The sequence below is a fragment of the Streptomyces sp. NPDC029169 genome (assembly GCF_055563935.1).
The window spans coordinates 204,830-259,335 of sequence record NZ_JBVHXA010000009.1; the positions used below are offsets into that span (position 1 = coordinate 204,830).

At 71.4% G+C, this 54,506-nt stretch carries 57 protein-coding genes and 2 pseudogenes (2 of these 59 running past the window's edge); 38 read left to right on the forward strand and 21 right to left on the reverse strand.

What is annotated here, in order from left to right; translation table 11 throughout:
- From ACZ4VI_RS19325 to ACZ4VI_RS19340, 4 genes are all read right to left on the reverse strand, one after another.
- Positions 1-420, reverse strand: the 5' portion of a protein-coding gene (locus ACZ4VI_RS19325) for a GmrSD restriction endonuclease domain-containing protein (protein WP_468000609.1). Its footprint begins 246 nt before the window's first position; only the first 420 of its 666 coding nucleotides appear in the window; the start codon lies at positions 418-420; its stop codon lies beyond the left edge, outside the window.
- A 469-nt stretch (positions 421-889) separates the two neighbouring features.
- Positions 890-2,347 (reverse strand): catalase, encoded by a 1,458-nt coding sequence (locus ACZ4VI_RS19330; protein ID WP_468000611.1) that lies wholly within the window; start codon positions 2,345-2,347, stop codon positions 890-892.
- Between the two features lie 169 nt (positions 2,348-2,516).
- The gene (locus tag ACZ4VI_RS19335) at positions 2,517-3,407 is read right to left on the reverse strand and encodes a 2-hydroxy-3-oxopropionate reductase (RefSeq protein WP_468000612.1); all 891 of its coding nucleotides are present in this window, start codon (positions 3,405-3,407) and stop codon (positions 2,517-2,519) included.
- 38 nt (positions 3,408-3,445) lie between these two features.
- Positions 3,446-4,297 (reverse strand): TIM barrel protein, encoded by an 852-nt coding sequence (locus tag ACZ4VI_RS19340; protein WP_468000614.1) that lies wholly within the window; start codon positions 4,295-4,297, stop codon positions 3,446-3,448.
- Positions 4,298-4,437: 140 nt separating this feature from the next.
- On the opposite strand from ACZ4VI_RS19340, the gene ACZ4VI_RS19345 reads away from it, so the two are divergent.
- The 8 genes from ACZ4VI_RS19345 to ACZ4VI_RS19380 all read left to right on the forward strand — a co-directional run bounded on the left by ACZ4VI_RS19345 (position 4,438) and on the right by ACZ4VI_RS19380 (position 11,208).
- Positions 4,438-4,695, forward strand: a complete 258-nt coding sequence (locus ACZ4VI_RS19345; RefSeq protein WP_468000758.1) for a YkoF family thiamine-binding protein — start codon at positions 4,438-4,440, stop codon at positions 4,693-4,695.
- 44 nt (positions 4,696-4,739) lie between these two features.
- Positions 4,740-5,078: a helix-turn-helix domain-containing protein gene (locus ACZ4VI_RS19350; RefSeq protein WP_468000760.1), complete on the forward strand. Its 339-nt coding sequence runs from the start codon at positions 4,740-4,742 to the stop codon at positions 5,076-5,078.
- Positions 5,079-5,234: 156 nt separating this feature from the next.
- A complete protein-coding gene (uraD, locus tag ACZ4VI_RS19355) occupies positions 5,235-5,756 on the forward strand; it encodes a 2-oxo-4-hydroxy-4-carboxy-5-ureidoimidazoline decarboxylase (RefSeq protein ID WP_468000616.1) in 522 nt (173 codons plus the stop codon).
- The gene (uraH, locus tag ACZ4VI_RS19360; protein WP_468000617.1) at positions 5,753-6,154 is read left to right on the forward strand and encodes a hydroxyisourate hydrolase; all 402 of its coding nucleotides are present in this window, start codon (positions 5,753-5,755) and stop codon (positions 6,152-6,154) included. Before uraD ends, uraH begins: the two co-directional genes overlap by 4 nt.
- 5 nt (positions 6,155-6,159) lie before the next feature.
- Positions 6,160-7,083, forward strand: coding sequence for a factor-independent urate hydroxylase (gene pucL, locus ACZ4VI_RS19365; RefSeq protein WP_468000619.1), 924 nt, complete (start codon positions 6,160-6,162; stop codon positions 7,081-7,083).
- A gap of 294 nt (positions 7,084-7,377) precedes the next feature.
- Entirely contained in the window at positions 7,378-8,766 is a 1,389-nt protein-coding gene (locus ACZ4VI_RS19370) for an 8-oxoguanine deaminase (RefSeq protein ID WP_468000621.1), read from the forward strand.
- Between the two features lie 241 nt (positions 8,767-9,007).
- Positions 9,008-10,456 carry a nucleobase:cation symporter-2 family protein gene (locus ACZ4VI_RS19375; protein WP_468000623.1) on the forward strand — a complete coding sequence of 483 codons (1,449 nt, stop codon included), beginning with the start codon at positions 9,008-9,010 and terminating at the stop codon, positions 10,454-10,456.
- A gap of 80 nt (positions 10,457-10,536) precedes the next feature.
- Positions 10,537-11,208 carry an aspartate/glutamate racemase family protein gene (locus ACZ4VI_RS19380; RefSeq protein ID WP_468000625.1) on the forward strand — a complete coding sequence of 224 codons (672 nt, stop codon included), beginning with the start codon at positions 10,537-10,539 and terminating at the stop codon, positions 11,206-11,208.
- An 88-nt stretch (positions 11,209-11,296) separates the two neighbouring features.
- Here the strand turns inward: ACZ4VI_RS19380 and ACZ4VI_RS19385 are convergent, their stop codons facing one another.
- The 3 genes from ACZ4VI_RS19385 to ACZ4VI_RS19395 all read right to left on the reverse strand — a co-directional run bounded on the left by ACZ4VI_RS19385 (position 11,297) and on the right by ACZ4VI_RS19395 (position 13,511).
- Positions 11,297-12,154 (reverse strand): chitosanase, encoded by an 858-nt coding sequence (locus ACZ4VI_RS19385; protein WP_468000626.1) that lies wholly within the window; start codon positions 12,152-12,154, stop codon positions 11,297-11,299.
- 124 nt (positions 12,155-12,278) lie between these two features.
- Positions 12,279-12,887, reverse strand: coding sequence for a TIGR03086 family metal-binding protein (locus ACZ4VI_RS19390; protein ID WP_468000627.1), 609 nt, complete (start codon positions 12,885-12,887; stop codon positions 12,279-12,281).
- Positions 12,888-12,890: 3 nt separating this feature from the next.
- Positions 12,891-13,511 carry a hypothetical protein gene (locus ACZ4VI_RS19395; protein ID WP_468000629.1) on the reverse strand — a complete coding sequence of 207 codons (621 nt, stop codon included), beginning with the start codon at positions 13,509-13,511 and terminating at the stop codon, positions 12,891-12,893.
- A 131-nt stretch (positions 13,512-13,642) separates the two neighbouring features.
- Here ACZ4VI_RS19395 and ACZ4VI_RS19400 point away from each other — a divergent pair, with 131 nt between their 5' ends.
- On the forward strand, positions 13,643-14,593 hold the full coding sequence (locus ACZ4VI_RS19400) for a fibronectin type III domain-containing protein (RefSeq protein WP_468000631.1): 951 nt from the start codon (positions 13,643-13,645) through the stop codon (positions 14,591-14,593).
- Positions 14,594-14,647: 54 nt separating this feature from the next.
- Positions 14,648-16,522, forward strand: a complete 1,875-nt coding sequence (locus ACZ4VI_RS19405; protein WP_468000632.1) for a hypothetical protein — start codon at positions 14,648-14,650, stop codon at positions 16,520-16,522.
- A 66-nt stretch (positions 16,523-16,588) separates the two neighbouring features.
- Here ACZ4VI_RS19405 and ACZ4VI_RS19410 read toward each other — a convergent pair whose 3' ends face one another.
- The 3 genes from ACZ4VI_RS19410 to ACZ4VI_RS19420 form a co-directional block, all read right to left on the reverse strand.
- Positions 16,589-17,743, reverse strand: coding sequence for a GDSL-type esterase/lipase family protein (locus ACZ4VI_RS19410; RefSeq protein ID WP_468000634.1), 1,155 nt, complete (start codon positions 17,741-17,743; stop codon positions 16,589-16,591).
- A 249-nt stretch (positions 17,744-17,992) separates the two neighbouring features.
- Positions 17,993-19,615, reverse strand: coding sequence for a malate synthase A (aceB, locus tag ACZ4VI_RS19415; protein ID WP_468000635.1), 1,623 nt, complete (start codon positions 19,613-19,615; stop codon positions 17,993-17,995).
- 238 nt (positions 19,616-19,853) lie between these two features.
- On the reverse strand, positions 19,854-20,468 hold the full coding sequence (locus ACZ4VI_RS19420) for a nucleotidyltransferase family protein (protein WP_468000636.1): 615 nt from the start codon (positions 20,466-20,468) through the stop codon (positions 19,854-19,856).
- Positions 20,469-20,635: 167 nt separating this feature from the next.
- Between ACZ4VI_RS19420 and ACZ4VI_RS19425 the strand changes: the two genes are divergently transcribed.
- Positions 20,636-20,956, forward strand: coding sequence for a DUF5955 family protein (locus tag ACZ4VI_RS19425; RefSeq protein WP_468000638.1), 321 nt, complete (start codon positions 20,636-20,638; stop codon positions 20,954-20,956).
- 13 nt (positions 20,957-20,969) lie between these two features.
- Here the strand turns inward: ACZ4VI_RS19425 and ACZ4VI_RS19430 are convergent, their stop codons facing one another.
- Both ACZ4VI_RS19430 and ACZ4VI_RS19435 read right to left on the reverse strand, forming a co-directional pair.
- Positions 20,970-21,596, reverse strand: coding sequence for a response regulator (locus ACZ4VI_RS19430; protein WP_468000640.1), 627 nt, complete (start codon positions 21,594-21,596; stop codon positions 20,970-20,972).
- Positions 21,593-22,768 carry a sensor histidine kinase gene (locus tag ACZ4VI_RS19435; protein ID WP_468000642.1) on the reverse strand — a complete coding sequence of 392 codons (1,176 nt, stop codon included), beginning with the start codon at positions 22,766-22,768 and terminating at the stop codon, positions 21,593-21,595. The genes ACZ4VI_RS19430 and ACZ4VI_RS19435 overlap by 4 nt, the downstream gene beginning before the upstream one ends.
- A 113-nt stretch (positions 22,769-22,881) precedes the next feature.
- Between ACZ4VI_RS19435 and ACZ4VI_RS19440 the strand changes: the two genes are divergently transcribed.
- Positions 22,882-23,967, forward strand: coding sequence for an ABC transporter permease (locus ACZ4VI_RS19440; protein WP_468000644.1), 1,086 nt, complete (start codon positions 22,882-22,884; stop codon positions 23,965-23,967).
- Positions 23,964-24,644: an ABC transporter ATP-binding protein gene (locus ACZ4VI_RS19445; RefSeq protein ID WP_468000645.1), complete on the forward strand. Its 681-nt coding sequence runs from the start codon at positions 23,964-23,966 to the stop codon at positions 24,642-24,644. Before ACZ4VI_RS19440 ends, ACZ4VI_RS19445 begins: the two co-directional genes overlap by 4 nt.
- A 107-nt stretch (positions 24,645-24,751) precedes the next feature.
- On the opposite strand, the gene ACZ4VI_RS19450 is transcribed toward ACZ4VI_RS19445, so the two are convergent.
- Positions 24,752-25,561: an IclR family transcriptional regulator gene (locus ACZ4VI_RS19450; protein ID WP_468000647.1), complete on the reverse strand. Its 810-nt coding sequence runs from the start codon at positions 25,559-25,561 to the stop codon at positions 24,752-24,754.
- 303 nt (positions 25,562-25,864) lie between these two features.
- Between ACZ4VI_RS19450 and allB the strand changes: the two genes are divergently transcribed.
- Both allB and alc read left to right on the forward strand, forming a co-directional pair.
- Positions 25,865-27,199, forward strand: coding sequence for an allantoinase AllB (gene allB, locus ACZ4VI_RS19455; protein ID WP_468000649.1), 1,335 nt, complete (start codon positions 25,865-25,867; stop codon positions 27,197-27,199).
- 1 nt (position 27,200) lies between these two features.
- The gene (alc, locus tag ACZ4VI_RS19460; protein ID WP_468000651.1) at positions 27,201-28,316 is read left to right on the forward strand and encodes an allantoicase; all 1,116 of its coding nucleotides are present in this window, start codon (positions 27,201-27,203) and stop codon (positions 28,314-28,316) included.
- A 384-nt stretch (positions 28,317-28,700) separates the two neighbouring features.
- Here the strand turns inward: alc and ACZ4VI_RS19465 are convergent, their stop codons facing one another.
- Positions 28,701-29,441, reverse strand: a complete 741-nt coding sequence (locus tag ACZ4VI_RS19465) for an SDR family NAD(P)-dependent oxidoreductase (protein WP_468000653.1) — start codon at positions 29,439-29,441, stop codon at positions 28,701-28,703.
- 177 nt (positions 29,442-29,618) lie between these two features.
- Here ACZ4VI_RS19465 and ACZ4VI_RS19470 point away from each other — a divergent pair, with 177 nt between their 5' ends.
- From ACZ4VI_RS19470 to ACZ4VI_RS19480, 3 genes are all read left to right on the forward strand, one after another.
- A complete protein-coding gene (locus ACZ4VI_RS19470) occupies positions 29,619-30,230 on the forward strand; it encodes a dihydrofolate reductase family protein (RefSeq protein WP_468000654.1) in 612 nt (203 codons plus the stop codon).
- A 102-nt stretch (positions 30,231-30,332) separates the two neighbouring features.
- Entirely contained in the window at positions 30,333-31,268 is a 936-nt protein-coding gene (locus tag ACZ4VI_RS19475; RefSeq protein ID WP_468000656.1) for a DMT family transporter, read from the forward strand.
- 11 nt (positions 31,269-31,279) lie between these two features.
- On the forward strand, positions 31,280-31,639 hold the full coding sequence (locus ACZ4VI_RS19480; RefSeq protein WP_468000658.1) for a hypothetical protein: 360 nt from the start codon (positions 31,280-31,282) through the stop codon (positions 31,637-31,639).
- A 4-nt stretch (positions 31,640-31,643) separates the two neighbouring features.
- Here the strand turns inward: ACZ4VI_RS19480 and ACZ4VI_RS19485 are convergent, their stop codons facing one another.
- Complete coding sequence (locus ACZ4VI_RS19485) at positions 31,644-31,865, reverse strand: hypothetical protein (RefSeq protein ID WP_468000660.1); 222 nt, start codon at positions 31,863-31,865, stop codon at positions 31,644-31,646.
- A gap of 145 nt (positions 31,866-32,010) precedes the next feature.
- On the opposite strand from ACZ4VI_RS19485, the gene ACZ4VI_RS19490 reads away from it, so the two are divergent.
- The 4 genes from ACZ4VI_RS19490 to ACZ4VI_RS19505 are packed head-to-tail and all read left to right on the forward strand — an operon-like array spanning position 32,011 to position 35,538.
- Positions 32,011-33,228 (forward strand): sensor histidine kinase, encoded by a 1,218-nt coding sequence (locus ACZ4VI_RS19490; protein WP_468000662.1) that lies wholly within the window; start codon positions 32,011-32,013, stop codon positions 33,226-33,228.
- Positions 33,225-33,893 (forward strand): response regulator, encoded by a 669-nt coding sequence (locus ACZ4VI_RS19495; protein ID WP_468000664.1) that lies wholly within the window; start codon positions 33,225-33,227, stop codon positions 33,891-33,893. Before ACZ4VI_RS19490 ends, ACZ4VI_RS19495 begins: the two co-directional genes overlap by 4 nt.
- A 33-nt stretch (positions 33,894-33,926) precedes the next feature.
- Positions 33,927-35,105: a cytochrome P450 family protein gene (locus tag ACZ4VI_RS19500; RefSeq protein WP_468000666.1), complete on the forward strand. Its 1,179-nt coding sequence runs from the start codon at positions 33,927-33,929 to the stop codon at positions 35,103-35,105.
- A 4-nt stretch (positions 35,106-35,109) separates the two neighbouring features.
- Complete coding sequence (locus ACZ4VI_RS19505; protein WP_468000668.1) at positions 35,110-35,538, forward strand: PaaI family thioesterase; 429 nt, start codon at positions 35,110-35,112, stop codon at positions 35,536-35,538.
- A gap of 33 nt (positions 35,539-35,571) precedes the next feature.
- Here the strand turns inward: ACZ4VI_RS19505 and ACZ4VI_RS19510 are convergent, their stop codons facing one another.
- Positions 35,572-36,048 carry a DUF4383 domain-containing protein gene (locus tag ACZ4VI_RS19510; protein WP_468000670.1) on the reverse strand — a complete coding sequence of 159 codons (477 nt, stop codon included), beginning with the start codon at positions 36,046-36,048 and terminating at the stop codon, positions 35,572-35,574.
- Positions 36,049-36,084: 36 nt separating this feature from the next.
- Positions 36,085-37,098 (reverse strand): Gfo/Idh/MocA family protein, encoded by a 1,014-nt coding sequence (locus ACZ4VI_RS19515; RefSeq protein WP_468000672.1) that lies wholly within the window; start codon positions 37,096-37,098, stop codon positions 36,085-36,087.
- A gap of 158 nt (positions 37,099-37,256) precedes the next feature.
- Between ACZ4VI_RS19515 and ACZ4VI_RS19520 the strand changes: the two genes are divergently transcribed.
- The 13 genes and pseudogenes from ACZ4VI_RS19520 to ACZ4VI_RS19580 form a co-directional block, all read left to right on the forward strand.
- Positions 37,257-37,976 (forward strand): GntR family transcriptional regulator, encoded by a 720-nt coding sequence (locus tag ACZ4VI_RS19520; protein WP_468000761.1) that lies wholly within the window; start codon positions 37,257-37,259, stop codon positions 37,974-37,976.
- A gap of 109 nt (positions 37,977-38,085) precedes the next feature.
- On the forward strand, positions 38,086-39,105 hold the full coding sequence (locus ACZ4VI_RS19525) for a sugar ABC transporter substrate-binding protein (RefSeq protein WP_468000673.1): 1,020 nt from the start codon (positions 38,086-38,088) through the stop codon (positions 39,103-39,105).
- Positions 39,102-40,157, forward strand: a complete 1,056-nt coding sequence (locus ACZ4VI_RS19530) for an ABC transporter permease (RefSeq protein WP_468000675.1) — start codon at positions 39,102-39,104, stop codon at positions 40,155-40,157. The genes ACZ4VI_RS19525 and ACZ4VI_RS19530 overlap by 4 nt, the downstream gene beginning before the upstream one ends.
- The gene (locus tag ACZ4VI_RS19535) at positions 40,154-40,942 is read left to right on the forward strand and encodes an ATP-binding cassette domain-containing protein (protein ID WP_468000677.1); all 789 of its coding nucleotides are present in this window, start codon (positions 40,154-40,156) and stop codon (positions 40,940-40,942) included. Before ACZ4VI_RS19530 ends, ACZ4VI_RS19535 begins: the two co-directional genes overlap by 4 nt.
- Positions 40,943-40,978: 36 nt before the next feature.
- On the forward strand, positions 40,979-42,148 hold the full coding sequence (locus tag ACZ4VI_RS19540; protein ID WP_468000678.1) for an ROK family glucokinase: 1,170 nt from the start codon (positions 40,979-40,981) through the stop codon (positions 42,146-42,148).
- A complete protein-coding gene (locus tag ACZ4VI_RS19545) occupies positions 42,145-42,720 on the forward strand; it encodes a hypothetical protein (RefSeq protein WP_468000680.1) in 576 nt (191 codons plus the stop codon). Before ACZ4VI_RS19540 ends, ACZ4VI_RS19545 begins: the two co-directional genes overlap by 4 nt.
- Positions 42,721-42,766: 46 nt before the next feature.
- Complete coding sequence (locus ACZ4VI_RS19550; protein ID WP_468000682.1) at positions 42,767-43,282, forward strand: HAD domain-containing protein; 516 nt, start codon at positions 42,767-42,769, stop codon at positions 43,280-43,282.
- 96 nt (positions 43,283-43,378) lie between these two features.
- Complete coding sequence (gene pcaDC, locus ACZ4VI_RS19555) at positions 43,379-44,632, forward strand: bifunctional 3-oxoadipate enol-lactonase/4-carboxymuconolactone decarboxylase PcaDC (RefSeq protein WP_468000683.1); 1,254 nt, start codon at positions 43,379-43,381, stop codon at positions 44,630-44,632.
- Between the two features lie 39 nt (positions 44,633-44,671).
- On the forward strand, positions 44,672-45,304 hold the full coding sequence (locus ACZ4VI_RS19560; protein ID WP_468000685.1) for an MBL fold metallo-hydrolase: 633 nt from the start codon (positions 44,672-44,674) through the stop codon (positions 45,302-45,304).
- 54 nt (positions 45,305-45,358) lie between these two features.
- On the forward strand, positions 45,359-46,138 hold the full coding sequence (locus ACZ4VI_RS19565; RefSeq protein ID WP_468000686.1) for an exodeoxyribonuclease III: 780 nt from the start codon (positions 45,359-45,361) through the stop codon (positions 46,136-46,138).
- Between the two features lie 81 nt (positions 46,139-46,219).
- Positions 46,220-46,657 (forward strand): DUF6278 family protein, encoded by a 438-nt coding sequence (locus tag ACZ4VI_RS19570; RefSeq protein ID WP_468000688.1) that lies wholly within the window; start codon positions 46,220-46,222, stop codon positions 46,655-46,657.
- Positions 46,658-46,806: 149 nt separating this feature from the next.
- Positions 46,807-46,998 (forward strand): annotated as a pseudogene (locus tag ACZ4VI_RS19575) (ATP-binding cassette domain-containing protein); the annotation flags it as partial.
- 8 nt (positions 46,999-47,006) lie between these two features.
- Positions 47,007-47,309, forward strand: a pseudogene (locus ACZ4VI_RS19580) (amino acid ABC transporter permease); the annotation flags it as partial.
- A gap of 52 nt (positions 47,310-47,361) precedes the next feature.
- On the opposite strand, the gene ACZ4VI_RS19585 reads toward ACZ4VI_RS19580, so the two are convergent.
- On the reverse strand, positions 47,362-48,909 hold the full coding sequence (locus ACZ4VI_RS19585; RefSeq protein ID WP_468000762.1) for an alpha/beta fold hydrolase: 1,548 nt from the start codon (positions 48,907-48,909) through the stop codon (positions 47,362-47,364).
- 188 nt (positions 48,910-49,097) lie between these two features.
- Between ACZ4VI_RS19585 and ACZ4VI_RS19590 the strand changes: the two genes are divergently transcribed.
- A complete protein-coding gene (locus tag ACZ4VI_RS19590) occupies positions 49,098-50,333 on the forward strand; it encodes a cytochrome P450 (protein ID WP_468000690.1) in 1,236 nt (411 codons plus the stop codon).
- Here the strand turns inward: ACZ4VI_RS19590 and ACZ4VI_RS19595 are convergent.
- The gene (locus tag ACZ4VI_RS19595) at positions 50,305-51,036 is read right to left on the reverse strand and encodes a hypothetical protein (RefSeq protein ID WP_468000692.1); all 732 of its coding nucleotides are present in this window, start codon (positions 51,034-51,036) and stop codon (positions 50,305-50,307) included. The genes ACZ4VI_RS19590 and ACZ4VI_RS19595 overlap by 29 nt on opposite strands.
- A gap of 104 nt (positions 51,037-51,140) precedes the next feature.
- Here ACZ4VI_RS19595 and ggt point away from each other — a divergent pair, with 104 nt between their 5' ends.
- Positions 51,141-52,946, forward strand: coding sequence for a gamma-glutamyltransferase (gene ggt / locus ACZ4VI_RS19600; RefSeq protein ID WP_468000694.1), 1,806 nt, complete (start codon positions 51,141-51,143; stop codon positions 52,944-52,946).
- 10 nt (positions 52,947-52,956) lie between these two features.
- Here ggt and map read toward each other — a convergent pair whose 3' ends face one another.
- Entirely contained in the window at positions 52,957-53,727 is a 771-nt protein-coding gene (map, locus tag ACZ4VI_RS19605) for a type I methionyl aminopeptidase (RefSeq protein ID WP_468000695.1), read from the reverse strand.
- Positions 53,728-53,759: 32 nt separating this feature from the next.
- Here map and ACZ4VI_RS19610 point away from each other — a divergent pair, with 32 nt between their 5' ends.
- Entirely contained in the window at positions 53,760-54,011 is a 252-nt protein-coding gene (locus ACZ4VI_RS19610; protein ID WP_468000696.1) for a helix-turn-helix domain-containing protein, read from the forward strand.
- Between the two features lie 59 nt (positions 54,012-54,070).
- On the opposite strand, the gene ACZ4VI_RS19615 is transcribed toward ACZ4VI_RS19610, so the two are convergent.
- On the reverse strand, positions 54,071-54,506 hold the 3' portion of the coding sequence (locus tag ACZ4VI_RS19615) for an NAD(P)-dependent oxidoreductase (RefSeq protein WP_468000698.1). Its footprint extends 221 nt past the window's final position; the window shows 436 of its 657 coding nt (coding positions 222-657); its start codon lies off the right edge, out of view; the stop codon is at positions 54,071-54,073.

Consider the following 54,506-nt stretch of genomic DNA (forward strand, 5'->3'; position numbering starts at 1 on the left):
GTTGGCGTACTGCTCTCGCCGGGCCGCCGTCCAGCCCGAAGCACCCGACTCCCAGGCCTCGTTGAGGGAGACGACGTGGTCGACGCGGAGCGCGGCGGGGTCGGTGACGGTCTGGCCGTCGTAGTACGAGGTCCACTTCCCGCCCGCGAGCATGCAGCCCTTGCTGGTCTTCGGGGCGTCGACGGCCTCCTCCAGGAGGACCTCGGCGCGGGTGTCGCAGCCGTCGGCCGGGTCGAGCCCGTCGTTCCAGTGCCGGAAGGCGGAGGCCTTGTAGCCGTCCGGGTCCTCGGTCGCCTCGGTGAGGTCGGCGAGGGCGTCGGGGAAGAGGACGACGCTCGCCGACAGGGCCGGGGAGGGCGCGGCGAGCGGGGACAGGATCAGCGCGAGCGGGGTCAGGCCCCGCACCAGGTTCTTGATCATGTACGAGTGGATAGCCGCGGCAGAGGGGCGCACAGGGGCGAATCGCGGTGCGCTCGCCCGAGCGGGTGTGGATCTTCACCGCAGAAACGATGCGCTCAGTGACGTGCCTCGACGCCGTACGCAGAAGAGCGCGGAACCAGGGACCGTAAACCTGGTTCCGCGCTCTCGTTGTGCCCGCCCGACGGTGCGAGGCTGGCGCGACAGGACGTTCGCGCCGCCGGGCGGAGTCATGGGGTTCCCCTGAAGGGGGCGTTGGGACCGCGGCGGCGACGACGGGTGGACCGGAGATCCCTTCCTTCAGGTCAAGAAGGGGCCTGGTCCGCCCTTACCACCGCACTGGCTCGTGCGCCGCCGCGGTCCTCACGCTGTCCGTTCCGCCGGCCACCCCTCATCCGGGCCGTCGGTCCGGACGGCGTACGACATCTGACCTCCCGTCCTATGCCGTACGCGGTCTGGATACCGCCGTGGATCAGTCCTCGCGCAGGGCGCGGACCGCCTCGGCCACGCGCTTGCCGTAGTCCGCGTCGGCGGCGGCGAAGTGCGCGATGTTCTTCTCGATGATGTCCTCGCGGGACACCTGGGACAGGCCACCGGCGATGTTGGCGACCAGACGCTTCTTCTCGTCCTCGGACATCAGGCGGTAGAGCTCACCGGCCTGGAAGAAGTGGTCGTCCTTGGCGTGCTCGGGCGCCGCGTGGGTGCCGGTCCAGCCGTGGATCGCGAGCGGGGCGGAGAGCGCCTCGTCGGTCTGCGAGGGACCGGCGTACGAGTTGGGCTCGTAGTTCTTGTCCGTGCGGCGGCCGTTGCGGGTGGCCATGAAGCCGTCGCGGCCGTAGTTGTCGGCGACGGTCGCCTTCGGGGCGTTCACCGGCAGCTGGGTGTGGTTGACGCCGAGGCGGTAGCGGTGGGCGTCCGCGTAGGCGAAGAGGCGGCCCTGGAGCATCTTGTCCGGCGACGGGCCGATGCCCGGGACGAAGTTGTTCGGGGAGAACGCGGCCTGCTCGACCTCGGCGAAGACGTTGTCCGGGTTGCGGTCGAGGACCAGGCGCCCGACGCGCTGCAGCGGGTAGTCGCTGTGCGGCCACACCTTGGTGAGGTCGAACGGGTTGAAGCGGTAGTCCGCGGCCTCGGCGGCCGGCATGACCTGGACGTACAGGGTCCACGAGGGGTTCACACCGCGCTCGATGGCCTGGAGCAGGTCGGTCTGGTGCGAGTTGGCGTCCTTGCCGACGAGCTCGGCGGCCTGCTCGGCGGAGAGGCTGCGGATGCCCTGGTTCGTCTTGAAGTGGTACTTGACGAAGAAGGCCTCGCCCGCCTCGTTGGTCCACTGGTACGTGTGCGAGCCGTAGCCGTTCATGTGCCGGTACGAGGCCGGGATGCCGCGGTCGCCCATGAGCCAGGTGACCTGGTGGGTCGCCTCGGGGGCGTGCGCCCAGAAGTCCCAGACGTTGTCCGGCTCCTGCTTGCCCGTGAAGGGGTCGCGCTTCTGGGAGTGGATGAAGTCGGGGAACTTGATCGGGTCCTTGATGAAGAACACCGGGGTGTTGTTGCCGACGAGGTCGTAGTTGCCCTCTTCGGTGTAGAACTTCAGCGCGAAGCCGCGCGGGTCGCGGACGGCGTCCGCGCCACCGAGCGAGTCGGCCACGGTGGAGAAGCGGATGAACGTCTCGGTCCGCTTGCCGACCTCGGAGAGGAAGGCGGCCTTGGTGAAGCCGGTGACGTCGTCGGTCACCTCGAAGTAGCCGTACGCGCCGGAGCCGCGGGCGTGGACCACGCGCTCCGGGATCCGCTCACGGTTGAAGCGCGCGAGCTTCTCCAGGAGGTGCTGGTCCTGGAGGAGGATGGGGCCACCGACGCCGGCGGTGGCGGAGTTCTGGTTGTCGGCGACGGGGGCGCCGGACTCGGTCGTAAGCACGCGCTTCGACATCGTGACCTTCCGTACGGGAGCTGCACTGGTGACGGTGTCAGGAGCGTAAGGAGCCGCTGAAGCGAACGTCAACAGTTTGTTGAAAACGAAGGAGGGTGTTCCGGGCAGCGGCGACGCCTGGGCGCGACAGGACAGGTTGTCAGCGCCGCCGCCACCCGGAAATCTGGGGTCAGACCTGCTGGCCGGAGAGGCGCTCGACGGCGCGCAGCAGGGCCGAGTGGTCCAGGCCGCCGTCACCCTGCGCACGCAGGGAGGCGACGAGCTGGGCGACGACGGCACCGACCGGGAGGGCCGCGCCGACGTTACGGGCGGCGTCGGTGACGATGCCCATGTCCTTGTGGTGCAGGTCGATCCGGAAGCCGGGCTTGAAGTCCCGGTTCAGGAAGTTGTCCTTCTTGCGGGTCAGGACCGTGGAGCCGGCCAGACCGCCGTTGAGGACGTCCAGGGCGGCGTTGAGGTCCACGCCGGACTTCTCCAGGAAGACCACGGCCTCGGCGCACGCCTGGATGTTGACGGCGACGATGAGCTGGTTGGCGGCCTTCACCGTCTGGCCGGAGCCGTGCGGGCCGCACAGGACGATGGTCTTGCCGAGGGCCTCGAGGATCGGCAGGGCCTGGTCGAAGTCGGCCTGCTCGCCACCCACCATGATCGAGAGCACGGCCTCGATGGCGCCGGCCTCGCCGCCGGAGACGGGGGCGTCGATGACGCGGATGCCCTTCTCCTTGGCGTTCTTCGCCAGGTCGACGGAGGTCTGCGGGGTGATCGACGACATGTCGATGATCAGCGCGCCCTGCTTGGCGTTCTCCAGGATGCCCTCGGGGCCGTAGGAGATGGCCTCGACGTGCGGGGAGGCGGGCACCATCGTGATGATGACGTCGGCGTCCTTGACGGCCTCGGCGATCGACGCGGCGGCGGTGCCGCCGGCCGCGGCGAGGCGGTCCAGCTTGTCCTGCTCGAGGGTGAAGCCGGTGACGGAGTAGCCCGCCTTGATCAGGTTCTCGGACATGGGGGAGCCCATGATGCCGAGACCGATCCATGCAATCTTGGGAAGGTTGCTCATGAGGGTGCCTCTCAAAAACTGGTGGTGCGGGGAGGAAGTCAGCGGGCCGCGCGGGCCTCGGCCGGGAGCCAGTCGAAGGACGCGGCGGCGTCGGCGGCCTTGTACTCCAGGCCGACCCAGCCGTCGTAACCGGCCTTCTTCAGCTCGTCGAGCAGCTCGGCCAGCGGGAGCTCGCCGGTGCCCGGCGCGCCACGGCCCGGGTTGTCGGCGATCTGGACGTGGCCGGTCTTGTCGGCGTACTGCGCGATGACCTGGCTGACGTCCTCGCCGTTCATCGACAGGTGGTAGATGTCGAGGAGGAACTTGGCGTTGCCGAGCCCGGTGGCCGCGTTGACCTTGTCGACGACCTCGATCGCGGAGGGGGCGCTCACCAGCGGGTAGAGCGGCGACTCCGGCTTGTTCAGGGTCTCGATCAGCAGGATCGCCCCGATCCGGTCGGCCGCGCGGGCCGCCAGGACCAGGTTCTCCAGGGCGAGGGTGTCCTGGACCTGCGGGTCGACGCCCTCGACGCGGTTGCCGTAGAGCGCGTTGAGCGCCTTGCAGCCGACCGAGGCGGCGAAGTCGGCCGCCACCTCGATGTTGGCGCGGAAGCGGTCCGACTCCTCGCCGGGCACGGAGAGCGCGCCGCGGTCGGGCCCCGGCAGCTGCCCGGCGTAGAAGTTCAGGCCCACCAGCTGGGTGCCGGCGTCGTCCAGTGCCTTCTTGAGGGCGTCGAGCTCGCTCTGGGCGGGGGTGGCGGTGTCGATCCAGGGCCACCACAGCTCGACCGCGGTGAAGCCCGCCGCGGCGGCAGCCGCGGGGCGCTCCAGGAGCGGGAGTTCCGTGAAGAGGATCGACAGGTTCACATCGAAGCGCTGGTCCGTGACTGCGCCTTCTGAGAAGCGGGCCATGAGGGGCGGCGCTCCTTCCGTATTGCGGAAGTAACTTTCTGTCTGACGGAATGTTGCAAGCGGAGCGCCTGACTTGTCAAGAGGGCCCGGCAGCTCAGGGCTGCCGTCGGCCCACTTCCGGCCAGTAGCGTGGGGGCATGGTGCGTTTGAGAGTGGAGTTCACGACCGAGCCCTTCGACCTGGACGAGGCGCCGGAGCACGCGGTCGTGGCCCGTGAGGTCATCCAGTCGGCCGAACTGGACGCGGTGGACGTCGGCCCGTTCGGCAATACGGCGGAAGGCGGCGCCGACGAGGTCCTGACCGCCGTCGACGCGCTGCTGCGCAAGTCCCTGGCGGCCGGCGCGACCCGCGTCTCCCTCCAGGTGAACGTCATCGGCGCCCCGGGGGAGGAGTCGTGACCGAGCACCCCCTGATCACCGCGGTCAAGCCGCTCGTCGACGCGATGGGCGCCGAGATACTGGGCCCCGAGCAGGCTCAGCCCGACGACGTGGTGCTCGCCTGGGAGGGCGAGGACGTGCTCGCTGTACGGCTGCCGCAGCTCTCGGACTCGCTGGATCACATTCTGGCCGCCATGGAGCGGCGGCACGGGATGCCACTCGCCGCGCTCGACCGCAAGGCGAAGCAGGAGGCGGTCCGGATGCTGGAGGCGCGCGGCGCCTTCTCGGTGCGCCATGGAGTGGAGACGGTGGCCGGGGCACTGGGTGTCAGCCGCTTCACCGTCTACAACTACCTGAACCGGCAGACCGCCCTGAGCAGGGAAAAGGCAGCCGAGGAAGGCTAGTTGATCATGTACCGCCACAAGCCGTCGTCCAGATGTCGGGACGACGGCTTTTGTGTGGCCGAGTTTTCAACAAAGTGTTGACGTGGTGTTGCGGGAGGGCGTTAGCTATCCGCAGCCCGTCCGACGCACAGCGAAAAACAGCCACGGAGGCTTCCCGTGACTTCAGGTACGACACCGGGCCTCGCCCGGTTCAACACCTCGGCGGACAGCGACGCTCTCGCTGCTCTCCACGAGGTGTGCTCCAGCTCGGCGTGGGGGAGCAAGATCCTCGCCCAGCGCCCGTACACCACCGCCGAAGCCCTCTTCGCCGCCAGCGACGCCGCCATGGCCGAGCTGACCGCCGAGGACCTGGCCGAGGCGATGGCGGGCCACCCGCCGATCGGTCGTCCGAAGGCAGGGGACCCGACCTCCTCCCGCGAGCAGAGCGGGATGGCCGGTGCCTCCGAGGAGCTCAAGGCCGAGATGCTCGAACTCAACCTGGCCTACCAGGAGAGGTTCGGTCATGTCTTCCTGATCTGCGCCACCGGCAGGACCGGCGAGCAGATGCGCGACGCGGTCCGCGAGCGGATCGAGAACACGCCCGAGCAGGAGCGGGAGATCGTCCGCACCGAACTGGGCAAGATCAACCGCATCCGCCTGACCCGCCTCGTAGAAAGCGTTGAGGAAGAGAGCGCATGAGCACCGACACCACCGCCTCGGTGTCCACCCATATCCTGGACACCAGCATCGGCCGCCCCGCCGAGGGCGTGGCCATCACGCTCGCGGCCCGCGGCGGCTCCGACGCGCAGTGGGTCACGCTCGGTGGCTCCGCCACCGACGCGGACGGGCGCTGCAAGGACCTGCCGGCGCTGCCGGAGGGTACGACCCACGTACGTCTCGACTTCGAGACCGAGGCGTACTTCCTGAACCAGAATTCGAAGAAGCAAGCCGAGGCGCAGCAGGACGCCCCCCGCGTAAGGGACAGCGGTGCGTTCTTCCCGGAGGTGGCGATCACGTTCGCCGTCGAGCCGGGGCAGCATTACCACGTACCGCTGCTGCTCAACCCGTTCGGCTACTCCGTTTACCGAGGGAGCTAGCAGACATGCCCACGATTCTCGGCCAGAACCAGTACGGCAAAGCAGAGAACCGCGTCGTCAAGATCACGCGGGACGGCGACACCCATCACATCAAGGACCTGAACGTCTCCGTCGCCCTCTCCGGCGACCTCGACGACGTCCACCTCTCGGGCTCCAACGCCCACTGCCTGCCCACCGACACGACCAAGAACACCGTGTACGCCTTCGCCAAGGAGTACGGGATCGAGTCGGCCGAGCAGTTCGGCATCCACCTGGCGCGTCACTTCGTGACCAGCCAGGAGCCGATCCACCGGGCCCGGATCCGGATCGAGGAGTACGCCTGGGACCGCATCGCGACCTCGGACGCCAGCTCCAAGTTCATCGGCTCCGACGAGGTGAACCACTCCTTCGTCCGCAAGGGCCAGGAGACCCGCGTCACCCAGATCACGTACGACGGTGAGAAGTGGGAGGTCATCTCCGGCCTCAAGGACCTCATCGTCATGAACTCCACCAACTCGGAGTTCTGGGGCTACATCAAGGACAAGTACACGACGCTGCAGGAGGCGTACGACCGCATCCTGGCCACGCAGGTGTCCGGTCGCTGGCGCTTCAACTGGACCGACGACGACCAGCGGATGCCCAACTGGGAGCGCAGCTACGCCGAGACGCGGAAGCACATGCTGCAGGCCTTCGCCGAGACGTACTCCCTCTCGCTCCAGCAGACGCTGTACCAGATGGCCTCGCGCATCATCAACCACCGTTCGGAGATCGACGAGGTCCGCTTCTCGCTCCCGAACAAGCACCACTTCCTCGTGGACCTCGAGCCCTTCGGGCTGAAGAACGACAACGAGGTCTACTACGCCGCCGACCGCATGTACGGCCTCATCGAGGCCACCGTGCTGCGTGACGGAGCCACGGCGCAGATCCCGGTCGACATGACCAACCTCTGAGCGACACCCGCGTGGCCGCCCCCGCCCGCCCGCAGTCGGGCGGGGGCCGCCACCACCGGAGGGACGGTACCCATGGCACAGCCCGCAACGGGGCCGGCATCCGCCGAAGGCCCACGTTCCACCAGTCGCGCTCTGTGCGGGCGCCCGTCGAGGGCGCGCCTCATCCCGCTCGCCGCTCTCCCTCTGTTCTTCCACTCTCTCGGCACCCGGAGCCGTCACGCGGTCCCGGCACTCAAATCCTCCTAGGGTCCTGCCGTGCCCACACCACCCCTGAGGAATGAAGGAAGCACCGCCATGGCAGCACCTTCGGCAATCGAGCGCATCGTCATCGAGAACTGCGCGATCGCGACCGTAGACGCCAACGACACCGAGTACGCCTCCGGCTACCTGGTCGTCGCGGGCAACAAGATCGAGTCCCTCGGTGCCGGCAAGGCCCCCGAGAACCTGGAGAACGTGGTCCGCCGGATCGACGCCACCGGTCATCTGGTGACGCCCGGTCTGATCAACACGCACCACCACTTCTACCAGTGGATCACCCGGGGTCTGGCCACCGACCACAACCTCTTCAACTGGCTGGTCGCGCTCTACCCGACCTGGTCGCGCATCGACGAGTCGATGGTCCGCGTCGCCGCGCAGGGCTCCCTCGCGATGATGGCCCGCGGTGGTGTCACCACCGCGATGGACCACCACTACGTCTACCCGAAGGGCTCGGGCGACCTGTCCGGCGCCATCATCGGCGCCGCCCGGGACATGGGCGTCCGCTTCACCCTCGCCCGTGGCTCGATGGACATGAGCGAGAAGGACGGCTTCCTGCCGCCGGACTTCGCCGTCGAGACCACCGAGGGCGCGCTCGCCGCGACCGAGGAGACCGTCAAGAAGCACCACGACGCCTCCTTCGACGCGATGACCCAGATCGCCGTCGCCCCCTGCTCCCCCTTCTCCATCTCCACCGAGCTGCTCCGCGAGGGCGCGGCGCTCGGCCGCCGCCTCGGTGTGCGCATGCACACCCACGGCTCGGAGACCGTCGAGGAGGAGAAGTTCTGCCACGAGCTGTTCGGCATGGGCCCGACGGCCTACTTCGAGTCCACCGGCTACCTCGGCGAGGACGTGTGGATGGCGCACTGCGTCCACATGAACGACTCCGACATCGCCGCCTTCGCCCGTACAGGTACGGGTGTGGCGCACTGCCCCTCCTCCAACGCGCGTCTCGCCGCCGGCATCGCCCGGGTCCCGGACATGCTCAAGGCGGGCGTCCCGGTCGGCCTCGGCGTCGACGGCACCGCCTCCAACGAGTCCGGCGAGCTCCACACCGAGCTGCGCAACGCGCTCCTGGTCAACCGCCTCGGCGCCCACCGCGAGGCCGCGCTCAACGCCCGTCAGGCCCTGCGCCTCGGTACGTACGGCGGCGCCCAGGTCCTCGGCCGCGCCGACAACATCGGTTCTCTGGAGGCCGGCAAGCTCGCCGACTTCGTCCTCTGGAAGATCGACGGCCTCGGCCACTCCTCGATCGCCGACCCGGTCACCGCGATCGTGTTCGGCGCTGCCGCCCCGGTGACGGCCTCGTTCGTCAACGGCAAGCAGATCGTCGAGAACAACCGCCTGCTCTTCGCGGACGAGGAGCAGATCGCGCGCGACGCGCGCGCGGAGGCCCAGCGCCTGGCCCGGATCACGGCCCAGGGCTGACCTCCCCAAGGAGTCCGACCGAGGGGGACGGCCCTCGGTCGGTCGCCATGGACCCGAGCGGGGCCCATGGCCGGCCGGACGGGGGGTGTCCGTACGTAAAGAGGTACGGCACCCCCCGGACGGTCGAATCGCTCCCTTCCTCATGAGCCGCACCCGTGAGGCGCACCACCTGCACCGCTTTGCACCACCTCCATGACACCCACGTTTTCGCCGACGTGTTACCCGACCGGAGGAAACCGCCGTGGCCACCAAGCCCAGGTTTCGCAATGATGCGCACGACGCAGGCGCCGACACCGAAGACCAGAAGCATCCGGTCGACGAGACTCTGCCGCCCCTGAAGATGTTCACCAGCGGCCTCCAGCACGTGGCCGCCATGTACGCGGGGGTGGTGGCCCCGCCCCTGATCGTCGGAGCGGCCGTCGGACTCTCCGGCGCCGAACTGACCTTCCTCACCGGAGCCAGCCTCTTCACCGCGGGACTCGCCACCTTCCTCCAGACGCTCGGCATCTGGAAGATCGGCGCCCGGCTGCCGTTCGTCAACGGCGTCACCTTCGCCGGCGTCGCGCCGATGCTCGCCATTGTCGACACCACGGACGACAAGGCCGACGCTCTGCCGATCATCTTCGGCGCGATCATCGTCGCGGGTCTCCTCGGCTTCATAGCCGCCCCGTACTTCTCCAAGCTCGTCCGCTTCTTCCCGCCGGTCGTCACCGGCACGGTGATCACCCTCATCGGTGTCTCGCTCCTGCCGGTCGCCTTCGGCTGGGCCCAAGGGCCCAATCCGACGGCGAAGGACTACGGTTCGACGACCTATCTCACCCTCGCCGCGATCACGCTCGTGGTGGTTCTGGTGCTGCGGCGCTTCACCCGCGGCTTCCTGAAGCAGATCGCGGTCCTGGTCGGTCTGGTCATCGGCACGCTCATCGCGATCCCGTTCGGTGTCACGGACTTCAGCCCGGTGGCGGAGGCGTCCGTGATCGGCTTCCCGACGCCGTTCCACTTCGGAGCCCCGCAGTTCGCGCTCGCCGCCATCGTCTCCATGATCGTGGTCATGCTCGTCTCGATGACCGAGTCGACCGCCGACATGCTGGCGCTCGGCGAGATCGTCGAGCGGCCCGCCGACGAGAAGACCATCGCGGCCGGTCTGCGCGCCGACACCCTCGGCTCGGCCCTCAGCCCGCTCTTCAACGGCTTCATGTGCAGCGCCTTCGCCCAGAACATCGGGCTTGTCGCCATGACGAAGATCCGCAGCCGGTTCGTGGTCGCCTGCGGCGGTGCCTTCCTGGTCCTGATGGGCCTCTCGCCCATCGCCGCCTCGCTGATCTCGGTCGTCCCGCGGCCGGTGCTCGGCGGCGCGGGTGTGGTCCTCTTCGGATCGGTCGCGGCGAGCGGCATCCAGACCCTGGTCAAGGCCGGTCTGGAGAAGGACAACAACGTGCTGATCGTGGCGGTCTCGCTGGCCGTCGGCATCATCCCGATCACGGCGCCGGGGTTCTACCACGCCTTCCCGGAGACCGCGAAGATCATCCTGGACTCGGGCATCTCGACCGGCTGCGTCGCGGCGGTCCTGCTGAACCTGGTCTTCAACCACCTGGGCGGGCGCCGGGACGAGGACACGGTCACCGCACCCATGGAACCGGGCGAGGAGATCTCCGAGACCCGTACGCCGAAGACGGCGCACGTCCACTGAGCGCGTCCCCGTCAGCCGTCGAGCCGGTCCCCGCGTCTGACGCGGGGACCGGCCGCGGGCGTTCGGCGGCACGTTCGGTGGTGCTGATCAACCCCAACACCTGCGCGGACACGACGGCGATGATGACCGCGATCGCCCGCCGGACCCTGACCCTGGGCGCGGTACGGGGTGTGACGGTACGTCACGGGCCTCCGATGCTGCTCGACGAGGAGGCCCTGAGGGGCGCCGTACCCGAGGTGGTCGCGGCGGCGCGCCGCGCGCTGGCGGCCGGCGACTGCGCGGGGCTTGTGGTGGGAGCCTTCGGGGACCCGGGCGTGGCGGAGCTGCGGGCCTTCGCCGGGGTCCCGGTCGTGGGCCTCGCGGAGGCGGCCTGCGCGGAGGCGGCGGCCGGGGGAGCGCGGTTCGGCGTGGCGACGACGACCCCGGGCCTGGCGGACGCGATCGCCCGGAGGATCGGAGCGCTCGGCCTCGCGGACCGGTACACGGGCATTCGGCTGACGCGGAGCGATCCCGGGCTGCTCCGCCAACACCCCGAGGCGCTGCGGGAGGAGTTGGCGGAGGCGGTGCGTGCGTGTGTCGTACGGGACGGGGCGCGGGCGGTCGTGATCGGCGGAGGCCCGCTGGCCGAGGCGGCGGACGAGCTGCGGGAGCGCTTCGACGTCCCCGTCGTGGCCCCCGTCCCGGCCGCGTGCCGCCGGATCGCACGCGTATTGGCGCAGCGCGATCCGGCGGCGTCATGGCACCGGCCCTGAGTACGGGCCGGCGGTGACGGGGGGGGCTGACGGGGCTGACGGGGGCGACGGCGGTAACGACGGTGACGGCGGGTGTCGGCGGTGAGGGTCAGCCGATGTGGAAGCTGTCCCCGTACACCTTCCAGTCGAGCGGCGGGTCGAGGTTCAGGTTCCCCTTGCGCAGGAACACCCGCTGGGCCGTGTCGACCCGGCTGGTGTCGCTGTGCGCCTCCTCCTGCTTCATCGCCCACACGCGGGCGTCGAGGAAGGCGTTGAGGAACGTGGTCTCGTCCCCGCCCTGGGCCGGGGACTTGGCCTTCGCGAGGGCCTTCTTGCGGATGTTGCGGAAGCTGGTCGAGTCGGTGCCGTCGCCGTGCATGACGATGGCGTCGTAGTAGACGAACTGCCCGAGCACGCCGACGCCGTCGCTCTTGCCCTGCTTCACGGCCGGCTTGAAGTACACCCGGTCGCGCTCGTCGTTCTGGGCCTTCTTGAAGTCGGAGTCCTGGGCGGCCTTCGCCCAGTCGCGCTCGAACGCCGAGCCGAGGCCCGCGTGCGAGTCCGTCCCGTTCACCCTGCGCAGGGCGGGCAGGTACTTCGCGAGGACGTTGCCGGGCTCGCGCGCGGTGTAGAGCTCGACGAGGTCGAGCATGTCGCCGGTCCCGGAACAGAAGCCGATGATGCCGGCCGTGTAGCCGCGGCCGTCGCCGATGTCCTCGATGTATTTGTACTGCGCCTTCCAGTCCAGCGAGGAGTTCTCCGCGCTGGACACCAGCTTCATGGCGATCTCCTTCTTCGCCGGGTCGTCGAGCCCGACCGCCGCCGGGGCGACGGGGGCGGCCGCGCTCGACCGGGTGTGAGCGCCGGTGTCGCCGTCCGACGTGGCCGCGACGGCGGTCGTCGGCGCGGCGACGATGGCGAGTCCGAGCAGGACGTGAATCGCGGTGCGCTTATGGGGGTTGGGCACCGGGGCCTCCACTGGAGAAAGGGCGGTTGTTAGGAAGCTTTCCTATCAGCACTTCCCGCGCCCGTACACCCCTTCCGCGCAAAGGAGTTGACCCCCGCCGCCCCCCGGCCGCCCGATGTGCCGGCTACTCCGGGCGCCAGCCCGGGTCGCGTCCGCTGAGCCCGATCACCCGGTCCAGGAGCGGAGCGCCCGCCGGCACGGGGACGATGGGACCGAAGAAGCCGTCACCACTTGCAGCGTCCTCCGGAGTCAGGAGGGCCTCGGCGACCGTCAGTTCCTCCTCGCTCGCCTCGTACTCCTGGCCCGTCGCGCGGGCCAGGTCCCAGCCGTGGACGAGGAGTTCGTCGAGGGCGACGCGTCCCATCACGGCGGCCGGGAGCGTGACCCCGCCCGCCTCGGTCTCGCCCTCCCAGGCGCCGGGCTCGCGCCAGGCGGCGGCCAGCTCGGCGAGGGCCTTCGGCAGGGCGGCGCGCCAGTCGTCCTCCAGGGCGGGCATCGTCGGGCCGGGCGGGGTGTTCGTCGTGGGTCCGAGGTCCTTGCGTGCCGCGTCGCGGAAGGCCAGGCTCAGCCCGGCGACGTGCGCGATCAGATCCCGTACCGCGTACGCGGGGCAGGGTGTCGGGCCGTCGAGCTGCTCGTCGCCGACGGCCGCGACGATCCGCGTCATCCGCTCCGCCGCCGCACCCAGGTCGACGGGAGTGGCTGCGGGCTCGTCCTGTGTCCTGTTCTCCATGCATCAGTGACCCCCGCGTCCGTCGGAACTCATCGGTCCCGCGCGGCCGGATTCGGCCGCGGCCCTCCGTGCGCACTCCTCGGCCAGTGCCGGATAGGCCCGCCCGATCGCCTCGTAGAGCCTCGTCCGCAGCAGCCGTTCGGCCTCCGCTCGCCCCGTCGTTCCGTACAGGCCGTCGAGCAGCGTCTCGTACCGCGACAGGGCGTGCCGCAGATAGCTCACCTGCCACCGCACGAGCGCCCCGGCCGCCACCCCGCCGGGGCTGCGGGCCCCGAGCAGGTGCCGGTGCCGCACCGCGCGCCGCTCCAGCTCCGCCGCCGGGAGCCGGGGGACCTCGATGGGCTGCGCCCGGATCGCGGCGAGCACCGCCCGCCGTCGCCGCTCGGCCCCCGCCTCCGCGGCGGAGGAGCGCCGCCCCGAGTCGGCCGCGCAGCGGGTGAACTCCGGTGTCCGCTCGACCGCCTCCACCCGCGCCACCAGGTACAGCCGCACGGGCGCGATCGACCACCGCCGCGGATCCCGCCCCTGCACATCGGGCTCGCCCAGAAGGTCACGCACCATCGCGTCGGTCCAGCCGCGCGCACGGAGTCCGGCGAGCGTCACAAAGGTCGTACGGTCCGTCATGTTTCCCCCACTTCTGATCACGGAGAGTGACGAATCCAGTGAAGCGCACGCCACTGACAATCGCCCTCTTGCCGTGGCCGCCGCCCCGTGCCATACAGGTCTGGACCAAGTCGACGGACGGAGGCATTCCTGTGCAACGCCCGCTCGCCACGAGCGTGTTGACCGCCGTCGCACTCGCCCTCACGGCCTGCTCGCCGGGCCCCGCCAAGGACACCCGCGGCCCCACCGCCCCCACGGGCGTCACCGCCGCCTCCGGCAGCGCCCACACGGTCCACGTGATGTGGAACGCGGCCACCGACGACCGCGCGGTCACCGGCTACGAGGTCTACCAGCAGGGGCGCAAGGTCAAGGACGTCCCCGCCACCACGCTCATGGCCGACATCGTGAACCTCACGCCCGCGACCCCGTACGCCTTCACGGTCCGCGCCCGCGACGCCGCCGGAAACCGCTCCGCGCACAGCACGACCGTCCCCGCCACCACCCTCGCCGCGACGGCCGATGACCGCACACCCCCGACGGCCCCGCGAGCCCTGCGTGCCACCCCCGAGGGAAGCCACGCGGCCACCCTGACCTGGCAGGCGGCCCGCGACGACACCAAGGTCACCGCGTACGACGTCTACCAGGCCGACGCCCGCATCCACACCGTCCCCGGCACGGCCACCACCGCCCGCCTCACCGGCCTGCGCCCCGGCACCGTCTACTCCTTCACGGTCCGCGCCCGCGACGCCGCCGAGAACTCCTCCCCGGACAGCACCCCCGCCGACCTCACCACCACCCCGGCCCCGGGCGCCGCCCCCAACACAGCCCCCACGAACCTGAAGGCCAAGGCCACGAAGGGCGAGATCACCCTCACCTGGACTCCACCGAACACGGGAGCCCCGGTGAAGGAACACCAGCTCTACCTGAACGGAGCCTTCACCACCACGATCATCTGGGGCACCGACCCCCCACGCGCCGACGCCGCCTACACCTTCACGGTCCCCACCACCCCCGGCACCCGCTACAGCGTCACACTCCGCGCCCGCCTCCCCGACGGCACCTGGGGTGACTTCTCGGCCCAGCGGACCGTTGTCGTCCCATGACGGCGCCGCCACGCGCCTCGTCGTCCGGCGCGTGCCGGAACTACCCTGGGAAAGGTGGCAGGGACCGTGCTCACCAACACCGGGCTCGACGCGTTCCTCGACGGAACACCGGAGTCCCGCGACCCCTCGTTCGTGCGCGCCGCGGACGCCATGCTCTCGTTGCTGTCCCTGCGCGGGGCCGACCGGCGGAGCGGGCTGCCCGAACCGAGCGTGGAGCTGGTGCGGCGGCTGCTCGTCGAGGACGCCCCCGCCTTCGTGTACGCGACGCCCGAGGAGCTGGCGGCCTATCCCGCCGTGCTCGTGGCCCTCACGCAGCGCGTGCGGGAGGCAGGGCGGCTCAACGCGAAGCGGCAGGCGCGGATCGTGGCCGCGATCGAGGACATCGTCCCCGACTTCGAACGGGCCATGAACGACCCCGCCAACTACACCTGGCAGCGCTGGTACGCCTCCCTGCTGCGCGCCGACGGGACCGACCCCGGCGACCCCGCCGCCGTACGGGCCTGGCTCGCCGGACACGACGGAGTGCGGCCGCCCGACGGGCTCAACCGGGCCGACCTGATGTACCGCAGCGAGTTCGCGGACACGCTGCTCGCCGACGCGCTCACCGCCGCGTACGTGTGGGACGCGGAGTCGCCCTCGCCCGCAGGGCCGCTGCTGGCCGACGGGGACGTCTCGCACGGGGTGGGCAAGATCGGGGGCCTGCTGGTCGACCGGTGGACCGCCGCAGGGCTCTCCGGCGCGCTCGCGGGACCGTACGCCCATCTCGCGCCCGGGCCCGAGGCCTTCCCGCACCTCGTCCTCGCCGACACCCTCCTCGACGAACACCTGAACTACTACGGCGACTCCTCCATCCCCGTGCCGCCTCCGCGCATGGAGGCGCACGAACCCCAGCGGTCCGTCGAGGCGGGCGCCGATCTGCTCGCCGCGGCCGTCGAGGAGATGAAGGCGGAGGACGGCGGACTGTACGACGGCGAGGCCGCGCACCTGCTGTACGCGCTCTACCAGCGGGGCGCCTGCGCCGAGTCGATCGCGCGCCGGGCGGCCGAGTTCGAGGACTGGCCGGTCGATCCCCGTCTGGAGGACGCGCCCGTCCTCGTACCGGCGCAGGCCCCTGAGGAGTATCAGGTCCCGCCCGTCGCGGAGCTGTCCCGGCTCACCGGGAGCGAGGTCACGGACGAGCAGCGGGCCGCCCTCGAACCGGCCGCGCGGGCCATGGCCGCCACCGTCGACCGGCTGGCCGCCACCGGCATGGTCTTCCGCGCCGGCGACGCCTTCGGCCTCACCCCCTGGGGTGTCGAGGTCCTCCACTATCTGCTGCGGGTGCGCTGGGTCGCGGCGCCCGACGCCAAGGAGGCCGCGGCCTGGGACGCTCCGACCGTGATCGCCGCCGCCGAGGGCTGGTCCGCCTCCGCCGCCACCCGGGTCCTCGCCGAGTGGCTGCACGCGCACGGCGACACCGTCGAAGCCTGGTCCGCGCTGCTCGACGCGCTCGGCACCGTCAACGCCGGCACCTTCGAGGCCGCCGACACCCGCGCCCTGTTCGGCTTCCTGGACCCCGCGGCCGCCCCCGTCGAGGCGCTGCGCGGCGCCCTCGACGACCCGGTGATGGGCGCGTACGCGTACGGGGTCCTGCGCGCCCGGGGCGAGCCGGCGGACGAGACGCGCGTGCCGCTGTCCGCCCGGGCCGTGCTGATCCTGGACCGGCTCTCCCGCCGTCGGACAGAGGGGCGTACGGTCCTCGACTCGGCCGCCGAGAGCTGGCCGGGCGGCCTCGACGCCCTGGTCAGGGAGATGGCGGAGGCCGACCCGTACCGCGCGGAGCGGACGCTCGGTGCGCTCCACATCCCGATGCCGGCGACGAAGCGGTCGAAGGAACGGGCGAAGGAGCGGGCGCGGCGCCGCGGCCGGAGCGGCCGCCGCACCCGCTGATCCCCGTGGGGGGTCGGACACGGCCGTCAGGAGACGGCCGTCAGAACACGGGTCAGGAGACGGCCGTCAGTTCGCGGCCGTCAGGTACATCCCGGAGGCTCCGGACCCCGCGGTGTTGCGGCAGGAGAAGTTCCCGCTCGGCTGGGCGTGGATCAGCGCGAGACAGCGGCCCAGCGCCAACTGGCCGTAGTGGTTGGGGTGTACGTTCTCCTGGATCGGCCCCTGGGTCTCGTTCTGGTCGATCCAGCGCACCCACTCGCTGCTCGTGGCCGAGGCCGGCACCGTCGAACTGACCTGCTTGCTGGCCTTCGCGCACACCTCGCGCCCCTGGAGCATGTCGCGCAGATCCATGAACTGCACGCCCTTGCTCGCCGCGACCGCCTTGAGCCGGTTGGCGACCTGCGGGACCAGCGAGTCGCGCGCCCAGTCGGAGTCCAGGTCCCAGAACGGGCAGCCGCCCGTGTTCGTCCGCGTCCAGCCGCTCTCGCCGTAACGGTTCTCCGCGGCCCGCGGGATGGGGGAGGGGTACGACTGGAGCACGATCCGGTACGAGGAGGCGGCGTACCCGGCGCCGGACATCACCGCGCGGATCTCGTCGACGGACTTTCCGACGTTCGCCATCACGGTGTCGATCTTCGCGTCGACCTCGGCCTGCTGGTCGTCGTGGCAGTACGAGTACCAGACGATGTAGTCGGTCGCGCAGGTCCTGATGATGTCGGCGAAGCCCAGGTCGTTGCCGCCGATCGACAGCACGACCGTCTGGACGTCGTGGGAGGCGGCGACGGCCGCCAGTTGGTCGGCCTGCGGCGCCTCGCCCTTGTACGCCACGCCGCCGTTCGACGCGCGGAAGACGTTCTGGGTCGTCGCCCCGGAGCAGGCCAGGTTGATCAGCGTCGAGGCGATCGCGCCCGCGCTCTTCACCTCGGCCGAGTCGGAGCGGTGGCAGCCGTTCGCCGCCGTCGTGCCGTACACCCGGGAGGGGTCGTACGTGCTGCCCGTCCACGCCCGGTCGGTGCCGTTCCGGCTGCCGCTCGTGGTCAGGCTGTTGCCCTGCCAGCGTCCGGCCTCGCCGGAGATGTAGCTGTCGCCCATCGACACGACGGCGGTGGGCCCGGACCCGTCGGAGGCGGCGGTGGGGGCCGCCCCGGCGGCCAGGAGTCCGCCCACGGCGAGGGCGACGGTGGCGAGTCTTCGGACCGTGCGGTGCGGGGTTCTGGGCATGGCTGCGTTCTCCTGCGTCGGTGCAGAGGAGTGGGGGACAGCCGCCGGCCGGTGGCATGCGGAATCTGGCACGCCGTGGCTTGTTACCGCTAGGTAGCGGCGGGTTTCGGTTGCGTCACGGGCCCTGTGAAACGCACCGGAGCGAAAATGGCTCCGCCCCCGGTGCTGTGCGTTCACCAGGGGCGGAGCCGTTTTTTCGGGGTAACCGCGAGTTCGCGGATACCGCGTGCCGATCGGCCGCTGTGCGGGTCAGCCGATCAGCTGGTCGTATGCCGGGAGGGTCAGGAAGTCGGCGTAGTCGGCGTCGAGGGAGACGTGGAGCAGGAGGTCGTGGGCCTGCTGCCACTTGCCGGCCGCGAAGGCCTCCTCGCCGATCTCCTCGCGGATCGCGGCCAGTTCCTCCGCCGCGACCTTGCGGGCCAGCTCCGGCGTGGCCTTCTCGCCGTTCTCGAAGACGACGCCAGCGTTGATCCACTGCCAGATCTGCGAGCGCGAGATCTCGGCCGTGGCGGCGTCCTCCATCAGGTTGAAGATGGCGACGGCGCCGAGGCCGCGGAGCCAGGCCTCGATGTAGCGGATGCCGACCTGGACGGCGTTGCGCAGACCGTCGTACGTCGGCTTCGCGTCGAGCGAGTCGATGGCGATCAGGTCGCCGGGCGCCACGGAGACGTCCTCGCGGAGCCGGTCCTTCTGGTTCGGCCTCTCGCCGAGCACCGCGTCGAAGGAGGCCATCGCGATCGGGACGAGGTCCGGGTGGGCGACCCAGGAGCCGTCGAAGCCGTCGCCCGCCTCGCGGTCCTTGTCGGCCTTGACCTTCTCGAAGGCGACCTTGTTGACCTCGGGGTCCTTGCGGGACGGGATGAAGGCCGCCATGCCGCCGATCGCGTGCGCGCCGCGCTTGTGGCAGGTGCGGACGAGGAGTTCGGTGTACGCCCGCATGAACGGGGCCGTCATCGTGACCGCGTTGCGGTCCGGGAGGACGAACTTCGGCCCGCCGTCACGGAAGTTCTTGACGATGGAGAAGAGGTAGTCCCAGCGGCCCGCGTTGAGGCCCGCCGCGTGGTCGCGGAGCTCGTAGAGGATCTCCTCCATCTCGTACGCAGCCGTGATCGTCTCGATGAGGACGGTGGCGCGGACGGTGCCCTGCGGGATGCCGACGTAGTTCTGCGCGTAGACGAAGATGTCGTTCCAGAGGCGGGCCTCCAGGTGCGACTCCGTCTTCGGGAGGTAGAAGTACGGGCCCTTGCCCAGCTCGATCAGGCGCTTGGCGTTGTGGAAGAAGTACAGGCCGAAGTCGACGAGCGCGCCGGGGACCGGGCGGCCCTCGAAGGTCAGGTGGCGCTCCTCCAGGTGCCAGCCGCGGGGCCGCATCACGACGGTGGCGAGCTCCTCGGCGGGCTTGAGGGCGTAGGTCTTGCCCGAGCGCGGGTCCGTGAAGTCGATGTTCCGGTTGTACGCGTCGATCAGGTTGACCTGGCCGAGGACGACGTTCTCCCAGGTCGGGGCCGAGGCGTCCTCGAAGTCCGCGAGCCAGACCTTGGCGCCCGAGTTCAGCGCGTTGATCGTCATCTTCCGGTCGGTCGGGCCGGTGATCTCGACGCGGCGGTCGTTCAGGGCCGCCGGGGCCGGCGCGACCCGCCAGGAGTCGTCCGCGCGGATCGCGGCGGTCTCCGGCAGGAAGTCGAGGGTCGAGGTACGGACGATCTCGGCGCGACGCTCCGCCCGGCGGGCGAGGAGCTCGTCCCGGCGCGGGGTGAACCGCCGGTGCAGCTCCGCCACGAAGGCGAGGGCCGCGTCGGTCAGCACCTCCTCCTGCCTCGGCAGGGGCTCGGCTTCGACGACGGCCAGGGGGGACGGCGCTGGTGCGGACATGAACTGTCACTTCCTTCAGCGGGCTTCACGGGCGGTGCTGGGCGGTGCCTTTACGGCCGCCGGGCGTCACGGATCGGCACGGAGTGCCGCAGGCGCCGAGATACGGCCGCGGAGCGCCGTCAGGGGGATCAGGCGCTTCTGAACAGTGGATACTAGTTTCCTCATAGTGGAAGTTCAATCGTTTGTTGATATCGAGATTCTCTGGATCGACAGAACATGGCGCTCAGTGCCACACCCTTCACTCAAGGTGCGCCAGGTCGGCCTCCGTGTCGATGTCATAGGGCTCGGCCACATCCGAACAGTCCACGAGGGTGATCGCATCCCGATGCTCCGCCAGGTAGTCCCGCGCCCCCTGATCACCGACCGCCCCCGCCGCGATCCCCGCCCAGCGGTCCGCGCCGAACAGCACCGGATGGCCGCGCTTCCCGTCGTACGAAGCCGCCGCGAGGGAGTCGCGCGAGCGGTACGCCTCCCGGACCCGCGCCACCGCCTCCGCGCCGATCCCCGGCTGGTCCACCAGCGACACCAGCGCCGCGTCCACCGGCAGCGCCTCCGCGGCCAGCGAGGCGAGCCCCACCCGCAGCGAGGACCCCATGCCCTCGGCCCACTCCGGGTTGTCGACCAGCACGCAACCGGGGAGCTGCGCCCGCTCCCGTACGAGCTCGGCCGAGGCCCCGAGGACGACATGGATCACCTCGCAGCCCCCCTCGCGCAGCACGCGCACCGCGTGCTCGACCAGCGGCCGGCCGCGATGGGTCAGGAGCGCCTTGGGGCGGCCGCCGAGGCGCCGTCCGCCGCCCGCCGCGAGGAGCAGACCGGCCACCAGGGGGGAGGAGTGCTGTGTGTTCGTCATACCGACTGCATACCGCATGACACGGAGGCCTGAATTGTTCCCGCGATATGGCGCGCCGGGCGCGCGATGGCGTTAACTTGCTCGCGACTCCGGGCGCCCGACCATCGTTCGACGGGTCGGGTGGGTCGGTGGAGTTCGGCGCACAGTGTCGTGCGAGGGGGAGAAGTTTGTTGCGGAGCGTTGGGCAGAGGCGTGTGACGACCGGCGGCGGCGAGGACCCGAGAGTGGCGGAGCTGCGTGCCGCCGTCTCCCGGCTCCGCCGCGAACTCGCGGGCCACCGCGTCGATTTCGCCGACCGGGGCATCGCCGAGGACGAGCTCGCCGCCCTTGACGCGATGGCCGTCAGCGGCGTCCCGGAGGTACGGCGGCTGCGCTGCTCGCTGCTCCTGATCGCCGGCGCGATCGGCTCGGTCAGCGCCCTGTCGAACGGTCTGACGGGAGTCCGCCAGGCCGTCGAACTCTTCGGAGAGCCCCCGCGTGAGGCGTGACCCCCTCCGGCCTCTACCGCCGGATCAGGCGCCGTGAGGTTGCCGTCGCCACCGCCGCCGTACGGGAGTCGACGCCCAGCTTGGCGAAGATGTGCACCAGATGGGACTTCACCGTCGCCTGGCTCAGGAACAGCGCCTTGCTGATCTGCTGGTTCGACAGACCCTCGCCGACCAGCTGCAACACCTCCAGCTCCCGCTTCGTCAGCGCCTCCGCGGGCGTCCGCATCCGGTCCATCAGCCGGTGCGCCACCGCCGGGGCCAGTGCCGACTGGCCCGCCGCCGCCGTGCGGACCGCCGCCGCCAGTTCCTCCGGCGGCGCGTCCTTCAGCAGATAGCCCGAGGCCCCCGCCTCTACCGCGGCAAGAATGTCCGCATCCGTGTCGTACGTGGTCAGGACCAGGACCCTCGGCCCACCGGTACGCGCGGTGATCGCCGCCGTGGCCTCCGAGCCGTGCATCCCGGACCCGAACTGGAGGTCCATCAGGACCACGTCCACCTCCTCGGCGGCGGCTAGCTCCACGGCCCGCTCGGCCGTGGCCGCCTCGGCGACCACCGTGAAGTCCGGCTCCGTGTCGAGGACCGCGCGTAGCCCGGCCCGTACGACCGGATGGTCGTCGGCCAGGAGAAGACGGATGGTCATGCGGAGACTCCAGCGGGTGTTCCGGCGGGAAGGGGGAGGGACACGGCGACGGCCGTGCCCTGACCGGGCGCGGACTCCACCGTGAACGTGCCGCCCAGCGACTCCGCCCGCGAGCGCATTGCCAGCAGCCCGAAGCCCCCGTCCGAGGACGGGCGTACGGACGCGATGTCGAAGCCCTTGCCGTCGTCGACCACGTCCAGAGTGACCGAGGCGTCCATGAACGACAGCGTGATCTCCGCGCGCGCGGCGGAGGCGTGCCGCACCGTGTTCGCCAGCGCCGACTGCGCGATCCGCAGCAGCGCCACCTCGTACGGCGTCGGCAGCTCCACCGGCGTCCCGCTCACCGAGAAGCGCACCCGCGGCCCGGTCCCCGTCGGCTCGCACAGCCGCTCCAGGGCCGCCGCCAGCGAGCCGTGCTCCAGGTCCGGCGGTGACAGCGCCCGTACGAACCGCCGCGCCTCCGCCAGGTTGTCCTGCGCCGCCCGCCTGGCTGCCTCGATGTGCCCGGCGGCCGGCGAACTCTCCGGCAGCGCCCGCTCGGCGGCCCGCAGCAGCAACTGGATCGAGGAGAGCCCCTGCGCCAACGTGTCGTGGATCTCCCGCGCCAGGCGCTCGCGCTCCGCGAGCGTGCCCGCGTGCCGCTCGGCCGCCGCCAGCTCCGCCCGGGTCGCGATCAGCTCCTCCACCATCCGCCTGCGCCGCTCGCTCTCCCGGTACAGCGCCTGGTAGCCGAGGACCGTCGCCACGGCCACGGCCGCGCCGAGCAGGGGCCCGATGAAGACCCCGGGATTGAGGGGCGCCCCATGGCGTACGTACGACAGGATCGCCGCGCCCGCCGTCAGGGCGACCGAGGGCAGCGCCCAGCGCACGGGCAGCAGATGCAGCTGGAGGAAGTACAGCGGGAACGCCACCCACAGCCCGTCGGGGGTCGCCCAGAGGAGCGCCAGCCAGGACGCGCCCAGCACGGCCAGCCACACCGCGGCGGCCCGCTGGGAGTCCCGTACGGAGGGCAGGAAGGCCCCGGCCGCGTACACCGCGCCCGTCACCGCCGCGAGCGCGACCCCGGCCCCGGAGTCCGCCCGTACCGCCGCGAGTGCAAGCAGCCCCGCCACCAGCAGGTGCAGACAGAGGCGCAGCGCACGCAGGGCGGGGGTGAGGGAACGCGGATCCATGATCTGCCCAGCGTAGGCCGGAGCCGGCGATCCGGACCTCAACCGAAAGTTTGATAGCGGAGCCATCCGTGGCGCGATGCCGGGGGCCGGGGGAGCCGGGAAAGCTGGGCGGCATGTTCGTGGCATGGAGAGACCTGAGATTCGCCAAGGGGCGATTCACCCTGATGGGCACGGTGATCGTGCTGATCACGCTGCTCGTCGGACTGCTGTCCGGGCTGACCGCCGGACTCGCCCGCGAGAACGTCTCGGCGATCACCGGGCTGTCGGCGGACCGGCTCGCGTTCGCCGCCCCGCCTTCCGGCCAGTCCGTGTCCTTCACCAACTCGACGGTGACGGAGGGCCAGTGGCGGCGGTGGGCGGAGCGGCCCGGCGTCACGAGCGCGGAGCCGCTCGGCATCCGTACGCTGGGCGGCGCCGCCGGGGACCGTACGGTCGCCGTATCCGCGTTCGGTACGGAGCCGTCGGCCGCCCTCGCGCCGGAGAGCGGGAAGCTCGGGCCGGGGCGGGTCGTCCTCTCCGAGTCCGCGGCCGCGGAGCTCGGCGTCGGCGTGGGCGGGGCCGTACGCCTCGGTCCGCTGGAGGCCCGCGTCGCGGCCGTCGCCGGCGACGCCTCGTACAGCCACACGCCCGTCGTCTGGACCTCGCTTGACGACTGGCAGAAGCTCGGGCACAACGGCACGACGCCGGAGGAGCAGGCCACGGTCGTCGCGCTGCGTCTCTCCGGGGACGTGGACCTGGGGGCCGTGGACGAGGCGCTGGGCACGGAGTCGCGGACGATCGACGAGGCGCTCACCGCCATAGGGTCCTACCAGGCCGAGAACGGCTCGCTGCAGCTGATGCGGGGATTCCTCTTCGTCATCTCCGCGCTGGTCATAGGGGCCTTCTTCACGGTCTGGACGATCCAGCGGAGCGGTGACGTGGCGGTACTGAAGGCGCTCGGCGCCTCCACCCCGTACCTGCTGAAGGACGCGCTCGGGCAGGCGGTGCTGATGCTCGGCGCCGGCACGCTGCTCGGTACCGGTCTCGCGGTCGGCGCGGGGGTGCTGATCAGCGGCGGGGACGTGCCGTTCGTCCTGGAGCCGCTGACCGTGCTCGGCCCGGCCGCCGTGATGATCGTGCTCGGTGTCCTCGGCGCCGCCCTGTCCATCCGGCGGATCACCGCCGTCGACCCCCTGACCGCGCTCGGGAGCGCCCGATGACTCTGCTGCTGGACGACGTGACCCTGACGTACCCCGACGGCGACGGGCGGCTGACCGCTCTCGACGCGGTCTCCCTGGAGGTGCCGGCCGGTCACCTCACTGCGGTCGTGGGACCCTCCGGCTCCGGCAAGTCCAGCCTGCTGGCGGTCGCGGCGACGCTGGTGACGCCGGACCGGGGGCGGGTCGTGGTGGCCGGCACGGACACCGGGCCGCTGGATCCGGCGGCCCGGGCGGCGCTGCGGCGGGAGCGGATCGGGATCGTGTTCCAGCAGCCGAACCTGCTGCCGTCGCTGACGGCGGTGGAGCAGGTGCAGGTGATGGCGCATCTGTCGGGGGCGAAGCCGAAGGCGGTACGGGATCGGGCCCTGGGCCTCCTGGACGCGGTCGGCCTCGCGGACCAGGCGACCCGCCGCCCGCACCAGCTCTCCGGCGGCCAGCGCCAGCGGGTCAACATCGCGCGCGCCCTGATGAACGAGCCGTCGGTCCTCCTCGTCGACGAACCCACGAGCGCGCTGGACCACGAGCGGGGCGCGGCGATCGTGAACCTCCTGGCGACCCTGACGCGGGAGCGGTCCACGGCGACGATCCTGGTGACGCACGACCACACCCACTTGTCGCAGGCGAACACGACGGTCTTGGTCCAGGACGGCCGCGTGACGGAACGCGCGGCGGTGTGACCCCGCGGGTTGTGGGCCTTCGCCCCGCGGGCGGTGCCCACCCTCCCCTCCCCGGGTTGTGGGCAATCGTTCCGCCCCAGCGGAACGACTGCCCACAACGGGGGGGACTACGCCCCGCCGTTGGCCGACGTGTTGGCGAGGGCCGTCGAGAGTTCCTTGGCGACTTCCTGGAGGATCGGGACGATCTTCTCCGTTGCCGCTTCCGTCACACGGCCCGCCGGGCCCGAGATGGAGATGGCCGCCGCGGTGGGGGAGTCGGGGACCGGCACCGCGAGGCAGCGGACTCCTACCTCCTGCTCGCTGTCGTCGACCGCGTACCCGGCGTCCCGTACGGCCGCGAGCGCGTCCAGGAAGCCCTCCGGCGTGGTGATCGTCTTCTCGGTCGCGGCCGGCATGCCCGTACGGGCCAGCAGCGCGCGCACCTCGTCCGCCGGGGTGTAGGCGAGGAGCGCCTTGCCCACGCCCGTGGAGTGCGGCAGCACGCGCCGGCCGACCTCGGTGAACATGCGCATCGAGTGCTTGGACGGCACCTGGGCGACGTACACGATCTCGTCGCCGTCGAGGAGCGCCATGTTCGCCGTCTCGCCCGTCTCCTCGACGAGCCGCGCGAGGTACGGGCGCGCCCAGGTGCCGAGCAGCCGGGAGGCCGACTCGCCCAGGCGGATGAGGCGGGGGCCGAGCGCGTACCGGCGGTTGGACTGCTGCCGTACGTAGCCGCAGGCCACCAGCGTGCGCATCAGCCGGTGGATGGTGGGCAGCGGCAGCCCGCTGCTGGCGGAGAGCTCGCTCAGCCCGACCTCGCCCCCGGCGTCGGCCATCCGCTCCAGGAGGTCGAAGGCGCGCTCAAGGGACTGGACGCCACCGCTCGCGGCGGCGGGCTTGGCGGCGTCGGTGGTGCTGGCGCTGGACGTCGGCACGTCAAGGTCCTTTCGGGGCAGGCGGGCAAGGCTGCAGCCTACCGGGCCGTCTGTTCGGACACACGGTCCCGGTCCGGGCGTACGGGCCGGTCAGGGGGGTGTTTGTCCGGTGTCGGCGGCTGCCCGGTGGCATCCGCCTCCTCCCGCATGTACGGAGCTACGTTCTACTGTACGAAATTTCCATTCCACTTCATGGAAACGTCCAATCGGTGCGGCATGCTGAAAGTGTGCCCTTGACGACATGTCGTCCTGAGTGAAGACTCCTTCAACAGTTCGTTGAAATTTCTGCTGGAAGGGGTACGGGTGGACGTCAACCTGGTACTGCGCTCGACTCGCGTGATCACCCCGGAGGGGACGCGGGCCGCGTCGATCGCCGTCTCCGGCGGGACCATCGCCGGTGTCCTGCCGTACGACGCCGAGGTACCGGCCGGGGCCCGGCTGGAGGACGTCGGCGACGACGTCGTACTCCCCGGGCTCGTCGACACCCACGTACACGTGAACGACCCCGGCCGCACGGAGTGGGAAGGCTTCTGGACCGCCACCCGCGCCGCTGCCGCCGGTGGCATCACCACCCTCCTCGACATGCCGCTGAACTCGCTGCCGCCCACCACCACGGTCGAGCATCTGCGGGTCAAGCAGGACGTCGCCCGTACCAAGGCGCACATCGACGTCGGTTTCTGGGGCGGTGCGCTGCCCGACAACGTCAAGGACCTGCGTCCGCTGTTCGACGCCGGCGTCTTCGGCTTCAAGTGCTTCCTGTCGCCCTCCGGCGTGGACGAGTTCCCCGCACTGGACCAGGAGCAGCTGGCGAACTCGCTCGCGGAGATCGCCGGCTTCGACGGCCTGATGATCGTCCACGCCGAGGACCCCCACCATCTGGCCGCCGCCCCGCAGAGGAAGGGCGTGAAGTACGCCGACTTCCTCGCCTCCCGGCCGCGCGACGCCGAGAACACGGCGATCGAGAACCTGATCAACCAGGCCCGCCGCCTCAACGCCCGCGTCCACGTCCTCCACCTCTCCTCCTCCGACGCGCTGCCCCTGATCCGGGCCGCCAGGGCGGAGGGCGTGCGGATCACGGTCGAGTCGTGCCCGCACTTCCTCACCCTCACCGCCGAGGAGATTCCGGACGGCGCGACGGAGTTCAAGTGCTGCCCGCCGATCCGCGAGGCCTCGAACCAGGACGCGCTGTGGGAGGGGCTCGCCGACGGCACGATCGACTGCATCGTCTCCGACCACTCGCCCTCCACCGCCGACCTCAAGACCCCGGACTTCCTCTCCGCCTGGGGCGGGATCTCCTCCCTCCAGCTCGGCCTGCCGGCGATCTGGACCGAGGCCCGGCGTCGCGGCCACGACCTGACGGACGTCGTCCGCTGGATGTCGACCGCCCCCGCCCGCCTCGCCGGCCTTTCGTCGAAGGGCGCGATCGAGGCCGGCCGCGACGCCGACTTCGCCGTCCTCGACCCGGACGCGACGTTCACCGTCGACCCGGCTGATCTCGAACACCGCAACCGGATCACCGCCTACGCGGGCAAGACCCTGCACGGCGTCGTGACCTCGACCTGGCTGCGCGGTGAGCGCGTCAACGACCGCGGCACCCTCACCGAGCCCACCGGGCGCCTCCTCGAAAGGAACAACTGACGTGTCCGCCATACCCTCCTTCACCGGTGACGCGAGCCCGTACGGCGGCGGTGACCCGTACGCCGACTACCGCACGGCGGACTTCCCCTTCACGCAGTACGCGGACCTCGCCGACCGCCGCCTCGGCGCCGGAGTGATCGCCGCCAACGACGAGTTCTTCGCCGAGCGCGAGAACATGCTCAAGCCCGAGGCCGCCGAGTTCGACCCCGAGCACTTCGGGCACAAGGGCAAGATCATGGACGGCTGGGAGACCCGCCGCCGCCGTGGTGTCTCGGCCCAGCAGCCCCACCCGACCGAGGACGACCACGACTGGGCGCTCGTCCGCCTCGGCGCCCCCGGTGTCGTCCGCGGCATCGTCGTCGACACCGCGCACTTCCGCGGCAACTACCCGCAGGCCGTCTCGGTGGAGGCCACCTCCGTCGCCGGCTCCCCGTCCCCGGAGGAGCTCCTCGCGGACGACGTGAAGTGGACGACGCTCGTCCCGCGCACCGCGATCGGCGGCCACGCGGCCAACGGCTTCGCCGTCGACGTCGAGCAGCGCTTCACGCACCTGCGCGTCAACCAGCACCCCGACGGCGGCATCGCGCGCCTGCGCGTGTACGGAGAGGTCGCCCCGGACCCGAAGTGGCTCGGCGTGCTCGGTACGTTCGACCTCGCCGCGCTCGAGAACGGCGGCCAGGTCGAGGACGCCTCCGACCGCTTCTACTCCCCGGCGACCAACACCATCCAGCCGGGCCGCTCCCGCAAGATGGACGACGGCTGGGAGACGCGGCGCCGCCGCGACAAGGGCAACGACTGGATCCGCTACAGCCTGGCGGCCGAGTCCGAGATCCGCGCGGTCGAGATCGACACGGCGTACCTCAAGGGCAACAGCGCGGGCTGGGCGGCGCTGTCCGTGGCCGCCGAGGGCTCCGAGGACTGGACCGAGATCCTGCCCCGGACCCGGCTCCAGCCGGACACCAACCACCGCTTCGTGCTCGACACCCCGGCGGTCGGCTCCCGCGTCCGGATCGACATCTACCCCGACGGCGGCATCTCCCGCCTCCGCCTCTTCGGTTCGCTCACCGAAGAGGGTGCGGCGCGGCTGACGGCCCGCCACCAGGAACTGGGCGGGTAACGACACCCCGCCCGGCCCGCGAGGGCGCACCGGCCCGACAGCACCGGTGCGCCCTCGCGTACTTCCAGCCCAGGGCCGTTGTGGGCATTCGTTCCGCTGGGGCGGAACGGGTGGGCACAACGGACGGCGCCCTTGCCGGGCCCAGGCTCCCCGTGCCTGCGGTGCCTACGGGTGCGGCGCCGTCGTGGGTTGTGCCCACCCGTTCCGCCCTGCGGAACGATTGCCCACAACCCGCGTGCGGGTGAGGGCGGGCTCCGCCAAGCGGGACGGGTGCCTATCAACCCGCGTGCGGGTGAGGGCGGGCTCCGCCAAGCGGGACGGGTGCTTACAACCCGCGTGCGGGTTGCAGGGTGGGTGCCGCCCAGGGGACGAGCCACAGGCTTTCTACGCCGCGTGGCCGCCGTCCACCGAGAACTCCGCGCCCGTCACGTACCGCCCGTCCGGGCCCGCGAGGAACGCGACCATCGCCGCGACCTCGTCCGCCGTGCCGAAGCGGCCAAGGGCCGTCATGGACGCCTGGCCCTCCGCGTACGGGCCGTCCGCCGGGTTCATGTCGGTGTCGACCGGACCAGGGTGGACGATGTTCGCGGTGATGCCGCGCCCGCCCAGCTCCCGCGCGAGGGCCTTCGTCAGGCCGATCAGCGCCGACTTGCTGGTCGCGTACAGGGTGCCGCCGGGGCCGGGGACGCGCGCCGTCATGCACGTGCCGATCGTGATGATCCGGCCGCCGGACTCCATCCGAGCCGCGGCCGCTTGCGAGGCGAGGAACGCCGCGCGCACGTTCACCGCGAGGATCCGGTCCACATCCGCGAGCGTCAGGGACTCCATCGGACCGAGGATCCCGACGCCCACGTTGTTGACCAGCGCGTCCAGCCGGCCGAGCGCGTCCGCCGCCCACTCCACCGCGCCCGCCGCGTCCCCGGCGTCCGCCGCGTCGGCCCGCAGGGGGAGCGCCTTGCGGCCGGCCGCCTCGATCCCGGCCGCGACCTCGCGCGCCGCCGACTCGCCCCGTACGTACGTGAAGGCCACGTCCGCGCCCTCCCGGGCCAGCCGCAGCGCCGTGGCCGCGCCGATCCCCCGGCTGCCGCCCGTCACCAGAACCGCCTTGCCGCTCATCGTGGACATCCCGAAACCTCCGTAAGCACTGACTGGTTGCGGGTTCAATCAAAGTCGGCGCAGCGGCACAACGCTGGCGGCAATCGGACACCGATGACTTTCGCCGAGCGGTGCGGTCAGAGCTTGTGAGACACGATGGACCGGGGGGAACACCGCACCCGGCAGTCACACCGAAAGGGCACCATCATGGGCAAGCTCTCCCTCACCCAGTTCGTCACGCTCGACGGCGTCTACCAGGCACCCGGCGGGCCCGACGAGGACCGCAGGGGCGGCTTCGAGCACGGCGGCTGGACCGTGCCGTTCGCGGACGAGGACTTCGGCGCCTTCGCCAACGAGAACTTCGAACGGCCCGCCGCCTTCCTGCTCGGCCGCCGGACGTACGAGATCTTCGCGAGCTACTGGCCGCAGCACGACGACCCCGCCGACCCCATCGCCTCCAAGCTGAACGCCCTCCCCAAGTACGTCGTCTCCACCACCCTCGACACCGCCGACTGGGCCGGCACCACCGTCCTCGGCGGCGACGCCGTCAAGGAGGTCACGGCCCTCAAGGACCGCGTCGACGGCGAGATCCAGATGCACGGCAGCGGCAAGCTCGCCCAGTCGCTGATGGCTGCCGACCTCATCGACACGCTCCACCTGCTCGTCTTCCCCGTCGTCCTCGGCACGGGCTTCCGGCTCTTCCCCGACGGCGCCCGGCCCACCTCCTTCCGCAACGTCGGGTCCAGAACCACGAGCACCGGCGTCACCATCAACACCTACGAGCTGGCCGGGCGTCCCGAGTACGGGACCTACGCGTAGGCGAAACATGTAGCCACCACCGGCCCATCCGGGTACGGTGATCGTCCCGCGTGAGAGCCGCCGAAGTCTCCACCTCGTCCGACGTGTTGGAGCAGGCCCACGATGACCGCTACGTCGCCGATCGCCGCTTCCGTACCCCTCCGCGCCCCGCGCCGCGCCTGGCTCACCGACCTTCCGGTGCTCCTCGTCGCCGTCGTCTGGGGCGCCAGCTATCTCGCGGCCAAGGGCATCACCACCACGCACACCGTCGTGGCCGTCCTCGTCCTGCGGTTCGCCGTCGTCCTGCCCGCCCTCGCCGTCGCCGGATGGCGCGGGCTGCGGGCGCTGAGCGCCGCGCAGTGGCGCGGGGCGGGCCTCCTCGGCCTGATCCTCAGTGGGATCTTCCTCCTGGAGACCTACGGTGTCGTCCACACCTCCGCCACCAACGCGGGCCTGATCATCAGCCTCACCATGGTCCTCACCCCGCTCGCCGAGGCCGCCGTCACCCGCATCCGACCGCCCCGCGCCTTCCTGGCCGCCGCCGGGCTCTCGGTCGCCGGTGTGGTGCTGCTGACCCAGGGCGGCGGCTTCACGGCCCCGTCCCTGGGCGATCTCCTGATGCTCCTCGCCGCCCTCGCCCGGACCGCGCACGTGTTGGCGATGTCCCGGCTCAAGGCCGTCCAGGGCGCCGACTCGCTCTCCCTCACCACCGTCCAACTCGGCTCGGCCGTCGCCGTCTTCGCCCTGCTCGCCGCCGCCCCCGGCACCGGCGCGTCGCCCTGGTCGGTGGCGCTCGGCTTCGGCCCGCGCGAATGGGCGGGCCTCCTCTTCCTCTCCGTCTTCTGCACGCTCTTCGCCTTCTTCGTGCAGATGTGGGCCGTCCGCCGCACCTCCCCGTCCCGCGTCAGCCTCCTGCTCGGTACGGAACCGCTGTGGGCCGCCGCCGCCGGCATCGCGATCGCCGGCGACCGGCCCGGCGTGGTCGGCGTCGCCGGCGCCATCCTGGTGCTGGCGGGGACGAGTTGGGGCCGCCGCGCCGCCGACGAGAGCGCCCGGTAGGTTCTTGCGCCATGCGTTCACTGCCGTACGACATAGAATTCCGCGCCCGTGCACGGCGCACCCAGGGCTGGGGACTCGGGCTGCTGGCCGTCGCGGGCCTGATGTGGATCTGGTTCGCGGTGCTGCTCTTCGGGCCGTACTCGCCCGAGGAGTCCAGCCGCGAGTGCCAGTCCCGCTTCACAAGCGAGCACCTCCACAACAGCAGCAGCAGCTGTGTGACCGAGCGCGACTGGCCCGAGCTGCTCGCCGTCCTCGGCGGATCGGTCCCCTTCGCTGTGGTCGGCGGCGTCCTCTACACCAGCGGCTCCGTCTCCCACCGCATGGCCGAACACCTCGCCGAGGTCACCCGCCTCACCGAGGCGAGCGCCTAGGCGCCTAGGCCTTCCGTACGCGGTCCGAGGCGATCAGGATCACCAGGCCCAGTACCGCGATCACGATGTTGGCGAACAGCTCGCGGCCTTGGAGGAACCAGACGTTCTCCGTCAGGAACCGGGTGAACCCCATGAGACGGAACCAGCCGTCGGTCAGCTCGCGGATCACTCCGCAGACGCCCGCGATCAGTACCACCATGCCGACGATCTCCACAAACTTCTTCATGCAGCGAGCATGATCCGTTCCGCCCGGCGCTCGCGTCGGCCGAGAGGACATCGGGGGGCTACCAAAGTCTCGGACCGTGCGACTTTGGTGGCCGACCGGCCTTCACGACCGGCCGCGCGCCCCTGACGTGCGTACGTTGGTCCGTATGACACGTACGGACCGCCACGCCTGGCTGCTTCCCTCGGCCATGGCCGAACCCCCGGCCGACGGCCCGGGGGGACACCGGCCTCGGCGGACCGTCCGCGACTGGGTCGTCGACGCCCTGCTCTTCCTCGGCGCCGTCCTCTTCGGCCTGCTCGCGGCCGAGGCCAGCGGCCAGGCCAACAGCGAGGCCGTCGCCTTCGCCGACCAGATCGCCGGCGCCCTCGCCTGCTGTGCCCTCTGGCTGCGCCGCCGCTGGCCCGTCGGGCTCGCCGTCGCGCTCTCCGTCGTCAGCGTGGTCGCGCCCGTCGCCGGCGGTGCCTTCCTGGTCAGCCTGTTCAGCGTCGCCGTCCGGCGGCCCTTCCGCGAGATCGCCTGGATCGGCGCGCTCGCCGTCGCCTGCACCACCGCCCAGGTCTTCGTGCGCCCCGACCCCGAGACCGGCACCGTCCTCGGGATCGTCATCGGCTTCATCCTGGTCCTGCTGATGACCGCCTGGGGCATGCTCGTACGTGCCCGGCGTCAGCTCGTCGAGGCCCTGCGGGAGCGCGCCCGGCGCGCCGAGGCCGAGGCGGAGCTGCGGGCCGAGCAGGCCCAGCGGCTCGCCCGGGAGGCCATCGCCCGTGAGATGCACGACGTCCTCGCCCACCGGCTCACCCTGCTCAGCGTGCACGCCGGAGCGCTGGAGTTCCGGCCCGACGCCCCGCCCGAGCAGGTCGCCCGTGCCGCCGGAGTCATCCGGGACAGCGCCCACGAGGCGCTCCAGGACCTCCGGCAGATCATCGGCGTGCTGCGTACCCCCGGTGAAGGCGGGGAGGGGGACAGGCCGCAGCCCACCCTCGCCACCCTCGACGCGCTGGTCGCCGAGTCCCGCGAGGCCGGGACGAAGGTCGTCCTCGACTCCACGATCGACGATCCGGACGCGGTCCCGCCCGCCACCGGCCGTACTGTCTACCGCATCGCCCAGGAGGCCCTCACCAACGCCCGCAAGCACGCGCCCGGCGCCGAGGTCACGCTCACCGTGCGCGGCCGCCCCGGCGACGGACTGACCGTCGAGGTCCACAACCCGGCCCCCACCGGACCCGTCCCGCACGTCCCCGGCTCCGGGCAGGGACTCATCGGCCTCGCCGAGCGCGCCACCCTCGCCGGGGGCCGCCTCGACCACGGTCCGGCCCCCGACGGAGGATTCACCCTGCGCGCCTGGCTACCGTGGCCCTCATGACCATCCGGCTGCTCATCGTCGACGACGACCCCCTGGTCCGCGCGGGCCTCACCCTCATGCTCGGCGGCGCCGACGACATCGACATCGTCGGCGAGGGCACCGACGGCCGGGACGTCCCCGAGCTCGTCGCCCGCCTCGCCCCGGACGTCGTCCTCATGGACATCCGGATGCCGCAGGTCGACGGCCTCACCGCCACCGAGCTCCTGCGCGCCCGCCCCGACGCCCCCGAGGTCGTCGTCCTGACCACGTTCCACGCCGACGAACAGGTCCTGCGCGCCCTGCGCGCGGGCGCGGCCGGATTCGTCCTCAAGGACACCCCTCCCGCCGAGATCGTCGCCGCCGTGCGCCGCGTCGCCTCCGGCGACCCCGTGCTCTCCCCGGCCGTCACCCGCCAGCTGATGAGCCATGTCGCGGGCCGTCCGGAGCAGTCGCGGAGCGCGACCGCCGCCGACCGGCTCGCCGAGCTGGCCCAGCGTGAACGCGAGGTCGCGGTCGCCGTCGGCCGCGGGCAGTCCAACGCCGAGATCGCCGCAGCCCTCTACATGAGCGTGCCGACCGTCAAGACCCATGTCTCGCGGATTCTCGCCAAACTCGGCCTCAACAACCGTGTCCAGATCGCGCTCCTCGTCCACGACGCCGGCCTCCTCGACGAGGGGGACGCCTAGGTTCCCTGCGAAGGGGCCGCCTAGGCTGAGACGATGTCGACCATCGAACTGGGGGAGTGGGGCGCGGACTTCACCGCGAATCCGTATCCCTACTACGCCAAGCTCCGCGAGAGCGGTCCCGTCCACCACGTCCGCATGCCCGACGGCTGGGAGTTCTGGCTCGTCGTCGGCCACGAGGAGGGGCGAGCGGCCCTCACCGACCCGCACCTGGTCAAGTCGCCGTCCGTCATCGGCTTCACCGCGGTCGACGAGGAGGTCATCGGCCCCAACCTGCTCGCCGTGGACCCGCCGGACCACACCCGGCTGCGCAAGCTCGTCGCCCGGGAGTTCACCGGGCGGCGGGTGGAGGCCCTGCGCCCCCGGATCCAGGAGCTCGCCGAGGAACTCGCCGACGCCATGGCGCCGGCCGGCCGCGCCGATCTCGTGGACGCCTTCGCGTTCCCGCTGCCCATCACCGTCATCTGCGAACTCCTGGGCGTTCCGACGGCCGACCGCGACTCCTTCCGCCGCTGGTCCAACGAGCTGGTCGCGCCGACCGGTGGAACACCCGAGCGGGAGGTCGTCGAGGGCTTCGGCGCCTACCTCGACGCGCTCATCGAGGACAAGCGCGCCGCCCGGCCCGCCGACGATCTGCTCTCCGCCCTCATCACCACCCGCGCCGAGGACGGCGACCGGCTCTCCCTGCCCGAACTGCGGGCGATGGCCTACCTGTTGCTCATCGCCGGGCACGAGACCACCGTCGGTCTCATCTCCAACACGATGCGGGCCCTGTTCGCCCACCCGGACCAACTCGCCGATCTGCGCGCCGACTTCGGCCTCCTCGACGGGGCGATCGAGGAAGGTCTGCGCTACGACGGGCCGGTGGAGACCACCACCTTCCGGGTCGCCAAGGAGGCGACCACCGTCGGGGACACCCCCATCCCGGCCCACTCGGCGGTCTTCGTCTCCCTCGCGGGGACCGACCGCGACCCGGACCGCTTCCCCGAGCCCGACCGCTTCGACATCCGCCGCGAACCGCGCGGCCATCTGGCCTTCGGACACGGCATCCACTACTGTCTCGGCGCGCCTCTCGCCCGCCTCGAGGGCACCATCGCGATCCGGACCCTCCTGGAGCGATTCCCGCGGCTTGAACTCGACCCCGATGGCGCTCCCTGGGAGTGGATGCCGGGCCTGCTCATTCGCGGCGTGCGCCGCCTTCCCGTCAGGTGGTGACCCGATGACCAAGCCCTCGCAGGACCTCGACCTCGTCCTCGCCCAGAAGGTCCTGGACGCCCAGCCGTTCAGCCGGCTCGTCGGCGCCCGGATCGCCGCCTTCGGCGATGGCGGGGCCACGCTCGAGGTGGACCTCCGCGAGGAGCTCCAGCAGCAGAACGGCTTCGCGCACGGCGGCGTGCTCTCGTACGCCGCCGACAACGCGCTCACCTTCGCGGCCGGCACCGCGCTGGGCGCGGCCGTCCTGACGGCCGGCTTTTCCATCCAGTACGTCCGGCCCGCGCGCGGCCGGACGCTCGTCGCCCGCGCGAGCGTGGTCCACGCGGGGCGACGGCAGGCGGTGGTGCGGTGCGATCTGCTGACGGTGGACGAGGACGGCGGCGAGACGCTGTGCGCGGTGGCGCAGGGGACGGTGCTGTCGGCGGGGGCCTGAAGTTCCCGTGCTCAGAATCTGAGGCTCCCGTGCTCAGAAGCGGGCGGCTCTCCTCCTTCGGGGGCCGAGCAGGACGCCGAGGACCACCATCCCGGCACCGAGGCCGAAGTGGAGCCAGTTGTCGGCGTCGTTGAGCGGGACGAAGTTGGCGTCGCTGTCGAGGTCGATGACCAGTCCGTAGATCCAGAGCGCGAGATACACGACACCGCCGCCGACGAGGAACGTCCGGGCCCCAGAGGCGGTGCGGGCCATGAGGATTCCGGCGACTCCGAACAGGAGGTGCACGAGGTTGTGCAGGATCGACACCTGGAACACGCCCAGGAGCTCGGCCTGAGAGTCACGCTCGGCGAACTCGAGCGCGTCGTGGTTCGTCGTGACCTCCGGGATGAACCCGAGAACCCCGGCCACCAGGAAGACCACTCCCACCAGCAACGCCACCTGCCGCACCAGGGCGCGGGTTCCGGCCATGACGATCGCCTCCTCGACGCGCACGCGCAGGTCGGTTCGCACCGCGTCTACCCGCTCCGCGGCCGATCAGCCGCCCGCTCAGGCAGCCGTCGAGGGAATCTCGGCCAGAGAGACGGGGCGGCGCTCGCGCCGCGAGCGCTCGCACGCCTCGGCGATCCGCAGCGCCTCCAGGGCCTCGCGGCCGTCGCACGGATTGGACGCCTCGCCGCGCACCAGGCGTACGAACGCGTCCAGTTCGGCTTCGTACGCCGGGGCGAACCGCTCCAGGAACCCCGGCCACGGCTTGACCGGGGCGGGCGGCCCTGCGGCCTCCACCGAGGTGAGCGGGGTCCGGTCGTCCAGGCCGACGGCGATCTGGTCCCGCTCGCCCGCCAGCTCCATCCGTACGTCGTAACCGGCGCCGTTGCACCGGGTCGCCGTCGCCGTCGCCAGGGTGCCGTCGTCCAGGGTGAGCAGTGCCGCCGCCGTGTCCACGTCGCCCCCCTCGCGGAACATCGCGGGGCCGGCGTCCGAACCGGTGGCGTACACCTCGACGACCTCCCGCCCGGTCACCCAGCGCAGGATGTCGAAGTCGTGCACCAGGCAGTCCCGGAAGAGCCCGCCGGAGAGCGGCAGATACGCGGCGGGCGGCGGGGCCGGGTCCGAGGTGGTCGCCCGTACGGTGTGCAGCCGGCCGAGCCGCCCGGACCGTACGGCCTCACGGGCCGCCACGTACCCGGCGTCGAAGCGGCGCATGAACCCGAGCTGGAGCTCCGTACCCGCGGACTCGACCGCCCGCAGCGCGCCGAGCGTGCCCGGCACGTCCAGGGCGATGGGCTTCTCGCAGAACGCCGGGAGCCCGGCGCCGGCCACGCGGGCGATCAGCTCGGCATGGGCGGCGGTCGCTGAGGCGATGACGACGGCGTCCAGGGCGTGGTGCTCCAGGAGGGCGTCGACCGTGGGCGCCACCGTGGCCCCGAGCGCCCCGCCGACCCGCGCCGCCCGGGTGGCGTCCGCGTCCGCCACGATCAGCGACTCGACCTCCGGGTGGCGGGCGAGCACGCCCGCGTGGAAGGCCCCGATACGACCTGTTCCGATCAGTCCGATACGCATGGCCCCAAGGTGGTGCCGCACGGTCACCGTGTCAAGGAAATGTCAGGACAATCGGACTTCACCACTTCCTGTCATCATCCCCTCGGGCTACGCTCCCGTCCGTGTCCAAGCAGTCGTCGTCCAAGCCGCCGTCGCCCGCCGAGCCGCCACCGCTCTCCGTGGACCGCACCAGCCCGGTCCCGCTCTACTACCAGCTCGCCCGGCAGCTGGAGGCGGCCATCGAGAACGGGGCCCTGGCCCCCGGCAGCCTGCTCGGCAACGAGATCGACCTCGCCACCCGGCTCGGCCTGTCCCGCCCGACCGTCCGCCAGGCCATCCAGTCCCTCGTCGACAAGGGCCTCCTGGTCCGCCGGCGCGGCGTCGGCACGCAGGTCGTGCACAGCCAGGTCCGGCGCCCGCTGGAGCTGAGCAGCCTCTACGACGACCTGGAAGCGGCCGGCCAGCACCCCGCCACCCGGGTCCTCGTCGACCGCGTCGAACCCGCCGCCGCCCGGGTCGCCGCCGCCCTCGGCGTACCGGAGGGCAGCGACGTGCGCTATGTGGAGCGGCTGCGCACGGCCCACGACGAGCCCATGGCGTACCTGCGCAACCACCTCCCGGCCGGACTGCTCGACCTGGACGCCGGGCGCCTGGAGACGACCGGCCTCTACCGCCTGATGCGCGGCGCCGGTATCACTCTGCACAGCGCCCGCCAGACGGTCGGCGCCCGCGCCGCCACGGCCGCCGAGGCGGAGCTGCTCGACGAGAAGGAGGGAGCACCGCTGCTCACGATGGAGCGCACCACCTTCGACGACACGGGGCGGGCCGTCGAGTTCGGCTCCCACCTCTACCGGGCCTCGCGGTACTCCTTCGACTTCCAGCTGCTGGTCCGCCCGTAGTCGTCCCGTAGTCGTCCTGTAGTCGTACGTATGACCCACTGACGTTCGCCCGATCCCCATGACCGATACTGCAATGCACGCAGAAGGACACAAAGGAGGGCACGGCCTCGTGACCAGGCTTCGGACAGGAGGGGTACGCGCCGCAGTCGGCGCCGTGCTCGCGGTGGCGCTCACCGCCGCACTCGCGGGGTGCAGCAGCACCGGCGGGAAGCGCGCGGAGGACGCCCGCAAGGCGGCCGCGGCCCAGGGGAAGGCGGCCGTGAACACCCCCAAGTGGACCTTCGCGATGGTGACCCACTCCGGTGACGGCGACACCTTCTGGGACATCGTCCAGAACGGCGCCGAGCAGGCCGCCGTCAAGGACAACATCAACTTCCTCTACGCCCACAGCGACGAGGCGCAGCAGCAGGCCCAGCTCATCGACTCGTACATCGCGAAGAACGTCGACGGACTCATCGTCACCCTCGCCAAGCCCGACGCGATGAAGACGGCCGTCGAGAAGGCGGTCAAGGCCGGCATCCCGGTGATCACCGTCAACTCCGGCTCCGAGCAGTCCAAGGCCTTCGGTGCGCTCACCCACATCGGCCAGGACGAGACCGTCGCGGGCGAGGCCGTCGGCGAGGAACTCGACAAGCGCGGGAAGAAGAAGGCCCTGTGCGTCCTGCACGAGCAGGGCAACGTCGGCCACGAGCAGCGCTGCGCGGGCGCGAAGAGCACCTTCGGCGGCGACCTGCAGAACCTGTACGTCGACGGCACCAACATGCCCGACGTCCAGGCGTCCATCGAGGCCAAGCTCCAGTCCGACCCCGCCATCGACTCCGTCGTCACCCTCGGCGCGCCCTTCGCGGACGCAGCCGTGCAGGCGAAGAAGACCGCGGGCTCCGACGCCGAGATCGACACCTTCGACCTCAACGCCAAGGTCGCCACCGCGCTCTCCGCGGGCACCCTCGGCTTCGCCGTGGACCAGCAGCCCTACCTCCAGGGCTACGAGGCCGTCGACCTGCTCTGGCTGTACAAGTACAACGCCGACGTCCTCGGCGGCGGCAAGCCGGTCCTCACCGGCCCTCAGATCATCACCAAGGACGACGCCACCGCGCTGAAGGGCTACGCGGAGCGGGGCACCCGATGAGCGCGACCGCCCCGTCCGGCCTCGACCTCGATCACGTCGACGAGCGGCTGCTGCGCACGTCCCCGCTGAAGAAGCTTCTGGCCCGGCCCGAGCTCGGCTCCCTCGTGGGCGCCGCCGCGGTCTTCCTCTTCTTCTCGATCGTCGCCGACGGCTTTCTGCGCGCCTCCAGCCTGGGCACGGTCCTCTATGCGGCCTCCACCATCGGCGTCATGGCGGTGCCCGTCGCGCTGCTGATGATCGGCGGCGAGTTCGACCTCTCGGCCGGTGTCCTCGTCACCACCTCGGCGCTGATCTCGTCGATGTTCAGCTACCAGATGACCGCCAACGTCTGGGTCGGCGTCGGCGTCTCGCTGCTCGTCACCCTCGCCATCGGCGTCTTCAACGGCTTCATGCTGACCCGCACGAAACTGCCGAGCTTCATCATCACCCTCGGCACGTTCCTGATGCTGACGGGCCTGAACCTCGGCTTCACCAAGCTGATCAGCGGCACGGTCTCCACGAAGTCGATCGCCGACATGGAGGGCTTCTCCTCGGCGAAGAAGCTGTTCGCCTCGCAGCTGACCATCGGCGGCGTCGACCTCAAGGTCACCATCCTGTGGTGGACCGGCCTGGTCGCGGTCGCCACCTGGATCCTGCTCCGGACCCGCTTCGGCAACTGGATCTTCGCCGTCGGCGGCGGCGCCGACGCGGCCCGCGCGGTCGGCGTCCCGGTCTTCCGGACCAAGATCGGCCTCTACATGGGTGTGGCCTTCTGCGCCTGGATCTCCGGCCAGCACCTCCTCTTCTCCTTCGACGTCGTCCAGTCGGGGGAGGGGGTCGGCAACGAGCTGATCTACATCATCGCGGCCGTCATCGGCGGCTGTCTGATCACCGGCGGCTACGGCTCCGCCATCGGCGGGGCGGTCGGCGCCTTCATCTTCGGCATGACCGGCAAGGGCATCGTGTACGCGGAGTGGAACCCGGACTGGTTCACGTTCTTCCTGGGGGCGATGCTCCTGCTGGCGACCCTGCTGAACGCCTGGATCCGCCGGCGAGTGGAGGCAACCACATGACCGTCCAGGCGTTGATCGAGCTCGAAGACGTCAGCAAGTACTACGGCAACGTCCGCGCCCTCGAAGGGGTCTCCCTGGAGGTGCACGCGGGCGAGATCACGTGCGTCCTCGGCGACAACGGCGCCGGAAAGTCCACCCTCATCAAGATCATCGCGGGTCTGCACCAGCACGACGCCGGCACCTTCCGCATCGAGGGTGAGGACGTCGTGCTCGCCAGCCCGCGTGAGGCCCTGGACCTCGGCATCGCCACCGTCTACCAGGACCTGGCCGTCGTCCCCCTGATGCCCGTCTGGCGGAACTTCTTCCTCGGCTCCGAGCCCACCAGGGGCACCGGACCCTTCAAGCGCCTCGACGTCGAGCTGATGCGCGAGACCACCCGCACCGAGCTGCTGCGGATGGGGATCGACCTGCGCGATGTCGACCAGCCCATCGGCACCCTCTCCGGCGGTGAGCGCCAGTGCGTGGCCATCGCCCGCGCGGTGTACTTCGGCGCCAAGGTGCTGGTCCTGGACGAGCCGACGGCCGCCCTCGGCGTCAAGCAGTCCGGAGTGGTCCTGAAGTATGTGGCCGCGGCCCGTGACCAGGGCCTCGGCGTGGTCCTCATCACCCACAACCCGCACCACGCCTATCTCGTCGGCGACCGTTTCGTCCTGCTCAAGCGCGGAGTCATGGCGGGCAGCCACACCAAGGGCTCGGTCACCCTGGACGAGTTGACCCGGCAGATGGCGGGCGGCAGCGAGCTGGAGGACCTCCGCCACGAGCTGGAACGCCCCTCCCTGTCGTAACGGCCCCCTCACACCGCACCTGGCAGAATCGAGCCGATGAGTACCTACCGCGACCTCACTCACCGCGGCGCCACCCGGGCCACGGTGCTGCGGACCGTCGGCACCCGCGAGCGGCGCTCCCACCTGACCGCGCCCCGGGTGCCCACCGTCGGCATCGACATCGGCGGTACGAAGGTCATGGCCGGGGTCGTCGACGCGGACGGGAACATCCTGGAGAAGGTCCGCACCGAGACACCGGACAAGTCCAAGAGCCCCAAGGTCGTCGAGGACACCATCGTCGAACTGGTCCTGGACCTCTCCGACCGGCACGACGTGCACGCCGTCGGCATCGGAGCGGCCGGCTGGGTCGACGCCGAGCGGGCCACCGTGCTCTTCGCCCCGCACCTGGCCTGGCGCAACGAGCCGCTCCGCGACGCCCTCCAGTCCCGGCTCGCCGTCCCCGTCATGGTCGACAACGACGCCAACACCGCCGCATGGGCCGAGTGGCGCTTCGGCGCCGGACGCGGCGAGGACCACCTCGTCATGATCACGCTCGGCACCGGCATCGGCGGGGCGATCCTGGAGGGCGGGCAGGTCAAGCGCGGCAGGTACGGGGTGGCCGGCGAGTTCGGCCATATGCAGGTCGTGCCCGGCGGGCACCGCTGCCCCTGCGGCAACCGCGGCTGCTGGGAGCAGTACAGCTCCGGCAACGCCCTGGTCCGCGAGGCCCGGGAACTGGCCGCCGCCGACTCCCCGGTCGCGTACAACATCATCGATCGCGTCAAGGGCAGCATCCCGGACATCACCGGACCGCTCATCACCGAGCTGGCCCGCGAGGGCGACGCCATGTGCGTCGAGCTCCTGGAGGACATCGGCCAGTGGCTCGGCGTCGGCATCGCCAACCTCGCCGCGGCCCTCGACCCCTCCTGCTTCGTCATCGGCGGGGGCGTCAGCGCCGCCGACGACCTGCTGATCGGCCCGGCCCGGGACGCCTTCCGGCGTCATCTGACCGGCCGCGGCTACCGTCCCGAGGCCCGGATCACCAAGGCCCAGCTCGGCCCCGAGGCCGGCATGGTCGGCGCCGCCGACCTCGCCCGGCTCGTCGCGCGCCGCTTCCGCCGCGCCAACCGCCGCCGTGTCGAGCGCTACGAACGGTACGAGCGGTACGCCCAGGCCCTGCGGGGCGGCGGCACCGAAGCCCGCACCACCCAGGACCCGGATTCATGACCGTACCCACCCAGACCGCCGCTCCCGAGCAGGAGACCAAGCTGCCGGAGGACCGGCGCCACATGATCCGCCGCCGCTGGCTGACGGCGATCATCATCGTGCTGCTCGTCGGCATCCCCGCCGGGTATCTGGTGATCTCCGCCGGACAGAGCCGCGACAGCGGCCGCGACAAGGAGCGCGAGTCCTCGGCGACCGGCCTCGTCGACAACTGGCCCTCGCTGATGAAGCGCCGAGTCTTCGAGGTCCCGATCCCCCAGGGCAGCACGGGCGTCGCCTACTACGAGACGAGCAACTGGAAGACGAGCCGCCTGTACGTCCAGTTCACGACCAGCGCGGGCGGGCTCGACGCCTTCCTGAACGAGATCGGTTCCAGCCGCTCGGAGCTGGTCCCCGGCGAGGTCACGGTCAGCGAACGCGACGCCGACATCGTCGGCTGGCACTTCCCGCCGAACCAGGCCTGGTCAAGCACCACGGTCACCCGCCCCAAGCCCCGCCCCAGCGAGGACATCACCATCGACCTCACCGACCCGTCGTCCCCGAAGGTATACGTGGTCTCCACCACGACCCCGTGACGAAGCGGCCCTCGGCCCGCCGCGCGGAGAGCCGTAGGCTGCTCCCATGTCCGGCTCCGCGGAACGTCCCCTGCTTTTCCTCGATGTCGACGGCCCGCTGATCCCCTTCGGCGCGTCGACGCGATACCCGACGTTCGCGACAGGCCGTGAGCCGCTCCCGGCGGATGCGAACCCGCTCCTGACCAGGATCGACCCCGAGCATGGGCAGCGGCTGACAGCGCTCCAGTGCGAGGTGGTCTGGGCCACGACGTGGATGGACGAGGCGAACGAGTGCGTCGCGCCCCGCCTCGGTCTGCCGCAGCTGGCCGTCGTCCCCTGGCCGGAGCCGTCCGACCTCGATGACCAGGACGTGCGCGAGGGACTGCACTGGAAGTCGCGCGCCCTCGTGGAATGGGCGGCGGGGCGCGCGTTCGCCTGGGTGGACGACGAGATCACCGACACCGACCGGGACTGGGTCGCCGCCCACCACCGGGGACACGCCCTGCTCCACCGAGTCGACCCCCGCGTCGGGCTGACGGACGGCGACTACGCGGCGCTCGAGGCGTGGTTGCGGCGGGGGTGAGGGGCTCGCGCGGCCGCTCGTCTCGTGGGTGTCACGCACCCCCGTCCCAGGCGGCATGGGGTGGTGTGCGAGCGTGAGCGGGTGAATGAGAAGAACGTGGAAACCCTGCAATACCGCCTTGACGGGCGGGACGACGCCCCGGTCCTGGTGCTGGGTCCCTCGCTCGGTACGACCTTGCACATGTGGGACCGGCAGATACCCGAGCTCACCCATCAGTGGCGGGTCGTCCGGTTCGACCTGCCCGGGCACGGCGGGGCTCCCGCTCGGCCCTTCACCTCCGTCGCCGAGCTCGGGGACCGGCTGCTCGCCACCCTCGACGAGCTGGGCGTCCAGCGCTTCGGCTACGCGGGGTGCTCCATCGGCGGCGCCGTCGGCCTCGACCTCGCCCTCCGGGCGCCCCACCGGGTCGCCTCGCTCGCCCTGGTCGCCGCCTCGCCCCGGTTCGGCAGCGCCGACGAGTTCCGTCAGCGCGGAGTGATCGTCCGGACGAACGGACTCGAACCCATGGCCCGTACGGCGCCCGAGCAGTGGTTCACCCCCTCCTTCCGCGCCGCGCAGCCCGCGATCGTCGAGTGGGCCGTGCAGATGGTCCGCACCACCGACCCCGGTTGCTACATCGGCGCCTGCGAGGCGCTCGCCGTCTTCGACGTCCGTGAGTCCCTCGGCCGGATCGGCGTCCCCGCCCTCGTCCTCGTCGGCTCCGAGGACCAGGTCACCGGCCCCGCCGAGGCCCGCACCCTGGTCGCCGGGATCGCCGACGCCCCGCTCGCCGTCGTCCCCGGCGCCTCCCACCTGGCCCCCGTCGAGCAGCCGGCCGCCGTCACCGAGCTGCTCACGAACCACTTCGCCGGGATCGTGCACGACACCCAGAGCGCCCTGCCCGCCCCGCCGATGCCGCCCGTCTCCGCCCCGGTCGTGCCCGTCGCCGAGATCGCGCCCGCCGAACCGGCCGCCGAGGCCGCAGGGGCGCTGCGCCCGGACCCGTACGAGCAGGGCGACAAGCTCCGCCGCGAGATCCTCGGCGACGCCCATGTGGACCAAGCGTTGACCGACGAGTTCGGCGCCGACCTCCAGGCCCTCGTGACCCGCTACGCCTGGGGCGAGGTGTGGAGCCGGGAGGGCCTCGACCGCCGCACCCGCAGCTGCGTGACCCTCACCGCCCTGATCGCCGGCGGCCATCTGGACGCGCTCGGCGACCACACCCGGGCCGCACTGCGCAACGGTCTTACGCCCGCCGAGCTCCGCGAGGTCGTCCTCCAGACCGCCGTCTACTGCGGGCTGCCCGCCGCCGAGAGCGCCCTGCGCGTCGTCGGCAGGGCGATCAAGGAGGAGACCACGCCCCAGGCGTAGGCTGAGCTGGTCCGGCGCCCGTCGTGAGGTGGAGTCCCCGTGAAGCTGACGAAGAAGTCGCACGCCTGCATCCGTCTGGAGAAGGACGGGCGGACGCTCGTCATCGACCCGGGCATGTTCAGCGAGGAGGACTCCGCCGTCGGCGCGGACGCCGTGCTCGTCACCCACGAACATCCGGACCACTTCGACGAGGACCGGCTGCGTGCCGGCCTGGAGTCCAACCCGGCGGCCGAGATCTGGACGCTGCGGAGCGTCGCGGAGAAGCTCTCGGCCGCCTTCCCCGGCCGCGTCCACACCGTCGGCCACGGCGACACCTTCACCGCGGCCGGCTTCGACGTCCAGGTCCACGGCGAGCTGCACGCGGTGATCCACCCGGACATCCCCCGGATCACCAACGTCGGCTTCCTGATCGACGGCGCGGTCTTCCACCCGGGCGACGCGCTGACCGTCCCCGAGCACCCGGTGGACACGCTGATGCTTCCCGTGATGGCCCCCTGGAACAAGATCTCCGAGGTCATCGAGTACGTACGCGAGGTCAAGCCGCGCCGGGCCATCGACATCCACGACGCCCTGCTCACCGACCTCGCCCGGCCGATCTACGACAACCAGATCGGCGCGCTCGGCGGCGCGGACCACGGCCGGCTGACCCCGGGCGAATCCACGGTGCTGTGACCCCGAGGGCCGGACGCACGCCGACTGTCACACCCCGCCGTTAGGCTTGCGCTCATGCGCATCGCCACCTGGAACGTCAATTCGATCACCGCCCGCCTGCCCCGACTCCTGGCCTGGCTGGAGAGCAGCGGCACGGACGTGCTGTGCCTCCAGGAGACCAAGTGCACCGCCGAGCAGTTCCCCACCGACGAGCTGCGCGAGCTGGGGTACGAGTCGGTGGTCAACGCCACCGGCCGGTGGAACGGCGTGGCGCTGGTCTCCAAGGTCGGTCTGGAGGACGTGGTCACGGGCCTGCCCGGCGGACCCGCGTACGAGGACGTGCAGGAGCCCCGGGCCATCTCCGCGACCTGCGGACCGGTCCGCGTCTGGTCGGTGTACGTGCCGAACGGCCGCGAGGTCGCCCACGAGCACTACGCGTACAAGCTCCGCTGGCTGGAGGCGCTCAAGGCGGCCGTCGCCGAGGACGCGGCGGGGGACCGGCCCTTCGCCGTCCTCGGCGACTACAACATCGCGCCGACCGACGACGACGTCTGGGACCGGTCCGTCTTCGAGGGCCAGACGCACGTCACCGACCCCGAGCGGGCCGCGCTGGCCGGTCTGCGCGAGGCGGGCCTGGCGGACGTGGTCCCGCGCCCGCTCAAGTACGACCAACCCTTCACGTACTGGGACTACCGCCAGCTCTGCTTCCCGAAGAACCGGGGCATGCGCATCGACCTGGTGTACGGCAACAAGCCGTTCGCCGAGGCGGTCAAGGACAGCTACGTCGACCGCGAGGAGCGCAAGGGCAAGGGCGCGTCCGACCACGCCCCGGTCGTCGTCGACCTGGACGTCTAGCCCTCCGCCTGGCCTCTGGGCCGTGGACGATCTCCGCGCGCCGGGTGGTGCCACGGGAGGGTGAAATGCGACGCTGTTCGGATGAACATCCCGTTCCTGGACAGCTGGCGCAAGCGGCACGAGGCCGATCGTTCCCCCCTGGCCGCGGCGTTCGACCGTGACCCAGAAGGGGTGGGGGAACTGCTCGCCGAGTGCGAGCTGCTGCGCGCCAGGGTCCAGGACCGCGGGGTGACGCTGGACGACAGCCCGCACTCGCTCTCCGCCCTCGACCAGCTGCCGCCGCGCTGGCGCGACGATCCGGAGGAACTGCCCTGGATCGGCAACGACGCCGGGCTCTATCTGGGCACGGTCATCGTGCGGAACGTGCCGGGCGCGAGCTGGCAGGTGTGGCCCGGAGGGCAGCCGGTGGTGCGGCTGGCCTCGGGCCGGGAGATCAACGTGGTCGAGGCCGGGCTCGACTGGGCCATGAGCGGATCGCCCGAGCTCTCCCAGGTGTACGGAGAGGCCGCCGAGTTCTGAGCCCGTGACTCCGTGGCCCCTGCGCCGAGACACCCCTTTGCAGTAAATACGGATAATGCCGATTTCATGCGTGTCGAGCGTGAAGTCCCTTTTTGTGGTGGATAGTTTGCGCTGACCTCGACACAGCTGCGAAGGGGGCAGGGGAGCGTATGACGGTCGTCGATCCGTTGATCGAGCTGCGTGATGTCAACAAGCACTACGGCACGTTGCACGTCCTTCAGGGCATCAGTCTCACCGTCGGCCGCGGAGAGGTGGTCGTGGTCATCGGCCCCTCGGGCTCGGGCAAGTCGACGCTCTGCCGGGCCATGAACCGGCTGGAGGCCGTCGAGTCGGGCGAGATCTGTTCGCGGTCCTCGCGCTCGGCTGCTACACCTCGGCCTTCATCTGCGAGGCGCTGCGGGCCGGCATCACCACCGTGCCGCGCGGCCAGGGAGAGGCCTCCCGGAGCCTCGGCATGACCTTCGGCCAGACCCTCCAGGCCGTCGTCCTGGTCATCTCGCCGATCTACATCGGGATGTGTGTCCTGCTCTCCTGGTTCGCCACCTGGGTGGCCAGGAAGGAGCGGCGCAGTCCCAAGACACAGGCCGTGGACGTCGCTCCGGCCGAACCAGGGACGCTGCTGCCGGGTGGGGGTCCCCCTACGGGGCCGTAGCGGCCGCGCAGCAGCGGGCAAGGAGCCAAGCCCGCCCGGCAGCAGCCGGTGATCACTCCGCCCGCAACGGGACCGACACGTACGAGGGGTCGGCCGCCGGGGAGGAGAAGGTCAGCTGTGCGCCGGTCGGGTTGTGCTCGATGTAGAGCGGGTCGACGGTGTCGACGACCAGGGCGAGACGGTGGCCCGCCGGCACGTCGTAGGCCGTGGAGAACAGCTCCAGGTCGACGGCGAACGGTGTGCCGGGCGTCTGGCCGTGGAAGGTGTACGGGGCATTGCTGACCAGCTTGCCGAGGCCGAGCGGGCCCACGTCGTAGAGGTACGCGACGAGGGTACCGCTCTCCTTGGTGGAGGTGACCGTGGTGTGCAGCTTCGCCGTGCCGCGCACCTTCTGGGGCGTGTCGTACCGCTCGGACTGCCACACGCCGGCGAAGGAGCGGGGGAGGAGGGGGATCGAGGCGACGGGCGGCGTCTGGAGGAACTGGTCGAGGAGGTTGGAGAGCATCACGATGCCGCCGTTGGCGCCGGAGTCGATGTTCGCCCAGATCCGCTGAGAGCCGCCGAGGGCGATCTTGCGCTCGTTCGCGCCGACGGACTTCCAGTCCGGGTAGCCCTCGTAGCCGCCGTTCGAGCGGGGCTTGAGCTGGACGGGCTGCTCGCGGTCGATGCCGTTGTCGACGCCCTTGAGGTGGTGGTCGAACCAGCGGTGGGCGCTGGTCCAGGTGTCGTTGGGCAGGCCGAGCAGGCCGGTGGCCTCGGCGGTGGCGTGGTCGCCGGGGCGGAACTCCAGGCGCTTGGGGCCCTTGAGCTTCTCGTAGAAGGAGGCGTACTGGTTGGGCGGGAAGATCGTGTCGCCCCAGGCGTTGCCGAGCATGATCGCGGCGCCGTTGGCGTTGATCCGGTCCAGGTAGGTGGCCGCGGAGCGCTTCCTGCCCCACTCGATCATCTCCCCCTCCTTGGCGAGGTTGGAGGAGAGGAAGTCGCCCAGGATCTGCTGGAGTTCGGGTCCGGGGCGGCCGGTGAGATAGCCGGCTCCGCCGAGCAGGGCGGCGGCCTGGAGGTGCTGGGTGCGGCCGCTGTAGATGGACTCGATGAGGTCGGCCCAGCCGCTCAGGGCCGCGACGGCCTTGATCCGCTTGTCGTGGGCGGCGGCGAGGAGGCTGATCCCGGCGCCGTAACTCACACCCGCCATACCGACCTTGGCCGGATCGGCCGGGGTGTTCGCGAGGGTCCAGTCGATGACCCTGGACGCGTCGGCGATGTCCTTCGGTCCGGCGGTCTCGATCTGGCCGCCGGACTGCCAGAAGCCGCGCGAGTTGTAACTCACCACGACGTACCCGGAGTCGGCGAGCTTCTGGGCCTGGGCGAGGTACTCGATCTGGGGCATGGCCCAGCTGGTGGGGAGCACGATCACGGGGTAGCGGGCCGAGCTGTCGGCGCCAGCGGGGGTGACGACATTGGCCTTGAGGACGGTGCCGCCGTCGCCGGCGATGTCGACGAAGCGGACGGTCGTGCCGGACTCCGCGGCGTGGGCGGCGGGGGCGAGCCCGAGGGCCGTCCCGGCCACCAGGGCGGCCGAGACGGCGAAGGCGAGAGGCATACGCACGGGTCATTCCTCACTCGTGTCACTGGTGGGGACAGTGCAAAGTGACCCGACGGTAACCGGCGCGACTTACCTAAGGTAACCGGCCGGTAAGTTACGCATGGGTAACGATTGTTGAACGCGAGATCAAGACGGGTGATATCGCGCATCTGGAATTCCGGCGGACGGCGGACCAGGCTGAGGGCGTGGAGAACAGCAGCGAGGTGCCCGATGTCTTCGACCCGCGGATCTACGCCGACGGGATTCCGCACGAGGCCTTCCGGGTCCTGCGCGAGCGGTGGCCCGTCGTGCGGCAGGAGGAGTACGACGTGCTCGGCTGGCCCGCCGGGACCGGGTTCTGGGCGGTGACGCGGCACGCCGACGTCGTGCGGGTGCTCAAGGACTCGGCCGACTACTCCTCGTACCTCGGCGCCACACAGATCCGTGATCCGGACCCGGCCGATCTGCCGTTCATCCGGCGGATGATGCTCAATCAGGATCCTCCGCACCACGGCCGGTTGCGGCGGCTCGTCAGCCGTGCCTTCACGCCCGGGCGGATCGAGCGGTTCGCGGAGACCGCGCGGGCGCGGGCCCGTGAGCTGCTCACGGCCGCCCTCCGAGCCGGGCCCGAGACCGACCTCGTCCGCGCCGTCACCGACGACTACGCGCTGCTCAACCTGACCGACCTGCTCGGTGTGCCCGCGAGCGACCGGGGGCTGCTCCTCGGCTGGACCGAGCGGGTCATCGCCTACCAGGACCCCGACGAGCCGCCCGTCCTCGACGAGCGGGGGCGGCCCGTCAATCCGCGGTCACCCGCGATGCTCGCGGAGATGTTCGGCTACGCCCAGGAGCTCGCCGCGTACAAGCGGAAGAACCCCGCCGACGACATCATGACCACGCTCGCCGGCTCCGAACTCCTCCCGGCCGAGCTGGAGATGTTCTTCTTCCTGCTGACCGTCGCCGGCAACGACACCGTCCGCAGCGCCGCCCCCGGAGGCCTGCTCGCCCTCGCGGAGCATCCCGGCGAACGGCGGCGGCTCTGGAGCGGCGAGACCGGCGTCGACCGCGCCGTCGAGGAGCTTCTGCGCCGGCACCCGCCCGTGCTCTCGTTCCGGCGCACCGCCGCCCGCGACACCGTACTGGCGGGACAGCCCATCGCCGCAGGTGACAAGGTCGTCGTCTTCCACGCCTCCGCCAACCACGACGAACGCGTCTTCACCGACCCTCAGCGCCTCGACCTGAGCCGCGACCCCAACCCGCACGTCTCCTTCGGGGAAGGCCCGCACGTCTGCCTCGGCGCGCACTTCGCCCGGCTCCAGCTCCGCGTCCTGCACGAGGAGGTACGCGACACCCTGAAGGACCTCGAACTCGCCGCCCCGCCCCGGCGGCTCGTCTCCAACTTCATCAACGGCGTCAAGTCGCTGCCGGTTCGGATGCGGTAGCCGTCCGCGCCGCCCGCGTGACATCGGCGACCAGCTCCGCGACATCGGGGCCGTACGCATCCGAGTTGACGACCTTGAGAAGGAGGACGAAGGGGCCCGAGCCGTACTTCCGCGCCAACTTCTCGTGGTGCCGGGCCAGATAGCGGGCCGCGGACTGGTTGGACACCGCCGCCTGACCGCAGAAGAGGAAGACCGGCCGTCCGCCGTCGCCCCCGATGAGACGCGCGAGGATCACGTACTCGGCCACGCCGTTCACGAGCCGGTACACCTCGCCGCCGACGGTGAACATTCCCCGGTCCGCGACCGGTTCCGACTCCACGTTCACCGTCAGACCGGGCAGGAGGGACGACAGGTGGGCGGCCATCCGCCGATTCGAGTACGGCCCGCCGACACAGAACTCCGCGCGGTCCCCCAGGCCCTGCCGGGCCTCGTCGTGCTGGACTATCTCCGGCCGCGCCCCGCAGTCCTTGATCAGCGCCGAGAGTTCGAGGAGTGCGGAGACGTCGACGTTGTGCACCGCCCGCTCGCTGCCCGCCTTGCGGTTCACCACGAGCAGGCACTCGGAGCCGTCGCGCAGCCCGAAGAACGCCTGCTTGCGCCGGAGTCGGCGGCGCCACAGATACGTCCGGGCCAGCCAGCCCAGCGAGCCGCTGACCCCAGTCGCGAGCACCCCCAGCACGACATTGCGCAGGTCTTCATTCATGGGCGCGCATGCTATCGGCGGAACGGCCCTCTGTTCGAGGCGGTCCTGACGGGAAGGGCGGGAGGAAGTTACGCTGCGCGGACGGTCGTTGACTGGAGGTAGGGATGCGTCGTTCCGTGCTGCGGAATGGGTCGGTTCTCGTCGTCGCCGCGACATGGCTCTCGGTGGGGGCCGCGGCTCCTCCGGGTCCGGTGTCGCACGAGCCCCCGGTCAAGACACCCGTCGCCGTCGGGTACGGCGGAGCCGTCGCCAGCGTCGACGCCGATGCCTCCGCCGCCGGTATCGAGGTGCTCCGCAAGGGTGGCAACGCCGTCGACGCGGCGGTCGCCGTGGCCGCGGCCCTCGGCGTCACCGAGCCCTACTCCGCGGGCATCGGCGGAGGCGGCTACTTCGTCCACTACGACGCCACGTCCCGTACCGTACGAACGATCGACGGCCGCGAGACCGCGCCCGCGTCCGCGGACGCGAACCTCTTCGTGGAGAACGGCAAGCCCATTCCCTTCGAGGAGGGCATGACCAGCGGCCGCGGCGTCGGCACGCCCGGCACCCCCGCGACCTGGGAGGCCGCGCTCGACGCCTGGGGCAGCAAGCCGCTGCGTACCCTTCTCCAACCGGCCGCCCGCCTCGCCCGCGACGGCTTCACCGTCGACGCCACCTTCCGCGCCCAGACGGCCGCCAACGAGGCCCGCTTCCGGGACTTCCCGGCATCCTCCGAGCTCTTCCTGCCCGGCGGCCAACTCCCCGTGGTGGGCTCGACGTTCAAGAACCCCGACCTGGCGCGTACGTACGAGAAGCTGGGCCGGGAGGGCGTCGGCGCGCTCTACCGGGGGCCGCTGGCCCAGGACATCGTGAACACCGTACGGAAGCCTCCGGTACGGGAGGGGGCCACGCGCGTCGTCCGCTCCGGCGATCTGACGGAGCGTGACCTCGCCGCGTACGAGACGCTGAACAGGCGGCCCACGAAGGTCTCCTACCGAGGCCTCGACGTCTACGGCATGGCCCCCTCCTCCTCCGGCGGTACGAGCGTCGGCGAGGCGCTCAACATCCTGGAGCGCACCGACCTCTCCAGCGCCTCGCGCGCCGCCTATCTGCACCGCTTCATCGAGGCGAGCCGCATCGCCTTCGCCGACCGGGGCCGCTGGGTCGGCGACCCGGCCTTCGAGGACGTGCCGGTACGGGAACTGCTCTCGCAGCGGTACGCCGACTCCCGGGAGTGCCTCATCCGCGACGACGCCGTGCTCACCAGCCCGCTCGCGCCCGGCGACCCGCGCGACCCGGCGGCCTGCGCGAGTACGGGGACGGCCGCGCCGACGACGTACGAGGGCGAGAACACCACGCACCTCACGGTGGCCGACCGGTGGGGCAACGTGGTCGCGTACACGCTGACGATCGAGTCGACGGGCGGCAGCGGGATCACGGTCCCGGGCCGCGGCTTCCTGCTCAACAACGAGCTCACCGACTTCTCCTTCGCCCCGGCGAACCCGGCCGTCCACGACCCGAACCTCCCCGGGCCGGGCAAGCGCCCCCGCTCCTCGATGTCCCCGACGATCGTGCTCGACGGGCACGGGCGTCCGGTGCTCGCGCTCGGTTCCCCGGGCGGATCGACCATCATCACGACCGTGCTCCAGACGCTGACCGGCGTCGTGGACAGGGACCTACCGCTCGTCGACGCGATCGCGGCGCCCCGGGCGAGCCAGCGCAACCAGACGACGACGGAGCTGGAACCGGGCCTGTGGAACAGCCCGTTGCGCGCCGAACTGGAAGCCATCGGCCATGGCTTCCGGCAGAACCCGGAGATCGGCGCCGCGACCGGCGTCCAGCGGCTGCCGGACGGCCGGTGGGTCGCCGCGGCGGAGACCGTGCGGCGCGGCGGCGGCTCGGCGATGGTGGTACGTCCTGCGGGGCGGTGAGGTGCCGTAGCTACAGGGCCGTGAGGATGCGGGGGCCGTCGTCCGTGATGGCCACCGTGTGCTCGGTGTGGGCGGCGCGCGAGCCGTCGATCGTACGGATCGTCCAGCCGTCCCGCGCCGTGTAGTGGCCGTCCCCGCCGCCGCCGCCGATCAGCATCGGCTCGATCGCGAGGACCATGCCGTGCCGCAGCGGCATGCCCCGGCCCGGGCGTCCCTCGTTGGGGACGCCCGGGTCCTCGTGCATGGCGCGGCCGATGCCGTGGCCTCCGAAGCCGTCCACGATGCCGTATCCGGCGGCCCGGCAGACCGTGCCGATCGCGTGCGCGATGTCCCCGATCCGGTTGCCGACGATGGCCGCGCCGATGCCCGCCTCAAGCGCGGCGTACGCCGTGTCGATCAGCCGCGTGTCCTCCGGGCGCGCCCGGCCCACGGTGAAGCTGACGGCCGAGTCGCCGGCCCAGCCGCCGAGGATCGCGCCGCAGTCGACGGAGACCAGGTCCCCGTCGGCGAGGCGGGTGTCGTCCGGAATGCCGTGCACGATCGCGTCGTTCACCGAGACGCACACGACCGCGGGGAACGGCACGGGCGCCCACTCGGGGCGGTAGCCCAGGAACGGCGAGCCCGCGCCGGCCGCCGCGAGGACCTCCCGGGCCGCCCGGTCCAGCTCCTTCGCCGTGACTCCGGGCGCCGCCTTCTTCCGTACGGCCGCCAGCGCCTCGGCGACCACGCGTCCCGCGTCGCGCATGGCCCGCAGGTTCTCGTCCGTCTTGATCTCCACCATGCCAATTACTGTACCGGTATTAGAATGGCGTCATGGTGCGCACACCCCTGACCCCCGAAGAGCGCGAACGCGGCGAACGGCTCGGCCGTCTCCTGCGCGAGGCGCGCGGAGACCGCTCGATGGTCGCGATCGCCGCGGCCGCCGGACTCTCGGCGGAGACCCTCCGCAAGATCGAGACCGGCCGGGCCCCGACCCCCGCCTTCTTCACCGTCGCGGCGCTGGCGGGGGTCCTGGGCCTCTCGATGGACGAACTGGTCACGCGGTGCGCGCCGGCGCCGGTCTGACGCCGTCTCAGACCGGGCGGCGAGCCGGCGGTGCGCCCTGGTGTCAGTCTGACGCTGTCTCAGACCGAGACGGCGAGCTGGACGCGGCTGTGGCGCGGCAGATCGATCTCGTCGACGATCGCCTGTGCGAGGTCCGCGTGCGCGATCCGGCCCGGCCCGTCGAGCACCGTGCCCACCGCCGTCCGGTAGCCGCCGGTCGCCTCCGCCTCGCCGTTCAGGTCCAGGGGCGGAACGACCATCAGCCAGTCAAGGTCCGGGCCCGCCTCGGCCGTGAGCAGCTCGAACTCCGCCACGTGCCCCTGGGCGAACGCCCGCCACGCGGCCGGGAATTCGGGCGCGTCCATCAGCCGTACCCCGGGCGAGGTCTCCAGCGTCGTCGCGATCCCCAGGGTCAGCAGCCGTCGTACGCCCGCCTCGCCGAGACCGGCGAGCAGGGCCTTCGCCGCTGCCGTGAAGTGCTCCTCCGAGGGCACGTCCAGGCGAACCGAGGCGTTG

Coding starts and splice junctions, on each gene's coding strand:
- ACZ4VI_RS19435 (WP_468000642.1), bottom strand. CDS start 22,768: ATGGATCCGCGTTCCCTCACCCCCGCCCTGCGTGCGCTGCGCCTCTGT.
- ACZ4VI_RS19330 (WP_468000611.1), bottom strand. CDS start 2,347: ATGTCGAAGCGCGTGCTTACGACCGAGTCCGGCGCCCCCGTCGCCGAC.
- ACZ4VI_RS19610 (WP_468000696.1), top strand. CDS start 53,760: ATGGTGCGCACACCCCTGACCCCCGAAGAGCGCGAACGCGGCGAACGG.
- ACZ4VI_RS19495 (WP_468000664.1), top strand. CDS start 33,225: ATGACCATCCGGCTGCTCATCGTCGACGACGACCCCCTGGTCCGCGCG.
- ACZ4VI_RS19545 (WP_468000680.1), top strand. CDS start 42,145: ATGACCGTACCCACCCAGACCGCCGCTCCCGAGCAGGAGACCAAGCTG.
- ACZ4VI_RS19515 (WP_468000672.1), bottom strand. CDS start 37,098: ATGCGTATCGGACTGATCGGAACAGGTCGTATCGGGGCCTTCCACGCG.
- ACZ4VI_RS19420 (WP_468000636.1), bottom strand. CDS start 20,468: ATGACGAACACACAGCACTCCTCCCCCCTGGTGGCCGGTCTGCTCCTC.
- aceB (WP_468000635.1), bottom strand. CDS start 19,615: ATGTCCGCACCAGCGCCGTCCCCCCTGGCCGTCGTCGAAGCCGAGCCC.
- pucL (WP_468000619.1), top strand. CDS start 6,160: ATGCCCACGATTCTCGGCCAGAACCAGTACGGCAAAGCAGAGAACCGC.
- ACZ4VI_RS19585 (WP_468000762.1), bottom strand. CDS start 48,909: ATGCCTCTCGCCTTCGCCGTCTCGGCCGCCCTGGTGGCCGGGACGGCC.
- ACZ4VI_RS19535 (WP_468000677.1), top strand. CDS start 40,154: ATGACCGTCCAGGCGTTGATCGAGCTCGAAGACGTCAGCAAGTACTAC.
- ACZ4VI_RS19465 (WP_468000653.1), bottom strand. CDS start 29,441: ATGTCCACGATGAGCGGCAAGGCGGTTCTGGTGACGGGCGGCAGCCGG.
- ACZ4VI_RS19395 (WP_468000629.1), bottom strand. CDS start 13,511: ATGACGGACCGTACGACCTTTGTGACGCTCGCCGGACTCCGTGCGCGC.
- ACZ4VI_RS19340 (WP_468000614.1), bottom strand. CDS start 4,297: ATGGCCCGCTTCTCAGAAGGCGCAGTCACGGACCAGCGCTTCGATGTG.
- ACZ4VI_RS19370 (WP_468000621.1), top strand. CDS start 7,378: ATGGCAGCACCTTCGGCAATCGAGCGCATCGTCATCGAGAACTGCGCG.
- ACZ4VI_RS19390 (WP_468000627.1), bottom strand. CDS start 12,887: ATGGAGAACAGGACACAGGACGAGCCCGCAGCCACTCCCGTCGACCTG.
- ACZ4VI_RS19565 (WP_468000686.1), top strand. CDS start 45,359: ATGCGCATCGCCACCTGGAACGTCAATTCGATCACCGCCCGCCTGCCC.
- uraH (WP_468000617.1), top strand. CDS start 5,753: ATGAGCACCGACACCACCGCCTCGGTGTCCACCCATATCCTGGACACC.
- ACZ4VI_RS19480 (WP_468000658.1), top strand. CDS start 31,280: ATGCGTTCACTGCCGTACGACATAGAATTCCGCGCCCGTGCACGGCGC.
- ACZ4VI_RS19410 (WP_468000634.1), bottom strand. CDS start 17,743: ATGCCCAGAACCCCGCACCGCACGGTCCGAAGACTCGCCACCGTCGCC.
- ggt (WP_468000694.1), top strand. CDS start 51,141: ATGCGTCGTTCCGTGCTGCGGAATGGGTCGGTTCTCGTCGTCGCCGCG.
- ACZ4VI_RS19485 (WP_468000660.1), bottom strand. CDS start 31,865: ATGAAGAAGTTTGTGGAGATCGTCGGCATGGTGGTACTGATCGCGGGC.
- ACZ4VI_RS19350 (WP_468000760.1), top strand. CDS start 4,740: ATGGGCGCCGAGATACTGGGCCCCGAGCAGGCTCAGCCCGACGACGTG.
- ACZ4VI_RS19550 (WP_468000682.1), top strand. CDS start 42,767: ATGTCCGGCTCCGCGGAACGTCCCCTGCTTTTCCTCGATGTCGACGGC.
- ACZ4VI_RS19490 (WP_468000662.1), top strand. CDS start 32,011: ATGACACGTACGGACCGCCACGCCTGGCTGCTTCCCTCGGCCATGGCC.
- ACZ4VI_RS19540 (WP_468000678.1), top strand. CDS start 40,979: ATGAGTACCTACCGCGACCTCACTCACCGCGGCGCCACCCGGGCCACG.
- ACZ4VI_RS19445 (WP_468000645.1), top strand. CDS start 23,964: ATGACTCTGCTGCTGGACGACGTGACCCTGACGTACCCCGACGGCGAC.
- map (WP_468000695.1), bottom strand. CDS start 53,727: ATGGTGGAGATCAAGACGGACGAGAACCTGCGGGCCATGCGCGACGCG.
- ACZ4VI_RS19335 (WP_468000612.1), bottom strand. CDS start 3,407: ATGAGCAACCTTCCCAAGATTGCATGGATCGGTCTCGGCATCATGGGC.
- ACZ4VI_RS19470 (WP_468000654.1), top strand. CDS start 29,619: ATGGGCAAGCTCTCCCTCACCCAGTTCGTCACGCTCGACGGCGTCTAC.
- ACZ4VI_RS19595 (WP_468000692.1), bottom strand. CDS start 51,036: ATGAATGAAGACCTGCGCAATGTCGTGCTGGGGGTGCTCGCGACTGGG.
- ACZ4VI_RS19570 (WP_468000688.1), top strand. CDS start 46,220: ATGAACATCCCGTTCCTGGACAGCTGGCGCAAGCGGCACGAGGCCGAT.
- ACZ4VI_RS19505 (WP_468000668.1), top strand. CDS start 35,110: ATGACCAAGCCCTCGCAGGACCTCGACCTCGTCCTCGCCCAGAAGGTC.
- ACZ4VI_RS19475 (WP_468000656.1), top strand. CDS start 30,333: ATGACCGCTACGTCGCCGATCGCCGCTTCCGTACCCCTCCGCGCCCCG.
- ACZ4VI_RS19430 (WP_468000640.1), bottom strand. CDS start 21,596: ATGACCATCCGTCTTCTCCTGGCCGACGACCATCCGGTCGTACGGGCC.
- ACZ4VI_RS19530 (WP_468000675.1), top strand. CDS start 39,102: ATGAGCGCGACCGCCCCGTCCGGCCTCGACCTCGATCACGTCGACGAG.
- ACZ4VI_RS19500 (WP_468000666.1), top strand. CDS start 33,927: ATGTCGACCATCGAACTGGGGGAGTGGGGCGCGGACTTCACCGCGAAT.
- ACZ4VI_RS19440 (WP_468000644.1), top strand. CDS start 22,882: ATGTTCGTGGCATGGAGAGACCTGAGATTCGCCAAGGGGCGATTCACC.